Genomic DNA, 51075 nt, shown 5'->3' with positions numbered 1-51075 from the left:
GCACAGTTGCAGCGCTAGTGGCCTTAAGCGCAGGTAAAGCCGTGTACCAAATAGCGTACCCAACTCCAGAAGCTAAAGCGCCAGAGCCAGCTAAGCCTGCAGCCAGCACTTTTGGCTTAGCAAGAGCCCGAGCTTCTTCAGCAGAGCTTGCCACTACTATGGTAAAATCATGATATTCCGCTAACTTGCCGGGAAAATAACCACCGAAATTCACGAAATAGAGCTTTTTCTTCTCGAGCGAAGGCGCTTTCGCCAACTGAATTCTATAGCCATCTACATGATGCACATGCACATAACTATCCATGTGCACACTTCCGCGATTACCAAACCATTGCTGCTTCAATGCTGGATAGGTATCTTCGATTGAATTTCCCACCACAAAGCGAACATCGTGTAATTCAATGTTGGCGCCCGGTGCATCACCACCTACATACACTAAAAAGAGTTTCTGTTGCATGAATAAACTTCCAAAATGAAATGCCTAATGCGTTAGCCGAACGTTTTTATATATAACGCTTCCACTTTTTCACGTGCCCACGGCGTTTTTCGTAAAAATTTCAAAGACGATTTAATCGAAGGATCATTGTGAAAACAGTTCACACTCACCTCTTGATAAAGCCCGTTCCAACCGTATTTCTCATATAACTGCGTTACGATTTTCTCGAGAGTAAGGCCGTGCAAAGGGTTATTGGGTTGTTCTTGGGTCATGATTGTACCGTTAATTGAATTGCAAATTAGGTGATTTAATAGTGTTCAATATAGTGCGTATTAATCGCGTGCGTTAGATTTCAGCGTATCTGCAAAACCGTGGTTTACATCGCGGTGTTTCGCTTCATCGGCTCGCACCGCAATAATTACTTCTCGCAAGCGAGCATCTTTAGGTAAATTCCAGTAATCAATCGCAATTTGCGGCGCGGGAATATTTTCATACTTACCACTATCCACGCCTTCCAAATACTCGGTATAGCTATAAACCGCCTCTTCTTCTAAGTAACCAACAACCCGATGCGCAGTTTTGCTCGATACAAGATACAAAAGGAAAAATGCATTGTAGAACACCCCTTGCGCAATAATAATCAAGGTTCGCTCAAACCAGTTAGGCCTCGCCACTTCAATGAAGGTTAATAAGTGCATACGCTCATTTTCCGCTTCGTCGAGCAAGGTATGTATCCAGCCATCATCATCTTTCAAGCGCCGCAATGAATTTAAATGCTGAATGGTGCCGCCCACCATTCCAGGAACGGCAGCCACGGTTTCTAGCACTACTGCGCGATTGCCATAGCGCCCAGAGAAAAATAAATCCGCGAAAAAGCGAAGAAATCTCACCGTTGCATATGCAATACGATCAGAAATCCCCTCGGGCTTATGATGCTTAGGTCGTATCTCACTTACCTCGTTCATGGTACTCCTTACTGCGTTGCCTTCTGGCTAGGCTCTGTTACCGTTCATTGCACACTGGCACTACGTATCTCAACAGAGTATTTATGAAAGACGCTCGTAACCACCACGCACACCATTGCGTGAAAATACCCACTGCCATAGTTGAATATCGCGCGCTCGGAATGCGCCAGCACAGGATAGCAAATAATAACGCCACATGCGTTCGAACGGTTCACCTAGCGTATTTTTAAACTGCGGCCACGCTTGCGTGAAATTGGCATGCCAAGCCATTAAGGTTTTATCATAATCGGCGCCGAAATTGTGTAAATCTTCCACCACAAACTTGCCCGAAGTGGCTTCGCCTATTTGTTCAATAGTGGGTAAATCACCATTTGGGAAGATATACCGATCTACCCACGGATCAGGAGTGGATTTACGAATGTTTTTACCGATAGTGTGTAGTAGAAATAAGCCATGATCGTTTAAGCACCGCTCAACCACGTTAAAAAACGTGGCATAATTTTTTCGCCCCACATGCTCAAACATCCCCACACTCACCACACAATCGAAGCGCTCATTAAGATCGCGATAATCTTGCAACCGAAAGGTAAGCTTATCACTCTGATAATGCTCTTGCGCCCAGGCAACTTGCGCTTCTGAAACCGTAACACCTACGCACTCTACGCCATAATGCTCCGCCGCGTAGCCCATTAAACTGCCCCATCCACAGCCTATATCTAACAACCGCATGCCCGGTTGCAGTTGCAGTTTACGGCAAATCAGATCGAGCTTAGCCTGCTGAGCTTGTTCCAAGTTCTCAGCAGCGCGCCAATATCCACAGGTATAGGTCATGCGCGAATCAAGCATTGCCGCATAGAATTCATTATTTAAATCGTAATGCGCTTTACCCACCTGCCATGCGCGCTGAGGAGTTTGCCGGTTCATAAACTTGGCGCGCAAGTAATGGGTAAGTAAACGTGTTGGATTAAGGTGCTGATGTAATTTGGCACTCAGAATTCGATCAAAGAACTGATCAAGTTGCGCACAATCCCACCAGCCTTCCATATAGCTTTCACCCAAACCTAAATTACCCTGAGCTACAACTCGATCATATACGCGCGCATCATGCACTTGAATGTCCCAAGGATTCCCGCCATTTATTTCTATGCCCGCTTTGTGTAACTGTTCCCTTATCAACTTTTCCGATCGTTCAGATGGCATAAATATCTCCTCACGAATGAGTAATTGGCAAATGCTCGTTCCATTGAACTATAGATGATGATCAGGCTTGGGCAATAATGAATGCCAACAAATTGAATACATGCGCGCTTATTCGTTCGCATGTTGCGCTATTTCCGTTAAATTATAGATTAGTATTGGCTCATTGCTGTAGGCTTTAGTAACCCGAAAATACCTGTTTAAAGGAAACTGAACCACACCGGTTCCACCATACGTAATGTGCGGCTGTTGCGTAAACTCAAATTGCAAAAATACCTCCCCTTGTAATCCATCGGTTGGCAAAGGGGTAGAAGGGTCAATAATAAAGTTATCAATACCAAATAAATCACTAACTTCGTAGCTCAACTCGTTCGATAAGCTCATATCAATGGCGCCCGAAAGTTTAACCACTTCGCCAATATGCTGCTCTAAAAATGTGATTAATTCACCGTTATCGGGATATGTAATTGAGATATTCTGCTGATACTCAGGAATGCTACCATTGAGGCTATTTTGAATAAAGTAACCTATCGCGAGCAGCAAACTGGCTCCTAACATCCCACAAAGTAAGCGTTTCATGTTCGAACACCGCCTTATTGCTCAACCTCAATATTAAACTGCAACGTAAACGGCATAGTTACCGGAACCCGTTCATAGCACTCACCCATAATATCGCCGGTATAACACTCATCATCCGATAAATCTTCTGTGCGCTCGGTGAGCTCAATAATATTCCCCTGCCAAGTGCCGCTCAAATAGCCATTGGTAAACTCATGAAGATCAAGCCTGAAGCTAGTGGTGCCCATAATGCCAGCGTCATAGCCAAGCTCGCGCAGTACTTCCAACGATTGAAAATATACTTCACTGTTCGTAGAGTTTAACATTGGCACAGGCACCACCAGTGAACCGTAATTAAAATGCTCGAGCAGCGCACTATATGAGTAATTCCCTTTTTCGTTCCTATATCCCTTATCTGTTTTTATCGGTAAATACTTAACGTACTGCGTACGCTAAAAAGCTGCCCAGCATAATAGCAATAACACCAATCAATATCGCATTCTTCGGCAATATCTTCGTGGCCCAATCCATTAGCTGAATAAATCGTGTGCGCCCCATTGCCGCTACAAATACACCGGCAAAAACCGCTATCCAGCCGATCACTGCTAAGGTAAGAGGAAATTTCGAACTTGGCGCGGCTACAATGAGTGCTACACCTAAAAGTACCCGCACCACTACGGCAATAATCTGCAATGTGGGTGCGCGTTTATGCCGCTCAAGCAAATCGAAAACCGCTCTCGGCTTCACCAAAATGATTGCACCCATGGCAATAAGGAAAACTGAAAATAGAAAAATAAGCGTATGCATAATTGTTTCTCCAGTGAAGCCTAACTTCCGGCGTATTATTAGGAAATTTCTCGTACTGCCATTGTGGTAAAATTATTTTCCTACTCTGCTTAGAATAGGCACTCTACGCTGTTTGCACAACTATCCCTATAGCGGTTTGCGAACAGCACTACCACATCAAATCATCAGGAACCTTATAATCCGCATACGGGTCATCTTCAGCAGCTGCTTCATCAAGAATATCACGGGTATTACACAGCACAATTGCATCAGGAATGCGCTGCTGAATTTTATCAGCAATTTGCGCCGGAATTAACGCATAGCTATCGGCGTCGCGAACAATGGCTAGCTTACCTTGGGTAAGCTCATTATGAATTTTTTGGTTCACATATATGCGTTTAACCAAAGTGCCATCAGCAAAGTTAAATGCAACCTCACCTTTATGCGCAATACGATTCACATCAATAAGTTGGCGTACTTGGGCTGCAATAGCTCGTTTTTCTCGCTCAGCTTGTTGCTGCCGATTCAATTCCTGATCTCGAGCAACCTTTTCCAAGCGCTGCTGCTCAGCCAGTACCGTTGCTTCATTCACAATTTTCTGCTTTTTACCGAGCTGCTTTCGCTGTAGATGCCGCTCTTTCTTCATCGATTTAAGCTTCTTCTCATCGGCCAAACCAGCCTTCAGCAACTGTTCCTGTAACGCGTTTTTCATAACCTTTTTGCCCTGCTTATTTTTACTAAACTACTGTACGTAACCAATAGTAGTTACTCAATATGGTGATTGTTTTCTTCAGCTTTTCAAGCTCTTTGCATTTTAATCGTTTGCTATAATCCCCACCAAGCCGCACAATGATTATGTTAAACCAAATAATTAATCATATAAGGATAGGATTATGACACTGCACATTACCCTGATTCCAGTACTCTCTATTCTTGCTGGTATTCTGATATTAATTCGCCCTAAGTTGCTGAACTTTGTTGTAGCTGTGTATCTCATCGTGATCGGCGCAGTTCAGATTCTGGGGCTTTAAGTATACTGCTTAAACTAACAGCGGATCTCCATGTGGGCTAATCGCTACGCTTCCCGGCGATAACTCATGGGTTGCACTTTCATCAAAGTACTCCCCATGAGCAAAATGCAAGGTTCCGTATAGTACGGTTAACCTTTCGTAGGCAGGGTGAATATGGGGTAATCATCATGTGGCCATCGCCTCTTAGCGATGTTCATCTGCATGAGCGTTAACCTTCATTTACAGGCTTTCTCCGAGCGGCTTTCACACCGCCACGCTGTTTTTTGGCGGTGATGCGGCGAGCTTTCGCAGCTTTGCTAGGTTTGGTGGCAATGCGTTTCTTTTGCACTATGCCTACGCTGGCAACTAGCTGAACAAAATCAGCTAAGGCTTGTTCGCGGTTAGCGAGTTGGCTGCGGCTTTCTTGACACTTAATGATGATTTTACCGCTTTGAGTGATGCGATGATCGCTTTTAACAAGCAGCTTCTCTTTGTAAAATTCTGGTAGTGATGATGCGCGGATATCGAAAATAAGCTGCGCGGCAGTAGCTACTTTGTTTACGTTTTGGCCGCCAGCACCGCTAGAGCGTATGAATTGCCACTCTATCTCCTGCTCTGGAATGCTTACTCGTGCTGATATCCGTACTTCTGCCATAACTTTTTCTAATCCCTTGAGAACGAACTACGGGCTAAATCACCCCTACTTAAACTCTTAATATCCATTACCCGATTTCATGCGAATAATCCCCAAAAAGGTATTGCACAGTATATAATATGGGCGTCTGGAGATTGAAGCGCACAGACAGCACATTTTGCTTCGAGTTAATTATTTTATTGACTGAGGAGTCTATTATGATTGAAGAAATCCGCAAAAATTTATTATACAACGTTATGGTTCCAGGAGTAATCGCAGTGCTCGGAATCATTGCAATGGCGGTTTACTTATATACATACGTGCTGTAACTCGCTTCTGTATCTCTGAAACCAATTTAAGTTTACACCAAAACTTATACAAAACATAAAGGCCCTGCCGCGATTCCCAACCCGCAGCAGGGCCTTTTTCTATCTTCTCGTTACAGCTAGGCTTAGAGCATCTCTACTGCTAAGGCTACGGCTTCACCACCACCAATACACAATGAGGTTACGCCTTTTTGCTTGCCACGCTGTTTTAACGCATGCAGCAAGGTAACCAGCAAACGTGCACCCGATGCTCCAATTGGGTGGCCAAGGGCACATGCGCCGCCATTTACGTTCACTTTCTCGGCATCAAGTTGCATATCTTTAATGGCAATCATGGTTACCATGGCAAACGCTTCGTTAATTTCCCACAGATCTACATCGTCTTTGCTCCACCCAGCTTGCTCGAGGGTTTTATTCATTGCGCCTACTGGCGCCATGGTGAACTCAGAAGGTTTCTGTGAGTGGGTAGCGTGCGCCACTATGCGAGCTAATGGCGTTAAACCACGCGCTTTGGCATCGCTTTCGCGCATCAGCACTAGTGCGGCAGCACCATCGGAAATCGATGATGAGTTAGCAGCGGTAACTGTGCCATCTTTGCTAAACGCTGGGCGCAAACTGGGAATTTTATCAATACGCGCTTTGCCTGGCTGCTCATCAATGGTAACAGTTACATCGCCTTTGCGATCGCTATAGGTGAGCGGCTCAATTTCTTCCGCGAACCAACCTTCGTTAATGGCCGTTTGCGCGCGGGTTAGCGAGCGAATCGCGAAATCGTCCATATCTTCCCGGGTGAAGCCATAGTTATCGGCGGTATCTTGGGCGTAACAGCCCATAGCTTTGCCTTCATAGGCATCTTGTAAGCCATCGAACATCATATGGTCGATTACTTGGCCGTGGCCCATGCGATAACCGCTACGTGCTTTATCAAGCAAATACGGTGCATTCGACATACTTTCCATGCCGCCTGCTACTACTACATTGGCTGAGCCTGCTTTAATTAAATCGTGACCGAACATTACAGTTTTTAAACCAGAGCCACATACTTTATTAATGGTGGTAGCGCCGATGCCAAGTGGCAACCCTGCGCTTAACATGGCTTGCCGCGCTGGTGCTTGCTTTAAACCCGCAGGTAAAACACAACCCATAATCACTTCGCTAACATCTTCTCCGGCAATGCCAGCACGGGTTACCGCGGCTTTAATCGCAGCAGCACCAAGTTCGGTGGCACTCACAGGGCTTAATTCGCCCATGAAACCGCCCATTGGCGTGCGCGCGGCGGCAACAATTACTACTGAATCTGAGCTCATGAAACTTCTCTCCTGGAGGTTGTAAAACTTTACGTTAACGTAAACTTCATGTTAGCTTATCGCGTATAACTGCCATAAGGCAAGTGAGTAGGAATTATAACATGCACAATACAAGCGCAGAAGAATTCGAAACTAGCCCCGAGCGTGTTCGCCGTACCCAAGATTCGTTCAGCATTGGTGATTTAGCGAAAGAGTTTGATATCACCACGCGTAGCATTCGTTTTTACGAAGATCAGGGCTTAATGATGCCTGAGCGCCGCGGCCAAACCCGTATTTACACGCAAAAAGACCGGGTGCGTTTGAAGTTGATTTTGCGCGGTAAACGGCTTGGGTTTACGTTGGCGGAAACTAAAACCCTATTCGATATGTATGATCGCGATGGCAGCAGTGTGAACCAGCTGCAAACCATGTTGCGTTTAATTGAAGACAAGAAGTTGGCCCTGCGCCAGCAACTCGAAGATATTAAAGTTGTTTTACACGAGTTAACCGCCGTTGAGAGCGGATGCCGTGCGGAACTTTCCGAAAAAACCAAGGAGTACCCATGATTAGCGCCTATAAAACATTCAATTTCGATCTCGGTGAAACCGCCGATATGATCCGCGAGCAAGTAAACGCATTTGCTCGTGATGAAATTGCACCCCGTGCCGCAGAAATTGATGAAGTAAACGAGTTTCCTGCTGATTTATGGCGCAAATTTGGCGATATGGGTTTGCTCGGTATTACCGTACCGGAAGAATTTGGTGGTTCGGGCATGGGTTATCTTGAGCATGTAGTGGCAATGGAAGAAATTAGCCGCGCTTCTGCCTCTGTGGGCTTAAGCTATGGTGCTCACTCGAATTTGTGTGTAAACCAACTAAAAGTGAACGGTAGCCAAGCGCAAAAAGAGAAATACCTACCAAAATTAGTAAGCGGCGAGCACGTAGGTGCGTTGGCCATGAGCGAGCCAAACGCGGGTTCTGATGTGGTGAGTATGAGGCTGCATGCGAAAAAAGATGGCGATCACTATATTTTGAACGGCAATAAAATGTGGATCACCAATGGTCCTGATGCAGATGTGCTTATCGTATACGCAAAAACTGAGCCGGGTGCAGGCTCCAAAGGCATTACCGCATTCATTATCGAGAAAGCAAACACTCCGGGTTTCAGCACGGCGCAGAAGCTCGATAAATTGGGCATGCGCGGCTCTAACACCTGTGAATTAGTATTCGAAGATGCGCGGGTGCCAGCCGAAAATATTTTGGGCGAATTAAACCAAGGCGTAAAAGTACTCATGAGCGGCCTCGATTACGAGCGCGCTGTATTAGCTGCTGGCCCGCTGGGCATTATCCAAGCGTGCATGGATGTGGTTGTTCCTTATATTCACGAGCGCAGCCAATTTGGCCAAGCGATTGGTGAGTTCCAGTTGGTACAAGGCAAAGTAGCCGACATGTACACGCAAATGAATGCGGCCCGTGCTTATGTGTATGCAGTAGCGAAAGCTTGCGATCGCGGCGAAACCACTCGTAAAGATGCGGCAGGTGCTATTCTTTATGCAGCTGAGCTAGCAACCAAAATGGCACTTGATGCCATTCAGTTACTCGGCGGCAACGGCTATATCAATGAATACCCTACTGGCCGCTTATTGCGCGATGCCAAACTGTATGAAATTGGTGCCGGCACCTCAGAAATTCGCCGCATGCTAATTGGCCGTGAGCTGTTTACTGAATCGAAGTAATTAATCGCTAAATAATAAGGATACTCGTTGTGGCTATTCTCACTAGTAAAGTAAACACTCGGGACGAAACATTTTTAGCGAACCGAGAATCAATGCTTGCTGTGTTGGCTGATTTACAAGAAAAAGCCGAGCAAATTAAGCAAGGTGGCGGTAAAAGCTATCAAGAACGGCATGAATCGCGCGGCAAATTATTGGTGCGCGATCGTATTCAACGCTTGCTCGATGCGGGTTCTCCATTTTTAGAACTCGGCCAATTCGCTGCCTGGGAAGTGTATAACGATTATGTGCCAGCAGCGGGTGTAGTTGCTGGTATCGGCCGTGTGGAAGGCGTTGAGTGCATGATTGTAGCTAACGATGCTACAGTAAAAGGCGGTACGTACTACCCTCTTACCGTGAAAAAGCATTTGCGCGCACAAGAAATTGCCGAGCGTTGCCACCTGCCCTGTATTTATTTAGTAGATTCTGGTGGCGCCAACCTGCCGCGCCAAGATGAAGTATTTCCTGATCGCGATCATTTCGGCCGTATTTTCTTTAACCAAGCCAATATGTCGGCGAAAGGCATTCCGCAAATTGCTGTGGTAATGGGCTTATGTACCGCTGGCGGAGCCTATGTGCCAGCCATGGCCGATGAATCCATTATTGTAAAAGAGCAAGGCACGATTTTCTTAGCTGGCCCGCCACTTGTAAAAGCGGCTACCGGCGAAGAAGTGAGTGCGGAAGAACTTGGTGGTGCCGATGTGCACACGCGCATTTCTGGTGTTGCGGATCATTTTGCGGTAAACGATGAGCATGCGCTCGATTTAGCTCGCCGTACGGTTTCTCGCTTGAATCGCCCTGCGAAAGCACCAATTGATGTAGCGCCAGTAAAACCGCCCCGCTACGCTGCTGAAGAAATTTACGGCATTGTGGGTACCGATTTACGCAAGCCCTATGATGTGCGCGAAATCATTGCCCGTGTGGTGGATGATTCTGATTTTGATGAATTCAAACAAAACTACGGTAATACCTTGGTTACTGGTTTTGCCCGTATTCACGGTTATTTAGTAGGTATTGTAGCTAACAACGGTATTTTGTTCTCGGAATCGGCGCAAAAAGGCGCGCATTTCATTGAGCTCTGTGCCCAACGCAAAATTCCATTAGTGTTTTTACAAAATATTACCGGCTTCATGGTAGGTAAGAAGTACGAAGCCGAAGGTATTGCCAAGCATGGTGCAAAAATGGTTACCGCAGTAAGTTGCGCCAAAGTGCCGAAGTTTACGGTACTGATTGGTGGTAGCTACGGTGCTGGTAATTATGGCATGTGTGGCCGCGCTTATGATCCAACGCTCATGTTTATGTGGCCGAATGCACGTATTTCCGTAATGGGTGGCGAACAAGCGGCAGGTGTGATGGCGCAGGTTACTCGCGATGGCAAAGAACGCAAAGGCGAAAGCTGGAGCGCAGAAGATGAGGCCAAATTTAAACAGCCTATTATTGATACCTACGAGCACCAAGGCCATCCATACTATGCCTCAGGCCGTTTGTGGGATGATGGTATTATCGATCCGGCACAAACCCGCACAGTGTTGGGCTTAAGTATTTCCGCCGCACTCAATGCTCCAATCGAAGACACGCGCTTTGGCGTGTTCCGCATGTAAGGAGCGATGTATGGCAAATGAACAGGTAATTATTGAACTCGATAATCGTGGTGTAGCTCGCTTAACCATGAATCGCCCTGAAGTGCACAATGCCTTCGATGATGTGATTATTGCTAAGTTACGCGCAGCGCTTGCCGAAGTGCGCGAGAACTCTGCCGCGCGGGTATTAGTATTGCAATCTGCTGGTAAAAACTTCTCAGCTGGGGCAGATCTGAATTGGATGCGTTCCATGGCTGATAAAAATTATCAGGAGAACGTGGAAGATGCAGGTGAATTGGGCGCCCTAATGTGGGAGCTAGATCAACTACCAATCCCTACCATTGCCTTAGTAAATGGTGCTGCTTTTGGCGGCGCTGTGGGCCTTGTGGCCTGCTGTGATATGGCCATTGCTGAAGAGCGCGCTAGCTTCTGCCTTTCAGAAGTGAAGATTGGTTTAATTCCTGCGGTAATTAGCCCTTATGTAGTGCGGGCGTTAGGTGAACCTGCCGCACGCCGCTATATGCTAACTGCCGAACGCTTTTTTGCTACGGAAGCCTATCGTTTAGGTTTGATAGATATCGTAGCGGCTGCCGATAGCAGTTTAGAAGCCGAGCTAGAACCGTTATTAACGGCCTTGCTCGCGAATAGCCCAGCGGCTATTAAAGCCTGCAAAAACCTGATTCGGCACGTAAGCAACCACCCGCTGAACCCAGATGTAGTAGCCGAAACTGCGCGCCGCATTGCAGAAATTCGCGTGTCTGCAGAGGGCCAAGAAGGCTTGAGTTCGTTTTTAGAAAAACGCAGCCCTGCTTGGCTAGCAGCGAATACAACCAGCGCAACGGATGGAAACAAATAATGGCACAACAATTAGCTAAAATTCTTATCGCCAACCGTGGCGAAATTGCTTGCCGCGTTATTCGTACCGCGCGCGACATGGGTATTAAAACCGTAGCGGTGTATTCAGATGCCGATGCCAATGCACAACACGTGTTGCAAGCCGATGAAGCCGTGCATATCGGCGGCTCACCAAGCAGTGAATCCTATTTATGCGCCGATAAAGTAATTACTGCAGCCCAGCGCACTGGCGCACAAGCCATTCACCCAGGGTACGGTTTTTTATCGGAAAATGAATCGTTTGCCGAAGCATTGCAAGATGCGGGCTTAATCTTTATTGGCCCACCAGTAGCAGCTATTGCTGCGATGGGCTCAAAAAGTGCGGCCAAGAATATTATGGCAAAAGCTGGAGTACCGTTAGTACCTGGCTATCATGGTGATGATCAAAGCGATGATTTACTGGCCGCAGAAGCCGAGAAAATTGGCTACCCGGTATTGCTAAAAGCTGCCTATGGCGGCGGTGGTAAAGGCATGCGCGTAGTAAACAACGCCGCAGAGTTTGCCGAAGCCCTCGCATCGGCCCGGCGCGAAGCAAAAGCTGGCTTTAACAACGATAAAATGTTGGTAGAGAAGTTTATTACTCGCCCTCGCCACGTGGAAATTCAGGTATTTTGTGATCAGCACGGTAATGCCGTGTATTTAGCAGAGCGCGATTGCTCGGTGCAGCGCCGCCACCAAAAAGTAGTGGAAGAAGCGCCTGCGCCTGGGTTAACCGAAGAAACTCGCAAAGCCATGGGCGATGCAGCCGTACGCGCGGCGCAAGCCATTGATTACGTGGGCGCCGGCACAGTGGAGTTCTTATTCGATGAAGATGGTAGTTTCTACTTCATGGAAATGAACACCCGCTTGCAAGTTGAGCACCCCGTTACCGAAATGATTACCGGTGTAGATTTGGTGGAATGGCAGCTGCGCGTTGCCGCCGGCGAAGTATTACCTATGCAGCAGGATGAAATTACCCTCGATGGCCATGCCTTCGAAGCGCGTATTTATGCTGAAAACGCTGATGATAACTTTATGCCAAGCACTGGCACCCTCGCCTATTTGCGCCACCCAGAAGCCTCTCCTTATGTGCGTTGGGATTCAGGTATTGTGCAAGGTGATGAAGTTACTACCTTCTACGATCCGATGATTGCGAAGCTTATTGTGTGGGATATTGATCGTGAATCGGCGTTGCGCCGCTTAACCAATGCGTTGCGTGAAACTCGCATTGCCGGCGTTACCACCAATACCGATTATTTACATCGTATCGCCACCCATAAAGCCTTTGCCAATGCTGAACTTACTACGCGCTTTATTGAGCAGTATGGTGAGGCCTTACATGAGCGCGAAGGCGGTTTATCAGAACAGGTAAACTTGTTAATTATTGCCGCGCACATGATTCGTGCACGCCAACAACAAGCGAATCAAGATCCGTGGAGTAGCGCTTCGGGTTGGCGGGTAAATTCGCCTGCCAAGCATCGTATTGGTTTACGTAGCAAAGATGCCGAAACAGCTACTATTCTTGATTTGATTAGCACCGCCAATGGTATTGAATGGCCAGCAGAAAATTTAGTACTACAACAAGCTAGCGATGGCGCAGTAGTGGTAGATGGCCTGCGGTTCTATCCAGAAATTGCTGAGCATCAAGGCAACTTTACGGTATTTAGTGATCACGGCCGTTTCGATGCAAGTGCTTACGATGCATTGGCCGATATTATTCACGAAGATGAAGCCGGTACACTAACCGCCCCTATGAACGGTACCATTGTTGCCGTAAACGTAGCAGCCGGTGATAGCGTTGCTGAAGGCCAAGCCTTGGTAGTAATGGAAGCCATGAAAATGGAATACACTATTCGAGCACCGTTTGCGGCAGGTGTTGAGCAAGTATTTTTCGCCGTTGGTGATTTAGTGGCCGATGGTGCCGAACTGATTAGCTTGAGCGAAGCGGCTGAGTAGCTTAGCCGCACATGCAAAGGAGCGCTTATGTGGAACATGAATGATATGCCCAGCTCGGTGAAGATTGTTGAGGTAGGCCCACGCGATGGTTTGCAGAATGAACAAGCGGTAACTACCGAGGCCAAAGTGGCCTTGGTAAATGCCCTTAGTGATGCTGGTTTTCAAAGCATTGAAGCGGCAAGTTTTGTAAGCCCGAAATGGGTGCCGCAAATGGCCGATAGTGCCGATGTATTGGCGCAAATCGAGCGGAAAACTGGTGTTACCTACTCTGCACTTACTCCTAATTTAAAAGGCTTTGAACTGGCTATGGCCGCCGGTGCCGATGAAGTAGCGGTATTTGGTGCGGCTTCTGAAGCCTTTAGCCAGAAGAATATAAATTGTTCGATAGAAGAATCATTGGCGCGCTTCGCACCTGTAATGGAGGCTGCCAAAGCGCAAGGTGTTCGCGTGCGAGGTTATGTTTCCTGCGTGTTAGGCTGCCCTTACCAAGGCGAAGTACCGGTAAGTGAAGTGGTACGAGTAGCAAAACAACTACACGCTATGGGTTGCTATGAAATTTCCCTTGGCGATACCATTGGTGTTGGTACTCCGCTGCAGGCACAACGTATGCTAGCCGCTGTTGCTGAAGAAGTGCCGATGCAACAACTTGCCTTGCACTTTCACAATACCTACGGCCAAGCGCTGGCGAATATTGCCGCTTGCTTACCTCTTGGGGTGTCGGTAATTGATAGCGCGGTAGCGGGTTTGGGCGGTTGCCCTTATGCCAAAGGCGCGAGTGGCAACCTAGCCAGTGAAGATGTGCTGTATATGCTTGCGGGCATGGGCATCCACACCGGTGTTGATTTATCCAAAGCAATTGCGGCTGGCAACGCAATTTGTGCCGCCCTAGGCACCAAGCCACGTTCTAATGTAAGCATTGCCCGTAGCTCGAATTAACAGCTCTGGCGATAAGAAAATTACTCAACTCGTAACTAGCACAACACAAGCAAAGGCAGAACAATGACCGACAAGGCAAACAGTTCTCTGTTAACGCAAAGCACGTCGAAAAACACGCTGCAAAACAAATCGCAGCCTATGTGGAAACCTAGCGAAGAACAACGTGAACGCACACAAATGATGGCGTTTATGCGCACTGTTGAAAGCAAATACCAACAGCGTTTTGGTGGTGATTACGAGCAGTTTCATGCCTGGTCTGTGCAGCAAAAAGAACAATTTTGGAGCTTGTTGTGGGATGAGTTCGCAGTAATTGGCGAAAAAGGTGAGCGTGTTTTAATTGATGGCGAAAAAATGCCGGGCGCAAGTTGGTTTCCAGATGCGCAACTGAACTTCGCCGAAAATCTTCTTCGCTATCGCGATGCACAAGCAGCACTGGTGTTTACTAACGAGCACGGTGCACGCACAGAAATTAGCTATGCCGAACTGTATCAAGCTACCGCCGAGCTGGCTGCGAAACTACAGCAACAAGGCGTGCAAGCCGGTGATCGCGTAGCCGGCATGTTGCCCAATTGCATTGAAACCATCGTGGCTATGCTCGCTACCACCAGTTTAGGCGCTGTTTGGTCGAGCTGTTCACCTGATTTTGGCGTGCAGGGTGTATTGGATCGGTTTGGCCAAGTAGAACCGAAAGTAATGTTTACCGTAGATGGCTATTTTTATAATGGCAAAACCATTGATGTTAGCGACAAAGTAAACGCCATTAAAGCCCAGCTGCCATCGGTTGCCGCATTAGTAGTTATTCCATTTGCTGGCCTTCAGCACAGTATTAATGATGCCCAAGCTTGGGCTGATTATCGTGATAGTAGCGCTCGCGAAATTACTTTCGTGCCCCGCAAATTTAATGATCCGTTGTATATCATGTTTAGCTCGGGTACTACCGGCGTGCCGAAGTGTATTGTGCACGGTATTGGCGGTACACTCCTGCAACATATTAAAGAGCACGCATTGCATACCGATTTACGCCGCGAAGATACCCTATTTTACTTTACCACTTGTGGTTGGATGATGTGGAACTGGCTAGTGTCTGGCCTAGCTGTAGGCGCTCGTTTGGCCTTATTTGATGGTTCTCCGTTTTACCCTACCCCGGCAGCAATGGCCGATTTAATTGATAAAGAAGGGATTACCGTATTTGGCACTAGCGCCAAATATTTAGCCGCGCTTGAAAAAGCGGGTGAAAAGCCTAGGGAAAGCCACAACTTAAGCACCCTGCGAGCAATTTTAACTACCGGCTCTGTATTAGCCCCTGAAAGCTTCGATTATGTGTATCGCGATATTAAAACCGATCTCTGCCTCAGTTCAATTTCTGGCGGTACCGATATTGTATCTTGTTTTGCTCTTGGTAATCCGATTCTGCCCGTGTACCGCGGCCAATTACAATGCCGAGGCCTTGGCTTAGCGGTAAACGTTTACAACGATAGCGGTAAGCCCGTACTAGGCGAGAAAGGCGAATTAGTATGTGAACAAAGCTTTCCTTGTATGCCTATTGGCTTTTGGAATGATAGCGATGGCAGCCGTTATCATAGTGCTTACTTTGCGCGCTTTGAAAATATTTGGGCGCATGGTGATTATGCCGAGCTTACTCACGAAGGTGGGGTAGTTATTTATGGTCGTTCTGATGCGGTGCTTAACCCAGGTGGCGTGCGCATTGGTACTGCAGAGATTTATCGCCAAGTAGAAAAAGTTGATGCAGTTTTAGAAAGCATTGCCGTAGGCCAAAGCTGGCAAGATGATGAACGTATTGTGCTCTTTGTTAAATTGCGGGAAGGCATTGAGCTTACCGATGCGCTGCGCAATGAAATCAAACAAACCATCCGTGCCAATGCAACTCCACGACATGTTCCTTCAGTTATTCTGCAAACTGCCGATATACCGAGAACCATAAGCGGAAAAATAGTTGAGTTGGCGGTACGCCAAGTAATTCATGGCGAAATCGTAAAAAATACCGATGCATTAGCAAACCCAGAAGCGCTGGAATTGTTCAAGAACCGCGCTGAATTGAACCGCTAAGCACGCCATTACCCTGCGAACTCAACGAATATATGCATACACTAAGTTCGCCTTTTTACGCGAAAGTGCTGCGAAAACGAGCAATATCGGAAGTATTTGCTGATGTTTACGTATGTGCGCTTTACGAACAAAAAGTAAACGTGTAATTATAAGAGCTTAGTTTGTTAATTCGTAATTCACGGCAACGAATTACGAATCAATTTCCGTGCTCGCTAGCGGCAACGCTTTACAATAACAATATAATTAGCCCTGTGGTGCAATGCGCAATCTGAAACGACACAAGCAAGCTATTTTCGCCGGAGTTACGGGGGTTATTGTAACTCTCGTTCTCGCGATCTCGTTGCGCATTTCCGATAACTCCTCTATTCGTGATCAACTTGATGCAGAGCTCTATCAATTGCAACTTGAAGTGCGCCGTGAATTGCAATCACATATGTTTGGTTTTACCTGGATTAGTAGCCAAGGTGAAATGGGGCCAAGTTGGGTAAGTGAAGGCGATTTAATTAATGCTTATTATCGCCAATTTAAAAGCTTAATGTGGATTACTCCAAACGGGGAAATCATCACCAGCTACCCTGCCGATTGGGCAGCACCTAGGCGTGTTCCCGATGAAGTTGAAATGTGGCTAAGCCGCTTTAGCCCTGGCGCACGATATTTAATTTCGGCCAGTTCACTAGCGGAACACCCAGCCGATTTATTGCTCGTGGTGCCCTACGAATCAAATCGATATACCGGCTATTACGCCGGTATTCTAGATATGAACCGCTTACTCCACCTTACCGTTGCCAGCCACTTACGAGACGAAACGTCATTTCGCGTAACCCGCCAATCCGATAGTGCCATTCTATTTAGCCTTGCCGATAATGGCGCACTAAAAGAAGAATGGGGCAACAACCGAGTATTTCAATTATTTGGCGAAACCTGGGTATTAGAACTCTGGCCGCATACTTCACGTTTGCAAACGATGCGTAGTAATTTATCGCTATTGGTATTAGTTTCCGGTTCATTGGTAACTGGCCTGCTCACTTTCGTACTGTATTTATTGGGCGTTAGCCACGTTCGTGAAAACCTACTGCAAGAAGCCAACCGCGAGCTGTACGATGAAATTGAGGAGCGTGAGCGCGTTGAACAACGGGTAGCCTATTTGGCTGAGCATGATTCCCTTACTGGCCTCGCCAACCGGAATGCCATTATTGCCCAGCTCAGTGAAGAGCTAAACTTTTTACGCGAACAAGCGCTAAAAGTTGGCGTAATGATTGTTGATTTAGACCACTTTAAAGAAGTAAACGATACCTTGGGCCATAACGTAGGTGATGCCCTTTTGAAACAAGTGGCAACTCGATTATCAGAGCTGAACGGCGGTAAAACCATGCTAGCTCGGCTAGGCGGCGATGAATTCGCGATTATGCTTACCAGCGTGCGGGCACAGGAAGATTTAGAACACTTTGCTGATGAAATCATTGAAGCACTCGATAAGCACTTTAACGTAGAAGGCTACGAGATTTTTGTAACCGGTAGTATTGGTATTGCCCTCACCCAAACAGGCGAAGAAGATGCGGAAACGTTAATGCGCCATGCCGATACTGCCTTGTACCGAGCAAAAGATAAAGGCCGCAATATTTGGCATGTGTACACACAAGAATTACATGATGAACTTGCCGACCGTTTAGATGTTTCGAAGAAGCTAAGGTATGCCATTGAACATGAGAAGCTCTCGGTGTTTTATCAACCGCAAGTAGACATGACCACCCGCAAGATTATTGGTTTAGAGGCCCTAGTGCGGTGGATAGAGGATGATGGCACTATTATTGGCCCTGATCGCTTTATTCCTATTGCCGAAGATTCTGGCCTCATTTTACCGATTTCTGAATTTGTTCTGCAAACCGCATGTCGCCAACTTGCGCGCTGGCGTGAATTAGGTTTAACCGATATTCGAGTTTCTGTGAATTTATCGGGCAGACAATTCCAGGTGCCAGATTTAACAGATCAAATACTATATGCAGTGCGTAGTGCGGGTATCCCTACTACATTTTTAGAACTTGAGCTTACTGAACAAGTGTTGATTGAAAATAGCCAAACTCATACCCAATTTATGCAAGATATGCGTGATAATGGTATTACCTTGGCGATTGATGATTTCGGCGTGGGCTACTCCTCGCTTTCGTATTTGAAACATTTTCCAATTAACGCATTGAAAATCGATCGCTCGTTTGTGAAGGATTTACCAGACGACAAAGATGATGCCACCATTACCCAAACTATTGTTAGCTTGGCGCGCAACCTTGATATCGGCATTGTTGCGGAAGGGGTTGAGAATCAAGAGCAAGCCGATTTCTTGATTAATCTTGGTTGCACCATTGGCCAAGGCTATTTCTATAGCCGCCCTGTACCTGCCGATGAAGCAACCGCTTTGTTAACAGCGCCAAACAGCGTAATTCCTGTTAAAATAAGCTAACGCTTTACGAATTCTAGGAGTATTCACATGACAACGCATGATGTTGAACGCGAGAGTATGGAATTTGATGTACTCATTGTTGGTGCAGGCCCTGCTGGCCTCAGCACTGCGTGTAGATTAGCGCAATTGAACCAAGAGCACGGTAAAGAGCTACAAATTTGTGTTATCGAGAAAGGTTCAGAGGTGGGCGCCCACATTCTTTCTGGTGCGGTGCTTGAGCCACGTGCTTTAACCGAACTGTTTCCGGATTGGCAAGAGCGCGGCGCGCCATTGAATACTGCCGTAACGAAAGACGACATTTTCTTCTTTGGTGGAGCCGAAAAAGCTACGAAATTACCAAATTTTATGGTGCCGAAAACCTTCCATAATGATGGCAACTACATTGTGAGTATGGGCAACGTGTGCCGTTGGTTAGCCAGCCAAGCTGAAGAACTCGGTGTAGAGGTTTTTCCAGGCTTCGCTGCAGCAAGCGTAATTCATGGTGATAACGATGAAGTATGCGGCGTAATTACCGGTGATATGGGTGTAGGCGTAAACGGCGAGCCAAAAGATGGTTACATGCCAGGTATGGAACTCCGAGCAAAATACACCATCTTTGCGGAAGGTTGCCGAGGCCATTTAGGCAAAGACCTAATAAACCATTACCAACTTGATAAAGACAGCACCGCACAACATTACGCGATTGGCTTTAAAGAAGTGTGGGATATTCCAGCCGAACAGCACCAACCTGGTTTAGTAGTGCACTCTACCGGATATCCATTGAACGATGAAGCCAGCGGTGGCGGGTATTTATATCATGCTGAAGATGGCCAAGTATTCTTGGGCTTAATTGTGGATTTGAATTACACCAATCCATATTTGAACCCGTTTGCTGAATTCCAAAAATTTAAGCAACATCCACAAATTCGCAAAGTTCTTGAGAATGGTAAGCGCGTAAGTTATGGCGCGCGGGCAATTACTAAAGGTGGTTTTTATTCGCTACCGAAAATGACCATGCCAGGTGCGGTATTAGTAGGTTGTGAAGCGGGCACCTTGAACTTCGCTAAAATTAAAGGCAATCACACCGCAATGAAGAGCGGAATGATTGCTGCAGAAACAGTATTTAACGCCTTATGTGCGGATAAGCATGCTGCTGATTTAAGTGAGTATACGGAAGCTTTTAATGCTTCGTGGGTATACGATGAATTATATCGTTCACGCAACTTCGGCCCTGTAATCCACAAGTGGGGTACTTGGTTAGGCGGCGCTTATAATACGTTAGACCAGAATATTTTTGGCGGTAAGTTACCCTTTACCATTAAAGATACCCGTGCTGATCATGAAGGTATGCAATTAGCCAGTGAAGCAAAGCAAATTGAATATCCCAAGCCTGATAATAAAATCAGTTTTGATAGGAATTCATCGGTTTATTTATCTAATACCAACCATGAAGAAGATCAACCATGCCACTTGCAGTTAATGGATAGCGATATTCCAATTCAGGTGAACTTAGCAAAATATGCTGAGCCAGCCCAACGCTATTGCCCAGCAGGTGTGTATGAGGTAGTAAACAATGAAGATGACGAGCCGCGTTTCCAAATTAATGCACAAAACTGCATTCATTGTAAAACCTGTGATATTAAAGATCCGAGCCAGAATATTCGCTGGGTAACACCGGAAGGAACAGGCGGGCCTAATTACCCGAATATGTAAGTAATAATTTCGTAAAGCCCGCATTAACTGCGGGCTTTTTTGTAAGTTAACTCTTAAGTTGCTAATTCAATGCTGAATGAGCATAATAAATGCACTACAGTAATTAAGCGCTATTTAACCTCTTTATTTAAATGGCTCGTACTATTTTATTACTGCTAGATCGTTAACTAACGAAATATTTATTTTACAGGATAAACCATGAGCGAATTTATAGATATTCTAACGCATGCCCGCCGCTTAAATGCCGCCACTAAAGAACTTACTGTTGCTGAATTATCAGAAGCAGCAAGTAAACTGGCGGGAATAATTGAACAGCGCAAGGAAGATGAAGCTGAACAAGAGCGCACGTTAGCAGCAAAACAATTAGAAGTTGCACGGATTCGCAAAGAAATTGAAGCTGCAGGACTGAGCCCTGAAGACATTTTGGGGGGTGCAGTAAGTAGCACTAAAACAGCATCGAAGAAGCAAGCGCGTACACCACGCCCAGCGAAATACAAATATATCGATGCGAATGGCCAACATAAAACTTGGACCGGCCAAGGCCGCACCCCAAAAGCGATTCAAGAAGCACTTGATGCTGGCCGTTCGTTGAATGAATTTGCCTTATAAAATACGCTTTAATCACGGCAACAAAAAAGCCGCTAACTAGTTACCCAATGGGGTAATAAAATAGCGGCATGATCAGCTTAAACGAAAGCCGCGAGTATTATGCTCGCGGCTTTCTGTGTTTTACCGTAAACGAATACCGGCATCACCTACGCCTACCGATACAGAAATTGGATATTCGCCATTACCGCGGCCGCTGCTAGTTTCTGCAACAATTGCACGACTACTACGTACATCTTGCCCGCCATGAATGGTTGCTGCACCAACACCCACATCTGCGTTCAGCGCACCAGCATACTCTAGCTTACCGGTAACCTTGCCATCACCTACACCAACATCTAGCACTACAGCGGTAGCTGATACCGAGATATCTGCCATACCAACGCCCAAATCAACATTCAGCTTCGCCACACTTGGCGTAGTTACATACCAAGTAGCTTCTACATTCTTTTCACCAAACGAAACTGTGAGCACACCGCGGCGTTCTTGAATAGTTACATCAGCATCACTCACATCTTTTACTCGGCGCAGCATACCTGAACGCTTGCCTTCAAACTCAACGCGTAGCTGCATATAATCGCCTTCGCCTTCACTTACGTAGATCGAGCCTACCGAGTTATTCAGTACTACATGGTTAATGTCTGCCATAGAAATTTCATGGCTTACGCTAGCTTCATTGTTCGCGTACGAGGTACCCGCGGTAACAGCGGCGGTGGCTGCAAATACAATGGCGATAACAAGAGCTTTAATAGTTTTCATGCTTGTTCTCCCGAAAGTGTAACTTTAGTATAGTTTTGTTTTTAAAAGCCGAATCGTAAATCTATTCCGGCACTTACTTATTCATTTATTGAGCTATCTATTCAAGTAAAAGCAAAAAGCAGGCCAGCTTTATTAAGTTATTGATTTTAAATTACTATTTCATTTATATCGTATTCACTTTTGGTGAGAACAACGAAAGTGTGGTGAAATACACACACCTTAATTTGGTTATTCGCGCTAACATGAATAATCTAGAGTAACTTATAACCGTGAGCAGTGAATGTGAGTAATCCATCGTTTCCAACGCCAGGCGAAACACTAGGCCTTTCCCCCATTGCTTTTGTTGAATCGCCCTATCGACAAAAGTTCGCCATTCCACGCCAACCCGGTTTAGTAAAAAGTGCTCGTGGGGTAATTCATTTTACCGAAGCCTATGCGCACCCAGATTGTTTGCGGGGAATTGAAGATTTTAGCCATCTTTGGCTTACCTTTATGTTTCACGAAACGGCCACTCAGGGTTGGAAGCCCTTGGTACGCCCCCCGCGCTTGGGCGGCAACCAACGCAAAGGAGTGTTTGCTACCCGCTCCACCTTTCGGCCCAATCCAATTGGCCTTTCGGTTGTGGAGCTGCTTGAGGTACGGAATAACACGCTGGTAGTAGCTGGGCTAGATTTGCTGCATGGCACCCCTATCCTCGATATTAAGCCCTACTTGCCCTATTCTGATAGCATTGCCGATGCACGCGGGGGCTATGCCGATGCGCGGCCAAATACGGGCATGCAGGTGCAATTTAGTGCCGCTGCCGAGGCTGTATTGGCCCAACATACGGCGCAATACCCGCAATTGCGAGCGCTGATTACCGAAGTGCTACAACAAGATCCGCGTCCGGGGTACCAACGTGAACAAAATTGGCAGAAAGAATATGGCATGCACTTATACGATTTCAATATTAAATGGCGGGTGGAAGATAATTTGAATCAAGTAATTAGCATCAGTTAAACCTTTGTTGCTGCAGCTGAGGCTGCTAAAATAAAGGCAATGGATTTGGCCTATCACCACCCTAACACCACGAGAGCAGTGAACATGCGAACAAGCCAGTACCTTCTTGGAACATTAAAAGAAACCCCAGCAGATGCTGAGGTGATTAGCCATCAACTAATGCTGCGTGCCGGCATGGTGCGTAAAGTGGCCTCTGGCCTTTATACTTGGGCGCCAAGTGGCTTACGGGTATTACGTAAAGTTGAGCAGGTTGTGCGCGAAGAAATGGAGCGCGCTGGGGCCATTGAGATTTTAATGCCTATGGTACAGCCTGCGGATCTGTGGGAAGAATCTGGCCGTTGGGAAGCCTATGGCCCAGAACTTCTGCGCTTACATGATCGGCATAACCGTGAGTTTGTACTCGGCCCTACTCACGAAGAAGTAATTAGTGAGCTAGTACGCAAAGAAGTGAATAGCTACAAGCAGTTGCCGCTTAACTTATTTCAAATTCAAACCAAGTTCCGTGATGAAATACGCCCCCGCTTTGGCGTAATGCGTGCCCGTGAGTTCTTAATGAAAGATGCTTATTCGTTTCACACCACGCAAGAAAGCTTGGAACAAACCTATCAAGCGATGTTCACCGCATACTGCAACGTGTTCACTCGTTTAGGCCTCGATTTCCGGCCAGTAATTGCCGACACCGGTTCTATTGGCGGCAGCATGAGCCATGAGTTTCATGTGCTAGCAAGTTCTGGTGAAGACGATATCGCCTTTTCTGATAGCGGTGATTACGCAGCTAACGTTGAACTTGCCGAAGCCCTAACTCCAGCTGCTGAAATTCAGCCTGCGGCACAAGCGTTAGAAAAGGTTGCCACGCCAGAAGCGAAAACAATTCAAGCCTTAGTAGAGCAATTTGCTGCGCAATTTAACTTGCCTATCGAACGTACATTGAAAACACTCATTGTGCACGGTGCCGCTGATGAACAGGGTAATAGTTCGCTAATAGCGCTTATTTTACGCGGCGATCATGTGCTGAATGAAATTAAAGCAGCGAAACACCCAGCAGTAGCTTCGCCGTTAGTTTTTGCCAGTGAAGAAGAAATTCGCGCCGCTATTGGTGCGGGCCCAGGTTCATTAGGCCCAGTAAGCATGCCATTACCAATGCTGATTGATCGCTCGGTAGCAGTTATGAGTGATTTTGCAGCTGGTGCCAACGAAGATGGTTTCCATTTCTTTGGTATTAACTGGAACCGTGATGTTGAGTTACCCGAAATTGCTGATTTACGGAATGTGCAAGCAGGCGATGCTAGCCCCGATGGTAACGGCACCTTGGCCATTGCCCGTGGTATTGAAGTTGGCCATATTTTCCAGCTAGGCACCAAATACAGTGATGCGATGAAAGTTGCGGTACTAAACGAAGATGGCAAAAGCCAATCGCTTACCATGGGTTGCTACGGTATTGGCGTTTCCCGAATTGTGGCGGCGGCAATTGAGCAAAACCATGATAACAATGGCATTAAATTGCCGGATGCAATGGCGCCTTTCCACGTGTGTATTTTACCGATGAATATGCATAAATCAGCGCGTGTTCAGGAAGTAGCCAATAGCTTATACAACGAATTTAAAGCTGCGGGAATCGAAGTACTATTTGATGATCGCAAAGAGCGCCCTGGGGTAATGTTTGCAGATATGGAGCTAATTGGTATTCCCCACACCATCGTAATTGGTGAACGGAATCTTGATGAGCAAGCCGTAGAATACAAAAACCGCCGCACGGGTAATAAAGAAACCTTGGCAATCGCCGAAGTAGTGCGCTTTATTCAGGCGCAATTGGCAGGTTAATGCCTGCTACTAAACGGCGTCAGCCTTGGCGCCGTTTAGCGATCTTCACCAGCCAACGGATCTACGTAATGTAAGTGCATATCCCAAGGAAAGTGAATCCATACGTTTTGTTCGATATCGGCTTCGTATTCATCTACCAGCGGCAAGCCTTCTGGTTTTGCATATACGGTAATAAACTTCGCCTTAGGTAGCATTTTCCGCAAGAAACGTAAGGTATTGCCGGTATCAACCAAATCGTCTACCACCAAAAAGCCTTCGCCATCTTCGGTACAGGCAATAGGTTTCAGTAGTTCAGGTTCTGCAGCTTGCGATTGATGCGCATAGCTACGCACACAGGCACTTTCTACTACGCGTAAGTTCAATTCACGAGCAACTATCGCACCTGGCACTAAACCACCACGGCTAACGGCAATTACGCCTTTCCATTGCTCTGCCGGCAATTGCCTACGGGCTAGTTCGCGCGTAGCGCGATGTAATTCTTCCCAGGATACAAAATATTCTTGGTTGCTATGCAATCCCATGGTGACCTCTTTTATGCTAGGATTCGTACTTAGATTGCGGGTTAGTATATCACTAACGTGCGGCTCTGCACGCACAGGTGCACGCTCGCATGCCCGAAACCTTACATTAATTGATTTATCGCAAATAGGATTACAGCATGCCAACAGCTATTTTTATCGATGCCAATGGTGGCCAATACGAAGCCGAAGCAAAAATTGGCGATACCCTTATGGAAGTTGCTACTGAAAACGGTATCGATGGCATTATCGGTGAGTGCGGCGGTGTTATGTCGTGCGCTACCTGCCACGTTTACGTAGACAACGCATGGCTTGATAAGTTACCGCCGGCCGACGAAGTAGAAGAAAGCATGATCGATATGGCTATCAACCCTGAAGATAATAGCCGCTTAAGCTGCCAGATCACCATGACCGACGATTTAAACGGCATTATTGTACGTATGCCGGTATCGCAGTTTTAAGTTGCCACGGCTACCATGGTGCGATCGTGGTAGCCGCTGGTTACAGCAATAAAACCGCTAAGCTCGGCATCTAAATCAGCATCACCGGTATCTACCCGCAGTGGCCGTTGATTAAGCTCTTGCAGCTTCTTCTTGGTAGCCACCACAATAATATTCTCTTTACCAACCGCGCGAATTACCTGTGGCGTTAGCTGCTGGTTGCCGCGGCCAAAAATATGCCCTTGGCCACCAATTAAAGTAATAATCATTACTACCTTGCGCCCTTCTTCTTGCGCACTTTGCACCGCGTTCACTAACTGCAATCCGGTAACATCGCTCGCCACTAAGGTGTTATCGCGAACTAAATCAACCCCAAGCAGCGTATTTGCTAAGCCTAACTCCGCCATAATAAAGCCAACTGTGGAGCCCGAGCCAATAATGTACAAGGTATCGTTGTCCATACTCTCAATTACGTCTGCAGCAATATCGGCAAGCACCAGCTCATCGCTTTCTTTGCCCCCTACTTTCACCGCTTGCATGTATTCAAGTTCGCCCGGCACCTGTAGTTCGCCATAACGGCGCGCCCGCACCGTGCCTTCTCGAAACGCATGCTCATCGATATCCATTACATCGGCAGCACGCAGCGTGGTTAATTGTCCGCTAATCAGTTGCGCCAACACTTTACCCGCCGCGCTCGGCGTTATGGCATATACGCCAGAGTGGATTTTCACGCCCGCAGGAATGCCCACTACGGGTAGCGCTTTGTCGCCAAGTGCAGAAACCACATCTCGCGCGGTGCCATCGCCACCCGCAAACACTAATAAATCTGGCTGCTGCGCTGCAATCGCCGTTACCGCGCGCTGGGTATCTTCGGCCTCAGTTTGCGCATGCTCAGGGGTGTACACCACCTGATAGGCAAACCCTAGCTGCGCTAAAATATCGGCGCCCATAGCACCAGCGGCAGTAACAAATTCAATACTTTCGCGGTAATCCAATAGCTGTTTCAGCGCTTGCTCGCTGCGTAAACCAGCCTTTTGTTCGGCACCTCGAGCCAACGCTTCGGCACGAGTTTGCGCACCATCACTACCCTTTAGCGCTACTGCACCACCAATACCCGCATAAGGGTTCACTACAAAACCAAAGGTAAACTTTTTTTGTGGCTTGCTCATTAAACGGCCTCTAGCATGGCGTAATAACGCTGTTGTTCTTGGGCAATCATGTTGGCTCCCTGTTGCTGCAAAAGTGCGAAAGTTACCAACGGCTGAGAAAAGTATTGTTGCAGTACCGTGGCAAATAATACTGCTCGTGGCGGCCAACCTTCCTGAGCTCGTTCCAATGCGCGCTCTACCACCGCATGCGCAAACTGTGGCCGGTTCGGTTGTTCTGCGCCACTTAAATTATCTACGCTAATCTCGAAGCCAATACCCGCGCTCAAACTCAAGTACCATTCAATCGCTTGCGGCCCTACTTCCATTTTCTCGAACAATGCTTGTTGTTCCGGCGAACGGCCATCGGGCGCATACCAATAACCGAAATCGGTAAGATGCCGGCGTACCTTGCCCGCTAAACACCAATGGGCAATTTCATGCAATGCTGAACGCGCATAGCCATGGGCAAACACCACCTCGTTATGCTGGCGTTGGTTAGAAGCCGGCCGGTAGATCGGCTCCGCGCTGCCAGCCACCAGAACGGTGTTTTCAGTTGTTTGAAAGGTAGAATTAAACAGGCGGATCAATTGATCCGCCTGCGCTTCAATAATTACTGCCATAAACCCTTATTGGCCTATTCGTAGTGCTGATACTCCAGCCCTTCAACCCACCAGCTTGGCGCAGGTTCACCTTTCAGGTAATGGTCGAAGAATTCAAGCATCTTCACGGTGTAATCAATTTTATTCGCAAAGCGCTGCAAATGATGCGGCTCGCCTTCGTAATGCAGCATTACTACTGGCTTATCTAGGCGGCGCAGTGCTAAATAATACTCGATTCCTTGTTCCCACGGAACCGCTTCGTCTTTATCACCAAATTGAATCAACATGGGCGTGTTGATCTTATCTGCGAAAAACACCGGTGAATTCTTAATGTATGGGTCTAAATTCTCATACATTGATTCACCAATCCGGCTTTGCCCTGTTTCGTACTGGAACTGCCGCGCAAGGCCTGAGCCCCAACGAATTCCGCTGTAGGCACTGGTCATGTTCGATACCGGCGCACCCGAAACCACGGCCGCGAAGATATCGGTTTCCGCTACTAAGAACGCTGCTTGATAGCCAGACCAACTATGCCCATGAAGGCCAATTGCATCTGGATCGGCAACCCCCATTGCAATGATTTTTTCCATTGCTGGAACCAACGATTCCGTAGCGCTTGGCCCCGGAGCACCTAAACGGAAATGTACATCAGGTAGGAACACCACATAATCTTGCCCTAAGAAGTACGGGAAGTTAGGCCGATGGTTCACCTTCATTTGATTCCACTGATACAAGCGCTGAGAGAACTTCTCGTAGAAGTACACCATTACCGGATAAGTTCGCTTCGGATCGTAGTTATCTGGCTTTAACAGCACACCTTGTAAAGGCTCGCCACGAGTTGATTCCCACTCTACTAGCTCGGCGTTACCCCATACAAACTCACTTTTTTGTGGGTTTACATCGGTAAGCCTACGGCGCTCACTAAAGCCCCGGTCGGCTACCCACAAATCTGGGAACTGACGGAAATCTTGCTCAGTAAATAACACCTGCTGCTTATCTTCACTTAAGCCCATTAAGCTATAGGTTTTCTCTCCATAAATCAGCTCATTTAAACTCTTCGTTGCATAATCAAAAGCAAACATACCACTAGTTTTTAGCTGCTCATTATAGCCACGAATTAAAACCGATAACTCAGTGTTAATTACATTGTGATCATCTGTATCAGCAACACGATATTGCATGTTGTTAGCACGGCCAGTAACGGTTAAGTTTTCTGCGTGGCCTTGGTTAGCGCCTGTTACCGCAACTTGCCAAATATCAAAGCGATCATACACCCATACTTGGCTGCTATCGGTAGACCAACCAGCGATACCATACGTGCTTGGCTCCATTGGCCGATCATTTTCTTCATCTACCCATGAAACATTGGCGTTTGCACCTATTACGGTATGGCTACCGTTTTCGCTATCAAATAGTTTCAACTCACTATTTTCCACGAACACCACATAACGGCCATTTGGCGATAAGCTGCCGCGCTGCCATGAGCGTAGTTTCTCGGCAACTAATTTGCGCTCTCCGGTAGCTAAATCTATCCAGTACAGATCATGATGAAAGCCGTTCCAAGTAATCTCGCGCAAGTACGGCTGGCTATCCCATGCTAATACCGCATAAGGATGATCATTCAGGCTTTGTGTTTCGCGGGGTTCATTGCTTAATACAACAAAGTTACCTGCTTGCGGATAAAATACTGCGGCCGCTGTGGCGCGCTGCATTTGCCGATACGATTCACGCTGATGAGTTAAAATCATGCCATCATCGCCATGCCAAACCTGCAAACGACGATCGCCGAGTAAACGATCTAAGTTATATAAATCTTCCGCCGATTTTGGCTTTAAATCGATTTCTTGTTTCTCTTCCGGTGCTGGGCGATGGCCAATGAATAACCGCTGGCTATCATCACTAAAGCGCATTGGGCTATGTTCAGAAAGAATCATACCATCACGCTTTACATCAGCGGGCCGCGCGCTCGCTCGGCCTTGCTGCCACAGCATCAATGTTTGTGGTGTTTCGGTAAGGCTGCTCTCTTTCTCACCGGCTAAAAACGCAAAGGTTTCCGCATTCGGCGCAAAAGTAAGCTTACTGTATTTGTGGTTGCTGGAGCGATCTAGAATACTACGCTGGCTGTTCGCCGTATTAAACATCACTACGGCTGCCTCTACTGGCGCTGATTCACCGTTTTCACTACTATCATTGGCAGGCTCTTGCTTGGTGTGTTCTACCCATACCACTCGGCTGCCTTCATCGGCTACCGCATACGCACTTACATTGTGAATTTGTTGCTGCTCGTTCGAGCTTAAATTCACTAGGGTAAGAATTTGCCCTTCAGTACTATCATTTTCTTTACTAAATTCTTTTTCATGCAGCACCAGTAAGAAGTTACCATCACCGCTAAATGCCGCTGAATCTGCATGGCTGAAGGTGCGCTGCTCGCCAGTGCTCACATTCACCAACACCGCGTTGCTCACTAACTTTGCCCGCTCCTCCCGTGAGCTTGCTTGCTCACGCTCTAACAACGGCGGTTCTTGCATAAATACAACAAACGCACCATCTTGGCTTACTTTGGGAGCATGGCCACGAGGCACACTGAAGGTTTCGCCATCGGCAACACGCACCGTAATGCCCTCACGATCACCGTAATCTGGGTTTGCTGAAAAGGCGATGGTTGCGAAATTCTCGCTTTGTTGGCGTTGGGTAATTTCCCGAAATTGCATAATATCGGTTAGCTCAAGCGGCCGAATTTCCGGGCTCTGAGCATTTGCTGCAGGTATTTGCAGCATACTGAACATGAGCACAAACAGTGCTATATAAGTGGTAAGTTGTTTCATGGCAACCTCATTAGCGTTTTATATTATTCCCCATTATCGCCAACTCAAGCCTAGATAAACAGGCCACTAATCGCGCTAGCCCTGAAGCTCAACCGATCTAGCAGCCTGCTTGCTGCGATCGCGAATAAAGATGGCAGCAATAAATCCGAGTAACGCGGCGATCGCTGCTGCGGTAAAGGTGAACTCCGCCCCCTCACCTTGTTGCCACAGAAAACCAGCTAACCAGGCACCAAGAGCACCGCCCCCGGCGAAACCAACGCTTAAATAGAAGGCTTGCCCGCGGCTGTGTTGATCAGCTGGAAAATAACGGTGAATGTAGCGCATGGCGGCACTATGATGCAGAGCAAAACTAAAAGCATGAATAAGCTGAATCGGAATTAACCACCACAGCACATCGGCAAAGTTGGCCAGCGCCAGCCAGCGCAAACTGGTGAGCGCCAAACAAAACATGAGCAAGCGGCGCACAGTAAATTGCACTACTAGGCGGCCGGCAATGAAAAACATGGCAACTTCAGCTGCAACCCCCAACGATATCAACGCGCCCACGGCAATAGGCGCGTAACCCAGTTGGTTTAAATAAAGAGCGAAAAATGCATAGAACGGGGCAAAGCTCATTTGCAGCAGTAACGTAGAAAGAATAAACATTACAAACGGCCGGCGGCGAATACGGCGCCAAAACCCTTCTGGAGTGGGCTGATTGGGGTCTTGATAGGCACGTTGCGGTTCATCTAGCCTGCTTACGGCAAATAGCAACGGTAGCAGCAGAATGGCCCCGAGAATGGGAAAACTTTCCGTTCCAGCTAAATCTAGCAACTCCGCGGTAATCAGCGCCACCAAAATGAAGCCCACGCTACCTGCCATACGAATACGGCTATAACGATGGCTTTCGGTGCCTAAGCTGGCCAAAGTAACTACTTCAAGTTGCGGCAATATCGCCGACCAAAATAAGCTTACTAAGCCAAGTAATGCTGCCACCGCAAGGTAGCTATTTACTTGCGCAAGTAACAACAGCAACACTAGTGAACTGATTACACCAAAGCGAATTAATGGCACCAGTTTACCAAGGCGATCAGCAACAGCAGCCCATAATGGCGGGCCAATCACACGGCAAATCGTGGAAATAGCAATAAGCTCGCCAATTTCTCGCGAGCTAAAGCCTAGGGCATCAAGGTAAAAGCCGAGGTATGGAACCAGTAACGCGAGTACTGCGAAATAGCCAAAATAAGACCAGCTCAAGCGCCGGTATTGGCGCTGAAAAGCAATTTGGTTCATTTCAAATGCGGTACGTTAGTGGTTACATCACCGTTTTGCGCGCGTTGGCGTAACCAGTGATCAATAAGAGTTAACGCCATCATGGCTTCGGCTATAGGCACTGCACGAATACCTACACATGGATCATGGCGGCCGTGCGTGCTAATGGTGTGTGCATTACCGAATTGGTCTATCGTTTGGCCAGCAAGTTTGATACTAGATGTGGGCTTCAAGGCAATTTCAGCAACTACCGTTTGGCCACTACTAATACCACCGAGAACACCACCGGCGTGGTTAGAACAAAATCCTGCTGGGGTCATTTCATCACGGTGTTCAGATCCGCGCTGCTCTACCACCGCAAAACCATCGCCAACACTTACTGCTTTTACCGCATTAATCGACATCAGGGCTTTCGCTAAATCGGCATCCAGCCTATCGAACACCGGTTCACCTAAACCTGCCGGAACACCCGTTGCTTCTACACGAATGCGTGCGCCAATAGAATCGCCCGCCTTCTTTAATTCGCGAATAAGCGCATCAAGATCATCGATCTTGCTGGCATCAGGAAAGAAAAACGGGTTATTGTGCACTTCCTGCCAATCTAACTTACTGGCAGTTACCGCACCCATTTGCGTCATGGCGGCGCGTATCTGAATACCTTGCTGCTCTAAAAACTGCATCGCAATCGCGCCAGCTGCTACTCGCATCGCGGTTTCCCGCGCAGATGAGCGGCCACCACCACGATAATCGCGATGGCCATATTTATGCGCATAGGTGTAATCAGCGTGGCCAGGGCGAAACAAATCTTTGATATCTGAGTAATCACGGCTGCGCTGATCGGTATTCTCAATCACTAAGCCAATCGGCGTGCCCGTGGTTTTACCTGCAAACACACCAGAAAGAATTTTAATTTCATCAGCTTCGCGGCGCGGCGTGGTATAGCGGTTATTCCCTGGCTTACGGCGATCTAACTGCTCTTGAATCTTCGCTTCATCAATTTCAATGCCGGGCGGGCAGCCATCAATAATGGCGCCCAACGCTGGGCCGTGGCTCTCGCCAAAAGTAGTTACTCGAAATAGTTCACCAAAGGTATTTGCGCTCATGCGTGCCTCATTGTTGTTATTCGTTCGCTATTCGTTACGCCACTCGTTACGCTTTCTGCTAAAGAGAGCAGCAAACCAGCTTAATCTGCAAATGCGTTGGCATGTGCCAATAATTGCTGGCGATTAATAGCGAATACGCCATCGCCACCGTGCTCGAAATCTAGCCACACAAAGGGTACATCTGGCCATAGCTCATGCATATGCACCATAGAATTACCCACTTCGCAGATTAAAATGCCCTGCTCGCTTAAATGCGCTGGTGCATCACGTAAAATGCGCCGCACTAAATCAAGGCCATCTTCACCTGCTGCAAGGCCCAATTCTGGCTCATGGTGATATTCATCGGGTAAATCACCCATATCTTCCGCATCTACATACGGTGGATTGGTAACAATAAGATCGTAAACACGCCCTTGCAACGCATTCATACCATCCGATTCAATGGCTTCTACGCGATGGCTAAGGCCGTGTTCTTCAATATTCATACGCGCTACGGTAAGTGCATCAAGGCTAATGTCGGCTGCGTCTACCTGAGCATCTGCAAACGCATAAGCGCACGCAATAGCAATACAACCAGAGCCGGTGCATAAATCAAGAATATGCTCTGGCTCGTTAATTAACCAGGGGGCAAAGCGCTGCTGAATTAGTTCGGCAATCGGTGAGCGTGGCACTAACACCCGCTCATCTACATAAAATGGCAAATCAGCAAACCATGCTTTATGCACCAAATAGGCCGCCGGAATTTTATCGCGAATGCGCCTATTAAGCAGCGCTGCCAACTGCGATTTCTCATCGCTTGTTAACCTACATTCTCTACTTTCGTGCAGTTCAGGAAAACTTAACGCAGTAACCGCAGAAAGTAGTAATAACCCTTCTTCCCATCCATTGGCGGCACCATGGCCAAAATACACATCCGAACCATGTAAGGCCGAAGTGATATAGCGCTGCCAATCAGCAATGGTATGTAATTCATCGGTTAGTTGCGAATATTGGTGGGTCACCGAGTTCTCCTTTAAAATGCTTGCCGCTGGTATTGGCAAAATGCCTTGTGCAAACACTGAATCTTGTATTTTAGGGTAGATGGCGCCTATTATAGCCACGAATCCCCAACAATAGAGTAGTTTCCGTTCATGAAGGCCACAAAAAAGCGAAATAAAGCGTTACTTACCGCACTCACCGATGATGAGCGGGCGTTATTTCGTGATGCTGTTGAGGGTATCACACCTTTAACTCAGGATAGAGCCGAAATTCCGCCAACACCGCCTAGCGCCAACAAAATTTTTGCTAAACGGAAAGCAGCTGAAGTTCAACGCAGCGCAGCTATCGATCCATTTTCTGATATCTACCAGCCACTGCTGCCCGAAGGCACCATGAGTTGGGTGGCCGATGGCGCCGAGCCCTATTTAGCAAAACAGCTGCGCCGAGGCGATTATGCCCCTGAACTCACGCTTGATTTGCACGGCTATACCAAAATTGAAGCAAAACGAGATTTGGCAGCTGCAATTCAATTAGCGCTGCACGATAACCTAACCTGTGTATGTGTAATTCATGGGGTGGGTAATGGCGTTTTGCGCCAACAAGTGCCGATGTGGCTCGCGCAACACCCACGGGTGCGGGCATTTCACCAAGCCCCATTAGAATGGGGCGGGCACGGAGCACTGCTAGTAATCGTTCGTTAGAAGCTTACCTGAATAGGCAAATTATTGCGTTACTGGGGCTTGTACACCTTGTAAACACCCTTCCATCGCTAGCGGTTCTACTTCAATTACAGCAATCCCTGCGGTTGGAAATAACGGCGGTTGCACACGTTGATCTAAGTAGCTCGTGAGATAACAAACGAACGGCATGTGCGAAACCAATAACACGCTCTCGGCCGGTTCAATTTGCAAACGCGCCAGCAGTGCACTCGCAAACAACTCCGGATCACCTTCTGGGGTAATCTCTACAGAAACTTCAACCTCTTGAGCACCCACTAGCTTGGCAACTTCCGCATAGGTTTGCTGCGCCCGCACATAGGGGCTAACAATCACCAAATCAATTTTTGCAGTTTGCTCAGCAAGCCACTTGCCAGCAGCAATCGCCTCTTCGCGGCCACGTTCGGTAAGTTCACGATCGGCATCAGGCTCTACTGAGCCCAAATGCATTTCTGGTGCGCGCGCTTCACCATGGCGCATTACAAATAACTTCATGCATCGCGCTCCGCTTTGTTGGTGTTGTTTGAGTTTGCAGAAATTTGGCTTTCTGTGCTTTGGCTATCGGTACTTTGATTATCGCCGGCCTGCTCAGCGGCTTTAGCCGCTAAGCCTTTACCGCGCTGTTGGTCTGGCCGGCCACCCGTTACTTTATCTGCTCTACCGTCTTCTTTCGCTTGCTCAGCTCGGCGCCTACGAATTTCTTTCGGATCGGCAATCAACGGCCGATAAATTTCTATGCGATCACCTTGGCGGGGTGTATCGGTTGTTTTACAGGTTTTGTTCCAAATACCCACCGCATTTTTGCTCAGGTCGATTTCTGCAAAAAAGCGGGCAATACCCGATTGCTCTATAGCTTCAGCAACCGTGGTGCCTTCTACAACAGAAAGAGACACAATTTTCTGCTTTTCTGGAGTAGCGTAAACTACTTCAATGCTGATTAGCGTTTCAGCCATTGCCATACACCTGCCTAGCGCGCTGGGCGAATGCATCTACCATTCGCGCAGTTACTTCGTTAAACACTTTACCAAATGCGAAATGCAGCAACTTACTAGAGAATTCAAAATCAAGCTTTAGGGATACTTTGCAAGCTTCATTTGAAAGTGGTTTAAATTCCCAACCACCTTGCAGTTCTTTAAAAGGCCCCTGCACTAATTCCATGCGAATAAATTGTTCGCTCACTAAGGTATTACGTGTAGTAAAGGCATGGCGGATGCCTGCTTTACTAATAGAAAGCTCTGCAACCATCGAGTTACCATCATCTTCAATGATGCGCGCAGCCGCACAGCCCGGCACAAACTCCGGATATGCGGCAACATCGTTAACTAAATCATACATTTGACGGCAGCTATACGGCACTAAAGCGCTGCGTTCAATTTGTGGCATTACAAATACCTACTATTCCCACGTGCGGACACATTAAATAAAACGAGCGCATTCTAACCGTTCTGGATTTAATCTGCATCTTTTGTGATTTCCCTTTTCTGAATCTCCATGATGCGTATAATACGCGGCATGAAAAAGAAAAAAGCAGCACCTAATACCATAGCCCTGAACAAGAAGGCTCGCCACGAATATTTTCTTGAAGATAAATTCGAAGCAGGCCTCGAACTCATGGGCTGGGAAGTAAAAAGTATTCGAGCAGGAAAGGTTAACATTTCTGATAGTTACGTAATTATTAAGAATGGCGAAGCCTACTTACTTGGAGCGCAAATTCAGCCACTGCATCAGGCTTCAAGCCATGTGGTGAGCGATCCCGATCGTACCCGTAAGCTACTTATGAAGCGTAAAGAATTAAATACACTGATTGGTAAATCTGAGCGGGAAGGATATTCGATTGTAGCCACGGCAATGTATTGGAAAGCCGCATGGGTAAAATTAGAGATCTATCTTGCGAAAGGTAAGAAATCGCACGATAAGCGCGATGCCGTGCAAGACCGAGATTGGGCCCGCCAGAAAGAACGGATGATGAAACACAGCGTGCGCTAAAAGGTGCGCACGCATGTGCAGCTTGTGTTGATATCCTGCCACTCACCATCGCTTCTGCAGGTTGCACTGCCGTTACACACCAATTCACTTGGATAATTCTGATTGCAATCAGGCCTTTGTACAAACACATGAGCCTTTTCCTGCAGTGGCGTTGATGGGAAAATAAGTAATTCTTCATTTGCCGGCTCAGCACCTGTTATAAACTGGCTAACCGTTAACTCTGGGCAATACGCAGGTTGCCGCTGCCAATTTATAAACACGGTATTCTCGCTATACACATTCGGCGCTTTTTTATTATGCGCGCGAATACGTACCGGCTGTTGCCAAGATTCATTTTCCGCAAGGATACTACTAATCGTACAGCGTGTTGAAAGTGCGCTTAGCCGGTCAATAGCCTTCGGCTCACACGTCCACACTGCTGACGACGTGTTATCTAAATTCAGGTTAATATCACACCCATGCACACACTCATCACCCCGCAGTTCAATATGCGCATTAAACAGCGCATCAGCCTGTTGCTGATTACAACCTATGCAACTATGCAAGCTAAATGCTGTGGCATGTATGGCTTCGCACCAACGCGAGGTGAACATACAGTGTTGTAAGTTCGCAAATAAGAGCTGCAGTTCCTCCTGCAATTGAATGATCGGGGCACCGCTCTGCACTGATAGATGTACCGCTTGATTTACAACAAGGTGATCGGCGAGAGTTTCCTTAACGCTCGCATCTTGCAAATGTGTTTGCTGAACATGCATCCTCTCAACATAAGTTTGTTCATTATAAACAGTATCTGCTTGGATTAAGCCGCTTTGCAACTGCTGCGCTTGTAAATTTTGGCTATAAATTTCATTTGCATGTAGTGTTTGTGCGGTAAGGCTGGCCACCCCCATTTGCTTAGTTTTCAGCACTGAGCTCGCCAACAATTCACTGGTTAATGCATTAGGGTTCAACATTTCTGTTTCTATGCTACCAACTTGCGCATGCTCTAACACAGCAATATGCTTCACCCTGCTCCGCTCGATAATTGCTGATGTTATTTCTAATTGCTCTGCTTGCATTTCATTCAGCTCAGCTGCTGCGCTACTCACTGCGGTAATACTGGCGGTTTCGGTAAACAACTCATGAAAATTACCTTCCTCAATGTTCGCCATTGCCGCTGCAATGTTCTGTGCGCTGAACTCCGCAGCATCATACAATGAATGGCCGCTCATACTCAGGTGAGTATCCATTCCTAACAGAGAGTTTACCCGAGTTAAATAATCAGGATTCACATCAGTTTCCACTTGCCATCCGCCCAAAGGTTCAGTAACCAACGTCAATAGCAACCAATCGCTCTCAACACTGCTACCCGCCAACTTGCCTTCAATACGTTGCAGCATAGCGTTGCTCGCAAGCTGCACGCGAATATGCGGTGCTGGATGCAGGCGGATTTCAAAACCATGAACATACCGATGAATTACTTCAGGTAACACCAATAGCGGCCATGTTTGCTGTTTTTGGTAATGGTTCAGCGCACTCAAGCGTACTTGATGCAATGTTTCTATCATCAACTCATCTTGGTGCTGAAACGATCTCGCCTGTTGGTAGAGAACCATTCCGAGCCAAGCACTGAAGATTGCTACGATTACTAACAACAATGAAAGCAACGCGTAGCCAACTTCGTTACTGAACTTACTGTGATGGTTACAGTGCTGCACGATTCGCGCCCTGTAGTTTCAGCAACTCATGCAATAATGCAGGTTCTTGCTCACGGTATCGTTGCCCTGCAATCAAGGTAGCAGTGGCAAGACGAAGATAGGCTACCGCCAAGTTATTCTGCGCAGGTAGCAAATCAGGTTGATACAATAACGCTTGCGTGTATGCGTAACGCGCCGCTTCAATCCGTTGTTCTCGTAAATGAATATTGCCGAGAAGCAGCCAACTTTGCGCATCCTTACTGTTGGCGTTTAGTAGCTTACGCAGTGCGCTTTCAGCACTGAGCATATCGCCACGTTGATAGCTTGCAATCGCTTCATTTTCCCATTGGTTCTGCTGCTCATAAGGTAGTTGATTTGTGCTTGAACAGGCCGCCAGAAGTATTATTAAACTGGCAAAAATAATAATTTTCATGTAATTGCATCCTTGTAATATTCAGTAAAGCCATGGCCCGCCAATACGCCCACAGGTAACTCAATCACACTGTAAGCATCATGCCGGTACCGACAGCTCGCTGGGCGAACTGCGCTATCAATAGCAATCAGTTGACGATCTCGGTTGAGCCACAAGAGATCGATACTTTCGCGCATACCAAAGGTATGTACACTGTTGCACGGTATAAGCCACACACCTAAACATGGGCCTCGATTACGCCACCCCATCAAACGTTGCCAACCAGTACTAGCTACTTTTACTTGTCCTAAAAACTGATCGCCACACGGGCTTTTTGCTATAAGAACGGCTAAATCACGATATCGATTGAGCCGCACTCCCCAGTGATTCATGTTATTCCTCCTTGAATTGGTTACCTTGCTCCTAAGTCGTTAAACACTGCTATCCGCACGGGAATTGGTTCTTCCTATTGGCTAATCCGTATTCGCGCCCTTAAATTAGTTACCCCACATCACTTTACCGATGATCACGCCTATGAATGGCAACAGCGTGGCTGGAAATATGAATACGATCAACGGCAGAAGCAGCCGCACCGGAGCCTCTTGCGCTTTACTTTCAAATTCCTCAGCAATCTGTAAGCGCCCTAATTCTGCTTGAGAATTCAGTAGTTCCGCTAACCGCCCACCATAACGATTCGATTGCACCAGTAAACTCACGAACATAGCCATCTCTGGACTTGGCAAACGCTTTCGTAATTGCAGCATACTTGCAGCAAAGCTTTCACCGCGACGCGCACGTTGCAGCACCATGCGCATTTCCAAGTGCAGTGCATTAAATGATTTTGTTGGTACTTGTTGAAGTAACTTTTGCAGTGCTGAAGTAAGCGGAAATCCGGCTGTTAGCAGCATCGCCAAAGTGTCCATAAAAGCGGGCAACGCATAACGCGCCTGTTGCGCAGATTTTTTCGTGAGGTGGCGTTGAAATAGAAAGTGATAACTAGCCAGAAAAGGTTTGCGCAAGTAAGGATGAGCAAACAACCTTAGCAAGGCGCGAAATATAAGCATGAAGATCAGAAAACAGCTCACAAATGCTGGCAGAACCCAAATGTAATGGCTGAATGGCACCGGCACGATATTCATTATAGGGGCACCTGAATACGCAACATTCGGTTAATCAACCATTGCCCTATCGTCAGCATAATTACCATGCTAATCGCAATTAGCCATCCCAAAGGATGCTGCATTAACTGCTCCACAGTGCTTGTTTCTATCACCCATAGTACCAATGTTAGGAACACAGGAAGAATAGTCATCACTCGGCCTTGCATTCGGCCTTGAGCACTTAAACTTTGCATTCTCTGCTGTAGATGCTGTTTCTTCCGCATACTCCCTGCTAAACGCTCTAATAAAGGCGCCTGTTGACCGCCTGTACTGTGGCCAAGCGAGATTGCTGCCACCATACGGGTACAATCGATTGAGGGTAATCTGTGCTCTAATTCAGCTAACGCAGCTTCAATCGTGTGGCCTAGTCGAAGTTGGCGCAACAACAAGCTAAATTCTTGACCTATCGGAGCGGGCATCTCTTGGCTAATGAAATGCATTGCCGATTGCAAACTCGCTCCCGATCGCAAGCTATTAGCTACCAGTAACAACGCGTTGGGAATTTGCTGCTGAAAGGAAATATCTCGCTGTTTGCGCAAATACCGATACATCTGCCAAGGGGCAGCACCAAATATCAGCAATCCAACCAAGTAACTTAGCCAACCGCTATTGAATGCAAGCAACACGAGCATAGCCGCCATCATAGTAATGCCCCAAAAGGCGATAAGTTGACGCACAGGAACGAACAAAAATAGTTCCGTTAAACCCTGCTGCATTTTATTTTCGTAAGTTTGCTGATAATTTTTTAATAAGCTAGCAAATACTGATTGGCATGCGTTAACCAACAAGATTACTGACACACCAAACATCACGCCAATAAAGGTCACCATAATTCACACATCCATGTGCTTTCGCGGTTGTTGTTAAATATTCTCGGCGCTTTCCGAGTTGCTATACCACTGAATAAATTCGCTGCGTTGGCTATCGTTCAGCTGTTCACAAAATTTAGGCATATGCTGGGTGCACACATGCCTTTCTGCCAGCTTGTTGTAGAGAAATAAATCCGCTACCTGCAGCACATCACCGTCACTTCCCTGCAACTCGGATATAGCGGTAACAACCCGTTTACCATTTGCTAAGCGAGTAACCTGCACCAACAATTGCACGGCACTACTGATTTGCTGTCGAATCGCATTTAACGGCAGATCAACGCCTGCCATTAACACCATCGTTTCAAGGCGCCGCAAAGCATCACGCGGGGCATTTGCATGTAACGTAGTAAGGGAGCCATCGTGTCCTGTATTCATTGCCTGCAGCATATCTAAACTTTCTCCAGCGCGACACTCGCCTACCACAATACGATCAGGCCGCATCCGTAGTGCATTAATCACTAGTTGCCGAATGCTCACGCACCCTTCTCCCTCCTGATTCGCAGGCCGTGCTTCCAGACGCACCATGTTTTGATGGTGTAACTGCAGCTCAGCAGCGTCTTCAATTGTGATCACTCGCTCATGTTCAGGAATAGAATCCGCCAGTATATTTAGCAAAGTGGTTTTGCCGCTACCCGTGCCGCCGCAGATTACGATGTTCTGCCGCATGATTACCGCAAGTTTAAGTAGCCGCGCTGCTGGCACAGAAACACTATTCGTGGTAATTAAATCCTGCATTGTTAAGGCGTTGCTGGCGAACTTACGAATGGTAATGCACGTGCCCTGAACTGCGAGCGGAGGAATAACGCCATTCACTCGCGCACCGCTCGGCAAACGAGCATCTACCATGGGTGTGCTCGCATCAACCCTGCGCCCTAAAGGCGTAACAATACGTTCCAGAACACGGCGCACCGCCTGCTCATCGTGAAACTGCATCCTACTTAATAGCAGCCGGCCGGCTTTCTCCATATAAATTTGGTTGTGCCTATTCACCATAATTTCAGTAATTTCTTCATCGCGCAGCAATACTTCCAATGGCCCTAGCCCCACTAAATCATCGAGTACCCGCTCAACAATTAATTCCTGCTGCGGCAACAACGCGGTAAATTGCGAGCTAGTTTCGATTTGTTGCCGTACAGCATCACTCAATTGTGCGCGCAATTCGCAATCACTTAGCAGCTCAATATTGCTGTTATGAAGGTTGAGCGTGTTTTGTACTTGCTCCAACAGCTTTTGGTAGCATTCCTCAACAGCAAATTGTGCGCGAGTACTTTTCTCGGTATCAATAGCTAATATCGTGCTCATGCCAGTTTCCTTCTTGCATTCCAACACAGCCTAAAGCATTAAATTGCTGCCATAGAGTTTTCTCAATTTGTGTGCGTTCGGCAGCAGCTTGTTCACTCTCGTACAGATTGCGAGGCGTAATAAATACCACTAATTCTGTTTCCTGCTGCTGTTGCTCACGATAGCCCAACATACGCTCCAAATAACTTGGCGTACCGGGAAGTGTGCTGGCTAATTGGCTAGCTTCTTGGTTCACCAGCCCTGCAATAATTAATGTTTCACCAGCTGTAACGCTTACGATAGTTTCCGCACGCCTAGTTTTTAGACCTGGAACTCCTTGCACGGATACAGCAAAATCTGGTTGACTCAATTCACTGATCACTTTCGTACGAATGCGTCCATCGGCTAGCATTACCGGCTCCACCTGCAAATACACCCCGTAATTCTTGAACTGCACTTCGGTTGCTCCCTGTAAGGTTATTTGCGGGATTGGAATTTCACCTCCAGCCAGAAACTCGGCCACTTCACCACTTTCCACCCGTAATTTTGGTGTGGCCAAAACTCTACCTTCACCTCGCTCCTGAAGCAGCTGCAAAGTGCTAGATAGAGAAGCTGCTATCCCCAAATAGCCATAGTTGCCTGGGTTTAATGTACCTAACAATGCTTCTTGCCCTGGAATGCTAGCAAAACCCTGCTCACCCACAGCTCGAAATAGGCCGCCACCGCGCCAATCTGATATTACTCCTAACGCTGGGCCAGCAGTACTTTGTTGCCAGCGCATGCCAAGTTTTTGCAAACTCCGCCGATTAATTTCATACACTTTCACTTCGAGCTCTAACGTTGCTTTTACTTGTTCCTGTTGCCGTAACTGATGCAGGTGCACAGTGCTATGCTGCTCAGCAAGTATCTGCAGCTGGGTATAGGTATCGGCAGGAACTGAACCGCTCAACCATGCATGCCCGGTTCGCCACTCCACCGTCAACTCATGCGCTTCGCTCTGGTAGGCTTCCAGTTGCTGGCTAAGCACCATATTGACGCGGGGAACAACCATTACTTCAGTACGCAGTTGGCTGCCGTTCTCTAACCACCACACTACTTCCGAGCTACCCTCCGCCAGAGCGATAAGCAAAACCTGTGCATTTTCAATAACCCGTGCTTCCAAAATGCTAGGGTTAGTTACCGCTACGCGTGTTACAGGGTGCTCATGCTTAATCACTTCAGCACTCCCCTCGCTGAGCTCTAATTTAGTTAATTGATAATGTTCTTGTGCTACTGCTAACACTGCAGTACATGCAAGCAGTAAAGGTACACAGGCAAATAACCGTAGTTTAATATTCATGCTTTTCTGTCCCCCAATGCAGTGATTGCTGCTCAACAACCGGCCAAATCGGTGCGGCTAAAGTTGCTAACCCATCCATTCTTGGTTGCTGCCCTGCATTAATAACCTCCACTTTCGATAATCTAGGTAATGTAACAATGCGAACTTGGTCGTTTGCATCTCGGAGCACTGGCAGTAATTGCTGCTGATCTGCTAATTGTTTGAGTAATGCTAAGTTTGCTAATGGCACAGCCAATGTAATTTGTTGATACTGGGGAGCCGAGTACATAGAGCCATGCTGTGAAACTGTATCGACAGCTGGGGCTACGCGCTCTCGTATGCTTCCTGTCGCTAATACCTGTAAACGTTCATTAATCAGCGTAGCTCTTTCTTGCTGATGGTGATAAAGATCTACTACATCGCCTACTTGCAGCAACCCCGCGTGGCTTTGTAAAGAATTCACTGCGAACGAGAATGGCACCATGCCCGCAGCAAGGCGCAAACGATGTTCTGCCGGTGTTGGTTGTAAATGTAACTTTTGGATAGGAACACCAGCAGGTATTGCTGCACCAATATCTGCACGCAATCTAACGCCCAAAAACTGCGCAATATCTGCTGGATGAATACTATCAACGGGCACCATGGTTGCATCAAGTTCGCGCACACGAAGATGTTCTTCGTGCAACACATCCCCAGCGGTAAGCAAAATGCTCGCTACCACAACCGGCGTCTTTGCTACAGATATTGGTTGAGATAATTGCGTTGCCAAATAAGTTTGCTGTTCGATGCTTTGCACATGCCGCACCAACAAATAGATAGCTAAAATCGCACACAACAAACCTAAACACAGTGGTATCAGTAAATTACGTAATCCATCCCGACTAATCATGACTGCCTCGGAACTGCTCCACTTGCGTTAACAACACAGAATCTTCTGCTTCTCGCCAACCAGCCATAGAAATATGCACGTTAGCAGTTTCTGCCTCTATAGCAAATCCGCCTGCATACAGGTCTTGGGTTAGAATGTTTGCGCCGAGAGTATAAATGCGGTTTAGTTCTGTTCGGTACACATCTTCAATGCCGCGAGACACTCTCCACATAGTGCTTCGATTCATGCCATCAAGAGTGGAAAATATAAGTTGATACTCAGCGGGGCGAGGATTGTGCGGTTGCTCAACGGGTGAAGCTTCTGACCAAATAAAGCCATTTTCGTGCTCTAGAAAACTAATCAAGGAAACCTCATTAACACAGGCGTTTTGCTCTACGATTGATATGGGTTCACAGTTCGGTATTGCCGCTAGGTTCTGCTGCAATTGCTGCAAGCTAGCCTGAACAGGCCAGGCTAACATCCGATACCCCACTACCGAGGTTTCAGTTACTGTGCCGCTGATGGCTATCGAATTTGCGAGGTAGGTTGGTTGCGGGTTGCGATAGACGAACTCGCTCCCATCGATCTGCGCCAGTGCTTGTATATGTGCAACTGCAGTAGGAAGTACAATAGCGAGCAACAGATAAAATCGTGGCCGCATAAATCCAGCTTGAAGTCGTTTTGCGAAATAAATCATTCGCAGTTGCTCCCATTGGTAGAGCAAAGCGCACCTTTGGGAACAACATCTACGTTGACAAAACCAAGTTGTAATTGATCGCCACGAAACTCACGCGCAAACGGTAAAATACTTACCAACGCTTGTAAGTTATGAAACCCTAAATTGTGTAAGTGATGTGTGGTGGTAAGCGCTTTAGGACGATTTACTAGTTCATTCAGGCTACGCGGCGCCCAGCCATCCGCTAGGCGTAAATAACTCAACCAAGGCCGCTGTTCATTCTGTTGTGGGAAGCTCTCGTTAACTTCAGCATCATTATCCACCACCGAAAGGCTAACATGTTCAAGCGTACTTAACGGCAAGCTAAACCCATTTTGTGATGAGAGCATACCCCACAATGGCGCAACCGCTTTAGCGAACCGATACTCACTAGTGTGCTTATGGTTCAGCGAATATTCATCACTGAGAACCAAAGCAAACTTATTCTGATAATCGATAAGCTGCAGCGGTTCATGACCACTAAATTCTCGTAATGGCTGCTGCTGTAAATGAATGGCCAAGATTTGTTGAGCGGCATAGCGTTGTTGTAGGCTGCCATATAAGTTTGGCAGCGCCAAAATCATTGCTGTGGCGAACACACTCATCACTAACGTGAGTTCTACCAGAGCTTGTCCGTAAGCTCGTTTCATAATTGTGCTCCAATTAACCTGCGTTCTGCTTCCAATATATTCTTTCTACGCACCTGCCAAAGTGCATTATGTAAATTAGCGATCTCTTGTTTATTATCTTCACGCGCCCACAGTTCCTTCGGGCGATGGAAATACAACTCAACTCTGCCAACACCCCATTGAGGGGTTCTATCCCGTTCTACCTCTTCTAAGCGCTCCCGCACAACTACCGTGATTTGCGGCGCCCTGCGCGTAGATTGATAACGAAAGTAGTGTGGGCTGCGATGTTGGATCTGCAAGTTTTGTTGCTTACGCACGGTATACCGCGACGTAGTCCAATTAATCCGATAGCTATCACCATATCCGTGGCTGTTTCGTGCCGAAGGTAATCGTTGCTGTAGATAACTTGCTCCGCCGCCAATCGGTAAATACTGGTTATGCAGTAAATACCGCAAATGCAGTTGCGATGTATCTAAAGATCGCCATGCGATGCGCCCATCAGCCAGCGTGCTAATTTCCGAGCCTCCTGCTTTATGCGCAGCAACGTTAAACGCACTAAACCACCGATAAGTACGTTTACGGCTAAATGGATCCCGGGAATCAGCCACCATATCTACGTAATCTTCTCGGTTGCTTGGGCTTGTTGTAGCGCTTTGCATGCGCAGCCAAATATTATCTAAATCCAGTAAGGTTTGATGATTCATCAACACCACTTCTAAGCTCTCGTCAGTGCCCTCTACAATATCAATTGCTGTAGCAACACTCGCTAACCAGCTGGCCTGATGAAATACCTGCTGGGCACTCGCAAGCCCATGAATTACCCATTGTTGCAGCACTATAGCTCTTCTCACCCCGGTTCTCATTGGCTCACGCATCTGGTTCATCAGTTGGGATAACTTCGCCGACACGCTGTTTAAGTAGGGAATCCAAACCGTTACCGTGGCAATGTTAGTGCTAGTTTGCCGGCTCATTTCATACCAAGTATGCAAACCAATAATTTGGCCAATCGCCATTTCATTCGCCAACATGGCACGATTCAATATGGCTTTCAGGTTCAAATCTCGCGCCGCAATAACGCCCATGCTTTCAGCAGCATAATGCGCCACCTGCTCTATCTCAGTTTGCCGCTGTACCTTTTGCGATAATGCGATGATCTGCATTAATACAAAAAGGATGCCCACAGCGAGCAGTGCAGTGAGCAATAAATACATGCCGCGCTGCCGTTGTTTACTCGCTGAGTGATTAGCTACAGCATGCTTAGCCACCGGAATTAGTGGCTTCATCGTAGTTGCTCAAGTTGTATTCACGGTTCGCTTGTTGCGCTGCTTCCTGCGCTGCTGCGCCAGCTGCATTTACTTGGCTAGTTGAAGAGCGCCCCGATATTTCCTGAGCAACGCCTGCCATTTGGTTACGCACTGTTTTACCGAACAATGAATATACGCCGATAGCAGCAACTACTACTAAGGCAAGTACCACAATATATTCGGTCATGCCTTGCCCGCGCTTTTTACGAAGAGAACGATCACAATATGGATAACGGGTTGGATACGCTGAACGTGTTTTCATAGCTCCTCCATGAGCCTAATGCATTAATAAATGGTAGCTGCAAACTCGTGCAGTACGCACTAATTTGCAGCAACATTCTTAGCATAGCCTCATGCAGGAAGGAGGGGTAGTTCGTGGGGTGTTTTTACTCTATTGCCAAATATTTATGCAGTTGCACCGATAACCGCCAGTTCCGTTCAATACACACGCGAATGGCTAACTCTGTAGCCCGCGGCTTTTGCGATATCGGCTGCAAACAGATGGTTACGCCCGGGCGCGGTGGCTTTTCAACGAGTAGCGCATCTAATTCATCTACGTGTTTCTGCATGGCCACGGGAAATTTAACTTCATCGGCGCGCTGCATGGCACTAGCTAGCATGGGGTAGCCACCCGGCATATTCAGTTTCGGCGATACGGTTACCCAAGTTTTCGGGCTTGTGCGCACCTCGAAGGTACCACTAGTTTCAATTTGAATCTGATAACCGGCTGCTTCAAACGCTTCTGCCAGAGGGCGCAAATCATACATGCACGGCTCACCACCGGTGATTACCAAGTGTTTGGCGCTGAAGCCAAGTTCGTTCGCCTTGGCAAGAATTTCTGCTGCGGATAACTCGAAGTAACGCGCATCGGGGCCTGTTTTCGCAATTACATCGGCTGCTGCAACTTTGTTTTCCGCATCTTTGCTCCAGGTATGCTGGGTATCACACCACGGGCACCCCACCGGGCAACCTTGCAGCCGCAAAAATACCGCCGGCACCCCGGTGTATACGCCTTCACCCTGAATTGTTTCAAACAGTTCGTTCACCGGATACAGCATTCAATTTTCCTATACATTCAATTTTGCCGTATTATAGCAAACTGGATTGTGAAATAGGCCAAAATAGCACGCAGCTAGCCTATAGAAGTTTACCTGAGCCTCAAGGAGCGCAGTTCCCCCATGAAAGAAGCAGCCTCAACGCACCCGAACAACAGCAAAACCGCGGTAGTTATTTATTCTGGCGGTATGGATTCATTTACGGTTTTAAATCGGGCAATTGCGGATGGCTTTAAGGTATATGCGCTTTCTTTTCATTATGGCCAGCGCCACAGCAAAGAATTAGATTGCGCCGCTAGCGTGTGTGCAAAACTTGGTGTACCCCATAAAGTAGTGGATATTCGCTCCATTAACACCTTGTTAGCCGGCTCTGCACTTACCTCAGATATTGATGTTCCCGATGCGGATTATGCTGAAGGCAATATGCAAGCCACAGTAGTGCCGAACCGCAATATGATTTTACTCTCGTTGGCGATTGGCTACGCGGTTTCTATTGATGCCGATGAGGTGTATTACGGTGCTCACTCTGGCGATCATGATATTTATCCAGATTGTCGGCCAGAGTTTGTAGAGGCCATGAATACCGTGAGCAAATTGGCGAACTACAAAGAAATTCCGGTGCGCTCGCCCTATTTGTACAATAGTAAAGATGAAATTCTCGCCGATGGCCTTGCCATGCAATTAGATTACAGCAATACCTGGACCTGCTATAACGGCCGTGAAAAAGCCTGTGGTAAGTGTAGCGCCTGCCGCGAGAGGCTCGCGGCATTTGCGCAGCATGGCTTAACCGATCCTATTGCGTACGAGTAAAGCGTTGCAGCAACTGCTGGGCATTTTTCCAGCGTTGGCTGCCTTTCAGTTCAGCTAAACTATTAAACGCACTTTGCCCTTTTAATGCCTGCACCGCATCTACTCGTGGTGCAGGAAAAGTAACCTGCGCCAGCACTTCTTTTGCCGCAGCCTGATCATTACATACCAAGAGTAAATCGCAGCCTGCCTGCAGCGCCTGCTCGGCACGTTCACTTACTGTGCCTGCCACTGTGGCACCCGCCATTAATAAATCATCGCTAATCAAGATACCCGAGTAATTGAACTGCTCCCGCAATATGGTTTGCAGCCAATATGGCGAGAACCCTGCAGGCTCTGGCGCTACCTTGGGGTAAATCACGTGCGCTGGCATAATCGCTTGTACATGCCCTGCTAGCTCGGCAAATATTGCCGCATCGCTAGCGAGAATTTCTGCTAAAGAACGTTCATCTACCGGCACTGCAATATGTGAATCCGCAACTACCGTGCCGTGCCCTGGGAAATGCTTGCCGGTGGCGCGCATTCCGGCTTCATGCATACCGCGAATAAACGCCTGCGCTATCCATACAATTTTGCCTTTGTCGGCAGAAAAAGCGCGATCGCCGATTACTTCGCTTGGGCCGTGCAAATCAAGTACTGGGGCAAAGCTGTGATCCACACCACAGGCTAATAATTCACTTGCCATCAGCCAGCCTAACTCGCGCGCTAACGCAGCTTGTTGCGCTTCACTGGTACCTACTTGCTCAATTTCACCCATTGCCGGAATCGCCGAGAAGCCTTCTCGAAAGCGCTGCACTCTGCCGCCCTCATGGTCTACCGTGATCAAAAGATCACGTTTAACCGTATCTTTTATATCTGCGGTTAATTTAACCAATTGTTCAGGATTCTGATAATTGCGAGTGAATAGAATAACCCCGGCTACGGCCGGATTATTCAGCAGATTTCGATCTGAATCGGTGAGCTCCGGGCCCGGAAAATCGATAATAAGTGCGCTCATGTATTTGAGTTACCTTAATTAAAGTGTATGTAAACCATGTGAAGCAGCGTAACTAAGATTTTCCCCGCAGGATACCTCAATCAGATTTTAATCGCCTAGTATTTCTAGTAATCATGGCGTAAATTAATAGGGAGGTTTATTTTTACCACCACGCTATTAGCAAGAGAGAGATTATGCGCGTTAGTAAAGCATGCAATGCTCAACTCAGAAAAAGTTATCGCCTTCTCGCGATTGCAGGCGCAGCCACATTTTTAGCTGCGTGCGGCAGTGACGATGTATTTACTGGCGAGCCCCCCTTACTTACGAATGCTCAGTGTTCTGTTACTGGGCAAAACCAACAACTACTGAATTTTATGAACGATCGCTATTTGTGGAAAGACGACATGAATAGCAACATTAATCCGGCGAGCCAAAGCTCGATTTACGCGATGTTGAATGCGCTTCGCGCGCCGCAAGATAACTTCTCATTTATTATTACCGAGCAGGAATACCAAGACCGTTTCGTTGATGCGGTATTCTTTGGTTTCGGCTTTGGTAGAAATGATCGGCAAGATTTAGGCCTGATTGAAATCCGCTACGTGTACGATGGTTCACCGGCTGCTGAAGCAGGCCTGCGCCGAGGTGATGTGATTACCGAAGTAGATGGTGTGCCAATGTCTACTTGGTTTAGCCGTATTAATGCGGGTACCGCAACATGGGCCACGGTATTCGGGCCCAACGAAGAAGGTGTTGAACGCACGATTACTGCACGTAAACCCGATGGCTTTGTGTTCACCGAAACGATGCGGAAAACGGCGGTAGAAACTAATACAGTAATGGCCACTGAGCGTTTTACTATAAACGACAAAGAAGTAGGTTACTTTGTATTTGATTCCTTTATTAACCGTTCAGAAAGCGATTTAAATACCGCATATGATCAGCTTGAAGGTGTAGATGAACTCATTATTGATTTGCGTTACAACAGTGGTGGCTTAGTACGAGTAGCCAATCAGCTAGCCTCGCAAGCGGCATGGAATAACGTTGAAAACGAAATATTTCTTACCTACCAGTACAACGAAAACTTCCAAGATCAAAACTTCTATTTTGATCTTGGCCCAGGTGTCGCCCAATTAAACTTAGATCGGGTATACGTACTTACCACAAATTCAAGCTGCTCCTCTTCGGAACTGGTGATTAATTCATTAACGCCGTTTGTTGAAGTAGTAACCGTGGGTGACACCACCTGTGGTAAACCAGTTGGCCAACAACCAGGGCAAATTTGCGATAAGATCGTATTCGCAATCACCTTTCAAACTGTTAATGCAGAGGGGTTTGGGGATTACTTTGATGGCCTTCCAGCAACATGCCAAGTGGCCGATGCCATTGTTGGCGATTGGGGCGATATGAACGATCCACTGCTTGCTGAGGCTGCCTATCATCTTAGTAACGGCGCCTGTAGTGCTGAGTTAGCAGCTACGGATGGCGCAATGAGTAGCGCTGCAGAGGTAGAGAAAGCGGTTCGTGCGAAAATAACCGAGCATCCGCAAGTAACAAAATGGCGCACAGAACATTAATTTTGTTCAGTGCGCCATAGATTCTTATAGCAACAGCCCTAGAATAAATACCGCGCGGCTAAAATGGCCGCGCGGTAAATTTCCCTTTCAACATATCATCTGCAGCAAAGCTATCTACCGCAATTGCTCGCATCCGTAATGTTTCGGCTTC

Annotated in this window: 52 protein-coding genes and 1 pseudogene; 18 read left to right on the top strand and 35 right to left on the bottom strand. The window is 47.3% G+C overall.

The annotated features are described in order from the left end of the window. The 8 genes from ACNA7P_RS06875 to ACNA7P_RS06840 all read right to left on the bottom strand — a co-directional run. A partial coding sequence (locus ACNA7P_RS06875; RefSeq protein WP_416257885.1) for a DUF1543 domain-containing protein occupies positions 1 to 457 on the bottom strand: 457 nt, incomplete at its 3' end. A gap of 32 nt (positions 458 to 489) precedes the next feature. Further along, the gene (locus tag ACNA7P_RS06870; RefSeq protein WP_416257884.1) at positions 490 to 708 is read right to left on the bottom strand and encodes a VF530 family DNA-binding protein; all 219 of its coding nucleotides are present in this window, start codon (positions 706 to 708) and stop codon (positions 490 to 492) included. 60 nt (positions 709 to 768) lie between these two features. Continuing rightward, entirely contained in the window at positions 769 to 1401 is a 633-nt protein-coding gene (locus ACNA7P_RS06865; protein ID WP_416257883.1) for an alternative oxidase, read from the bottom strand. A gap of 81 nt (positions 1402 to 1482) precedes the next feature. Then, on the bottom strand, positions 1483 to 2601 hold the full coding sequence (gene cfa / locus ACNA7P_RS06860; RefSeq protein WP_416257882.1) for a cyclopropane fatty acyl phospholipid synthase: 1119 nt from the start codon (positions 2599 to 2601) through the stop codon (positions 1483 to 1485). Between the two features lie 108 nt (positions 2602 to 2709). Beyond that, positions 2710 to 3177 carry a hypothetical protein gene (locus tag ACNA7P_RS06855; protein ID WP_416257881.1) on the bottom strand — a complete coding sequence of 156 codons (468 nt, stop codon included), beginning with the start codon at positions 3175 to 3177 and terminating at the stop codon, positions 2710 to 2712. A 14-nt stretch (positions 3178 to 3191) separates the two neighbouring features. Next, positions 3192 to 3482: a hypothetical protein gene (locus ACNA7P_RS06850; RefSeq protein WP_416257880.1), complete on the bottom strand. Its 291-nt coding sequence runs from the start codon at positions 3480 to 3482 to the stop codon at positions 3192 to 3194. Between the two features lie 109 nt (positions 3483 to 3591). Then, on the bottom strand, positions 3592 to 3963 hold the full coding sequence (locus ACNA7P_RS06845) for a hypothetical protein (RefSeq protein WP_416257879.1): 372 nt from the start codon (positions 3961 to 3963) through the stop codon (positions 3592 to 3594). Between the two features lie 148 nt (positions 3964 to 4111). Next, positions 4112 to 4654, bottom strand: a complete 543-nt coding sequence (locus tag ACNA7P_RS06840) for a DUF2058 domain-containing protein (RefSeq protein ID WP_416257878.1) — start codon at positions 4652 to 4654, stop codon at positions 4112 to 4114. Between the two features lie 181 nt (positions 4655 to 4835). Between ACNA7P_RS06840 and ACNA7P_RS06835 the strand changes: the two genes are divergently transcribed. Next, the gene (locus ACNA7P_RS06835) at positions 4836 to 4973 is read left to right on the top strand and encodes a DUF3096 domain-containing protein (RefSeq protein ID WP_416257877.1); all 138 of its coding nucleotides are present in this window, start codon (positions 4836 to 4838) and stop codon (positions 4971 to 4973) included. 208 nt (positions 4974 to 5181) lie between these two features. Here ACNA7P_RS06835 and arfB read toward each other — a convergent pair whose 3' ends face one another. Both arfB and ACNA7P_RS06825 read right to left on the bottom strand, forming a co-directional pair. Further along, positions 5182 to 5607 (bottom strand): alternative ribosome rescue aminoacyl-tRNA hydrolase ArfB, encoded by a 426-nt coding sequence (gene arfB / locus ACNA7P_RS06830; RefSeq protein ID WP_416257876.1) that lies wholly within the window; start codon positions 5605 to 5607, stop codon positions 5182 to 5184. Positions 5608 to 6037: 430 nt separating this feature from the next. Next, positions 6038 to 7219, bottom strand: coding sequence for a thiolase family protein (locus ACNA7P_RS06825; RefSeq protein ID WP_416257875.1), 1182 nt, complete (start codon positions 7217 to 7219; stop codon positions 6038 to 6040). A gap of 101 nt (positions 7220 to 7320) precedes the next feature. Between ACNA7P_RS06825 and ACNA7P_RS06820 the strand changes: the two genes are divergently transcribed. From ACNA7P_RS06820 to ACNA7P_RS06775, 10 genes are all read left to right on the top strand, one after another. Continuing rightward, the gene (locus ACNA7P_RS06820; protein ID WP_416257874.1) at positions 7321 to 7764 is read left to right on the top strand and encodes a MerR family transcriptional regulator; all 444 of its coding nucleotides are present in this window, start codon (positions 7321 to 7323) and stop codon (positions 7762 to 7764) included. Further along, a complete protein-coding gene (locus tag ACNA7P_RS06815; protein ID WP_416257873.1) occupies positions 7761 to 8933 on the top strand; it encodes an isovaleryl-CoA dehydrogenase in 1173 nt (390 codons plus the stop codon). The genes ACNA7P_RS06820 and ACNA7P_RS06815 overlap by 4 nt, the downstream gene beginning before the upstream one ends. Before the next feature lie 29 nt (positions 8934 to 8962). After that, a complete protein-coding gene (locus ACNA7P_RS06810; protein WP_416257872.1) occupies positions 8963 to 10570 on the top strand; it encodes a carboxyl transferase domain-containing protein in 1608 nt (535 codons plus the stop codon). 10 nt (positions 10571 to 10580) lie between these two features. Then, positions 10581 to 11405 carry an enoyl-CoA hydratase-related protein gene (locus tag ACNA7P_RS06805; protein ID WP_416257871.1) on the top strand — a complete coding sequence of 275 codons (825 nt, stop codon included), beginning with the start codon at positions 10581 to 10583 and terminating at the stop codon, positions 11403 to 11405. Continuing rightward, positions 11405 to 13378 (top strand): acetyl/propionyl/methylcrotonyl-CoA carboxylase subunit alpha, encoded by a 1974-nt coding sequence (locus ACNA7P_RS06800; RefSeq protein ID WP_416257870.1) that lies wholly within the window; start codon positions 11405 to 11407, stop codon positions 13376 to 13378. Before ACNA7P_RS06805 ends, ACNA7P_RS06800 begins: the two co-directional genes overlap by 1 nt. Positions 13379 to 13405: 27 nt before the next feature. Beyond that, positions 13406 to 14314 (top strand): hydroxymethylglutaryl-CoA lyase, encoded by a 909-nt coding sequence (locus ACNA7P_RS06795; protein WP_416257869.1) that lies wholly within the window; start codon positions 13406 to 13408, stop codon positions 14312 to 14314. A gap of 63 nt (positions 14315 to 14377) precedes the next feature. Next, positions 14378 to 16381: an acetoacetate--CoA ligase gene (locus ACNA7P_RS06790; RefSeq protein WP_416257868.1), complete on the top strand. Its 2004-nt coding sequence runs from the start codon at positions 14378 to 14380 to the stop codon at positions 16379 to 16381. Between the two features lie 259 nt (positions 16382 to 16640). Beyond that, positions 16641 to 18836 (top strand): putative bifunctional diguanylate cyclase/phosphodiesterase, encoded by a 2196-nt coding sequence (locus tag ACNA7P_RS06785; protein ID WP_416257867.1) that lies wholly within the window; start codon positions 16641 to 16643, stop codon positions 18834 to 18836. Between the two features lie 27 nt (positions 18837 to 18863). Next, positions 18864 to 20528, top strand: coding sequence for an electron transfer flavoprotein-ubiquinone oxidoreductase (locus ACNA7P_RS06780; RefSeq protein ID WP_416257866.1), 1665 nt, complete (start codon positions 18864 to 18866; stop codon positions 20526 to 20528). 198 nt (positions 20529 to 20726) lie between these two features. After that, on the top strand, positions 20727 to 21137 hold the full coding sequence (locus ACNA7P_RS06775) for an H-NS family nucleoid-associated regulatory protein (protein WP_416257865.1): 411 nt from the start codon (positions 20727 to 20729) through the stop codon (positions 21135 to 21137). Positions 21138 to 21257: 120 nt separating this feature from the next. Here ACNA7P_RS06775 and ACNA7P_RS06770 read toward each other — a convergent pair whose 3' ends face one another. Beyond that, the gene (locus ACNA7P_RS06770) at positions 21258 to 21893 is read right to left on the bottom strand and encodes a hypothetical protein (protein WP_416257864.1); all 636 of its coding nucleotides are present in this window, start codon (positions 21891 to 21893) and stop codon (positions 21258 to 21260) included. Positions 21894 to 22175: 282 nt separating this feature from the next. On the opposite strand from ACNA7P_RS06770, the gene tsaA reads away from it, so the two are divergent. Together tsaA and ACNA7P_RS06760 are read left to right on the top strand one after the other, a co-directional pair. After that, positions 22176 to 22892 carry a tRNA (N6-threonylcarbamoyladenosine(37)-N6)-methyltransferase TrmO gene (tsaA, locus tag ACNA7P_RS06765; RefSeq protein ID WP_416257863.1) on the top strand — a complete coding sequence of 239 codons (717 nt, stop codon included), beginning with the start codon at positions 22176 to 22178 and terminating at the stop codon, positions 22890 to 22892. Positions 22893 to 22976: 84 nt separating this feature from the next. Beyond that, on the top strand, positions 22977 to 24713 hold the full coding sequence (locus tag ACNA7P_RS06760) for a proline--tRNA ligase (protein WP_416257862.1): 1737 nt from the start codon (positions 22977 to 22979) through the stop codon (positions 24711 to 24713). 35 nt (positions 24714 to 24748) lie between these two features. Here the strand turns inward: ACNA7P_RS06760 and gpt are convergent, their stop codons facing one another. Further along, positions 24749 to 25234, bottom strand: a complete 486-nt coding sequence (gpt, locus tag ACNA7P_RS06755) for a xanthine phosphoribosyltransferase (protein WP_416257861.1) — start codon at positions 25232 to 25234, stop codon at positions 24749 to 24751. 137 nt (positions 25235 to 25371) lie between these two features. Between gpt and ACNA7P_RS06750 the strand changes: the two genes are divergently transcribed. Then, positions 25372 to 25692, top strand: a complete 321-nt coding sequence (locus ACNA7P_RS06750; RefSeq protein ID WP_416257860.1) for a 2Fe-2S iron-sulfur cluster-binding protein — start codon at positions 25372 to 25374, stop codon at positions 25690 to 25692. Here ACNA7P_RS06750 and ACNA7P_RS06745 read toward each other — a convergent pair. The 6 genes from ACNA7P_RS06745 to prmB form a co-directional block, all read right to left on the bottom strand. Continuing rightward, a complete protein-coding gene (locus ACNA7P_RS06745; protein ID WP_416257859.1) occupies positions 25689 to 26840 on the bottom strand; it encodes an ATP-NAD kinase family protein in 1152 nt (383 codons plus the stop codon). The genes ACNA7P_RS06750 and ACNA7P_RS06745 overlap by 4 nt on opposite strands. Continuing rightward, complete coding sequence (locus tag ACNA7P_RS06740) at positions 26840 to 27439, bottom strand: elongation factor P hydroxylase (protein WP_416257858.1); 600 nt, start codon at positions 27437 to 27439, stop codon at positions 26840 to 26842. Before ACNA7P_RS06740 ends, ACNA7P_RS06745 begins: the two co-directional genes overlap by 1 nt. A gap of 14 nt (positions 27440 to 27453) precedes the next feature. Next, positions 27454 to 30243 (bottom strand): prolyl oligopeptidase family serine peptidase, encoded by a 2790-nt coding sequence (locus tag ACNA7P_RS06735; RefSeq protein WP_416257857.1) that lies wholly within the window; start codon positions 30241 to 30243, stop codon positions 27454 to 27456. A gap of 75 nt (positions 30244 to 30318) precedes the next feature. Next, entirely contained in the window at positions 30319 to 31515 is a 1197-nt protein-coding gene (locus ACNA7P_RS06730; RefSeq protein ID WP_416257856.1) for an MFS transporter, read from the bottom strand. Continuing rightward, positions 31512 to 32597 carry a chorismate synthase gene (gene aroC / locus ACNA7P_RS06725; RefSeq protein WP_416257855.1) on the bottom strand — a complete coding sequence of 362 codons (1086 nt, stop codon included), beginning with the start codon at positions 32595 to 32597 and terminating at the stop codon, positions 31512 to 31514. The genes ACNA7P_RS06730 and aroC overlap by 4 nt, the downstream gene beginning before the upstream one ends. An 80-nt stretch (positions 32598 to 32677) precedes the next feature. Then, on the bottom strand, positions 32678 to 33598 hold the full coding sequence (gene prmB, locus ACNA7P_RS06720; RefSeq protein ID WP_416257854.1) for a 50S ribosomal protein L3 N(5)-glutamine methyltransferase: 921 nt from the start codon (positions 33596 to 33598) through the stop codon (positions 32678 to 32680). A 129-nt stretch (positions 33599 to 33727) separates the two neighbouring features. Here prmB and smrB point away from each other — a divergent pair, with 129 nt between their 5' ends. After that, a complete protein-coding gene (gene smrB, locus ACNA7P_RS06715) occupies positions 33728 to 34276 on the top strand; it encodes an endonuclease SmrB (RefSeq protein WP_416257853.1) in 549 nt (182 codons plus the stop codon). 21 nt (positions 34277 to 34297) lie between these two features. On the opposite strand, the gene sixA is transcribed toward smrB, so the two are convergent. From sixA to ACNA7P_RS06700, 3 genes and pseudogenes are all read right to left on the bottom strand, one after another. Beyond that, a complete protein-coding gene (gene sixA / locus ACNA7P_RS06710) occupies positions 34298 to 34786 on the bottom strand; it encodes a phosphohistidine phosphatase SixA (RefSeq protein WP_416257852.1) in 489 nt (162 codons plus the stop codon). A 137-nt stretch (positions 34787 to 34923) separates the two neighbouring features. Beyond that, positions 34924 to 35244, bottom strand: a pseudogene (locus ACNA7P_RS06705) (RnfH family protein); the annotation flags it as partial. Continuing rightward, complete coding sequence (locus tag ACNA7P_RS06700; RefSeq protein ID WP_416257851.1) at positions 35237 to 35674, bottom strand: type II toxin-antitoxin system RatA family toxin; 438 nt, start codon at positions 35672 to 35674, stop codon at positions 35237 to 35239. The gene ACNA7P_RS06700 and the pseudogene ACNA7P_RS06705, both read right to left, overlap by 8 nt. Positions 35675 to 35803: 129 nt before the next feature. On the opposite strand from ACNA7P_RS06700, the gene smpB reads away from it, so the two are divergent. After that, positions 35804 to 36277: an SsrA-binding protein SmpB gene (smpB, locus tag ACNA7P_RS06695; protein ID WP_416257886.1), complete on the top strand. Its 474-nt coding sequence runs from the start codon at positions 35804 to 35806 to the stop codon at positions 36275 to 36277. Here the strand turns inward: smpB and ACNA7P_RS06690 are convergent. The 13 genes from ACNA7P_RS06690 to queE all read right to left on the bottom strand — a co-directional run bounded on the left by ACNA7P_RS06690 (position 36274) and on the right by queE (position 47570). Next, positions 36274 to 37974: a hypothetical protein gene (locus ACNA7P_RS06690; RefSeq protein ID WP_416257850.1), complete on the bottom strand. Its 1701-nt coding sequence runs from the start codon at positions 37972 to 37974 to the stop codon at positions 36274 to 36276. The genes smpB and ACNA7P_RS06690 overlap by 4 nt on opposite strands. Continuing rightward, positions 37961 to 38386 carry a hypothetical protein gene (locus ACNA7P_RS06685; RefSeq protein WP_416257849.1) on the bottom strand — a complete coding sequence of 142 codons (426 nt, stop codon included), beginning with the start codon at positions 38384 to 38386 and terminating at the stop codon, positions 37961 to 37963. Before ACNA7P_RS06685 ends, ACNA7P_RS06690 begins: the two co-directional genes overlap by 14 nt. Continuing rightward, on the bottom strand, positions 38383 to 38757 hold the full coding sequence (locus ACNA7P_RS06680) for a DUF192 domain-containing protein (protein ID WP_416257848.1): 375 nt from the start codon (positions 38755 to 38757) through the stop codon (positions 38383 to 38385). The genes ACNA7P_RS06685 and ACNA7P_RS06680 overlap by 4 nt, the downstream gene beginning before the upstream one ends. A 105-nt stretch (positions 38758 to 38862) precedes the next feature. Further along, complete coding sequence (locus tag ACNA7P_RS06675) at positions 38863 to 39504, bottom strand: type II secretion system F family protein (protein WP_416257847.1); 642 nt, start codon at positions 39502 to 39504, stop codon at positions 38863 to 38865. After that, entirely contained in the window at positions 39504 to 40355 is an 852-nt protein-coding gene (locus tag ACNA7P_RS06670; RefSeq protein ID WP_416257846.1) for a type II secretion system F family protein, read from the bottom strand. Before ACNA7P_RS06670 ends, ACNA7P_RS06675 begins: the two co-directional genes overlap by 1 nt. A gap of 33 nt (positions 40356 to 40388) precedes the next feature. Next, positions 40389 to 41699, bottom strand: coding sequence for a CpaF family protein (locus tag ACNA7P_RS06665; RefSeq protein WP_416257845.1), 1311 nt, complete (start codon positions 41697 to 41699; stop codon positions 40389 to 40391). Next, the gene (locus ACNA7P_RS06660) at positions 41677 to 43017 is read right to left on the bottom strand and encodes a type II and III secretion system protein family protein (protein WP_416257844.1); all 1341 of its coding nucleotides are present in this window, start codon (positions 43015 to 43017) and stop codon (positions 41677 to 41679) included. Before ACNA7P_RS06660 ends, ACNA7P_RS06665 begins: the two co-directional genes overlap by 23 nt. Further along, the gene (cpaB, locus tag ACNA7P_RS06655) at positions 43007 to 43885 is read right to left on the bottom strand and encodes a Flp pilus assembly protein CpaB (protein WP_416257843.1); all 879 of its coding nucleotides are present in this window, start codon (positions 43883 to 43885) and stop codon (positions 43007 to 43009) included. The genes ACNA7P_RS06660 and cpaB overlap by 11 nt, the downstream gene beginning before the upstream one ends. After that, positions 43878 to 44525 carry a hypothetical protein gene (locus tag ACNA7P_RS06650; RefSeq protein ID WP_416257842.1) on the bottom strand — a complete coding sequence of 216 codons (648 nt, stop codon included), beginning with the start codon at positions 44523 to 44525 and terminating at the stop codon, positions 43878 to 43880. The genes cpaB and ACNA7P_RS06650 overlap by 8 nt, the downstream gene beginning before the upstream one ends. A gap of 32 nt (positions 44526 to 44557) precedes the next feature. After that, positions 44558 to 45229 (bottom strand): hypothetical protein, encoded by a 672-nt coding sequence (locus ACNA7P_RS06645; RefSeq protein WP_416257841.1) that lies wholly within the window; start codon positions 45227 to 45229, stop codon positions 44558 to 44560. Next, complete coding sequence (locus ACNA7P_RS06640; protein ID WP_416257840.1) at positions 45226 to 46491, bottom strand: hypothetical protein; 1266 nt, start codon at positions 46489 to 46491, stop codon at positions 45226 to 45228. The genes ACNA7P_RS06645 and ACNA7P_RS06640 overlap by 4 nt, the downstream gene beginning before the upstream one ends. Continuing rightward, positions 46466 to 46774: a pilus assembly protein gene (locus ACNA7P_RS06635; protein ID WP_416257839.1), complete on the bottom strand. Its 309-nt coding sequence runs from the start codon at positions 46772 to 46774 to the stop codon at positions 46466 to 46468. The genes ACNA7P_RS06640 and ACNA7P_RS06635 overlap by 26 nt, the downstream gene beginning before the upstream one ends. 124 nt (positions 46775 to 46898) lie before the next feature. Further along, a complete protein-coding gene (queE, locus tag ACNA7P_RS06630) occupies positions 46899 to 47570 on the bottom strand; it encodes a 7-carboxy-7-deazaguanine synthase QueE (RefSeq protein WP_416257838.1) in 672 nt (223 codons plus the stop codon). Positions 47571 to 47690: 120 nt separating this feature from the next. Here queE and queC point away from each other — a divergent pair, with 120 nt between their 5' ends. Continuing rightward, positions 47691 to 48377, top strand: coding sequence for a 7-cyano-7-deazaguanine synthase QueC (queC, locus tag ACNA7P_RS06625; RefSeq protein ID WP_416257837.1), 687 nt, complete (start codon positions 47691 to 47693; stop codon positions 48375 to 48377). Here queC and nagZ read toward each other — a convergent pair. Then, positions 48361 to 49371 carry a beta-N-acetylhexosaminidase gene (gene nagZ, locus ACNA7P_RS06620; RefSeq protein WP_416257836.1) on the bottom strand — a complete coding sequence of 337 codons (1011 nt, stop codon included), beginning with the start codon at positions 49369 to 49371 and terminating at the stop codon, positions 48361 to 48363. The genes queC and nagZ overlap by 17 nt on opposite strands. 173 nt (positions 49372 to 49544) lie before the next feature. Between nagZ and ACNA7P_RS06615 the strand changes: the two genes are divergently transcribed. Then, complete coding sequence (locus tag ACNA7P_RS06615; protein WP_416257835.1) at positions 49545 to 50924, top strand: S41 family peptidase; 1380 nt, start codon at positions 49545 to 49547, stop codon at positions 50922 to 50924. Positions 50925 to 51075 lie beyond the last annotated feature (151 nt).

Origin of the sequence: Aliidiomarina sp., assembly GCF_047920995.1 — a bacterium.
GTDB lineage: Bacteria > Pseudomonadota > Gammaproteobacteria > Enterobacterales > Alteromonadaceae > Aliidiomarina.
This window is presented reverse-complemented; position numbering and strand designations above follow the sequence as displayed.

Excerpts from the sequence above, each read along its gene's own strand:
- ACNA7P_RS06870 (WP_416257884.1), bottom strand. The coding sequence starts at position 708 with ATGACCCAAGAACAACCCAATAACCCTTTGCACGGCCTTACTCTCGAG.
- ACNA7P_RS06865 (WP_416257883.1), bottom strand. The coding sequence starts at position 1,401 with ATGAACGAGGTAAGTGAGATACGACCTAAGCATCATAAGCCCGAGGGG.
- cfa (WP_416257882.1), bottom strand. The coding sequence starts at position 2,601 with ATGCCATCTGAACGATCGGAAAAGTTGATAAGGGAACAGTTACACAAA.
- ACNA7P_RS06855 (WP_416257881.1), bottom strand. The coding sequence starts at position 3,177 with ATGAAACGCTTACTTTGTGGGATGTTAGGAGCCAGTTTGCTGCTCGCG.
- ACNA7P_RS06850 (WP_416257880.1), bottom strand. The coding sequence starts at position 3,482 with ATGTTAAACTCTACGAACAGTGAAGTATATTTTCAATCGTTGGAAGTA.
- ACNA7P_RS06845 (WP_416257879.1), bottom strand. The coding sequence starts at position 3,963 with ATGCATACGCTTATTTTTCTATTTTCAGTTTTCCTTATTGCCATGGGT.
- ACNA7P_RS06840 (WP_416257878.1), bottom strand. The coding sequence starts at position 4,654 with ATGAAAAACGCGTTACAGGAACAGTTGCTGAAGGCTGGTTTGGCCGAT.
- ACNA7P_RS06835 (WP_416257877.1), top strand. The coding sequence starts at position 4,836 with ATGACACTGCACATTACCCTGATTCCAGTACTCTCTATTCTTGCTGGT.
- arfB (WP_416257876.1), bottom strand. The coding sequence starts at position 5,607 with ATGGCAGAAGTACGGATATCAGCACGAGTAAGCATTCCAGAGCAGGAG.
- ACNA7P_RS06825 (WP_416257875.1), bottom strand. The coding sequence starts at position 7,219 with ATGAGCTCAGATTCAGTAGTAATTGTTGCCGCCGCGCGCACGCCAATG.
- ACNA7P_RS06820 (WP_416257874.1), top strand. The coding sequence starts at position 7,321 with ATGCACAATACAAGCGCAGAAGAATTCGAAACTAGCCCCGAGCGTGTT.
- ACNA7P_RS06815 (WP_416257873.1), top strand. The coding sequence starts at position 7,761 with ATGATTAGCGCCTATAAAACATTCAATTTCGATCTCGGTGAAACCGCC.
- ACNA7P_RS06805 (WP_416257871.1), top strand. The coding sequence starts at position 10,581 with ATGGCAAATGAACAGGTAATTATTGAACTCGATAATCGTGGTGTAGCT.
- ACNA7P_RS06800 (WP_416257870.1), top strand. The coding sequence starts at position 11,405 with ATGGCACAACAATTAGCTAAAATTCTTATCGCCAACCGTGGCGAAATT.
- ACNA7P_RS06795 (WP_416257869.1), top strand. The coding sequence starts at position 13,406 with ATGTGGAACATGAATGATATGCCCAGCTCGGTGAAGATTGTTGAGGTA.
- ACNA7P_RS06790 (WP_416257868.1), top strand. The coding sequence starts at position 14,378 with ATGACCGACAAGGCAAACAGTTCTCTGTTAACGCAAAGCACGTCGAAA.
- ACNA7P_RS06785 (WP_416257867.1), top strand. The coding sequence starts at position 16,641 with ATGCGCAATCTGAAACGACACAAGCAAGCTATTTTCGCCGGAGTTACG.
- ACNA7P_RS06780 (WP_416257866.1), top strand. The coding sequence starts at position 18,864 with ATGACAACGCATGATGTTGAACGCGAGAGTATGGAATTTGATGTACTC.
- ACNA7P_RS06775 (WP_416257865.1), top strand. The coding sequence starts at position 20,727 with ATGAGCGAATTTATAGATATTCTAACGCATGCCCGCCGCTTAAATGCC.
- ACNA7P_RS06770 (WP_416257864.1), bottom strand. The coding sequence starts at position 21,893 with ATGAAAACTATTAAAGCTCTTGTTATCGCCATTGTATTTGCAGCCACC.
- ACNA7P_RS06760 (WP_416257862.1), top strand. The coding sequence starts at position 22,977 with ATGCGAACAAGCCAGTACCTTCTTGGAACATTAAAAGAAACCCCAGCA.
- gpt (WP_416257861.1), bottom strand. The coding sequence starts at position 25,234 with ATGGGATTGCATAGCAACCAAGAATATTTTGTATCCTGGGAAGAATTA.
- ACNA7P_RS06750 (WP_416257860.1), top strand. The coding sequence starts at position 25,372 with ATGCCAACAGCTATTTTTATCGATGCCAATGGTGGCCAATACGAAGCC.
- ACNA7P_RS06745 (WP_416257859.1), bottom strand. The coding sequence starts at position 26,840 with ATGAGCAAGCCACAAAAAAAGTTTACCTTTGGTTTTGTAGTGAACCCT.
- ACNA7P_RS06740 (WP_416257858.1), bottom strand. The coding sequence starts at position 27,439 with ATGGCAGTAATTATTGAAGCGCAGGCGGATCAATTGATCCGCCTGTTT.
- ACNA7P_RS06735 (WP_416257857.1), bottom strand. The coding sequence starts at position 30,243 with ATGAAACAACTTACCACTTATATAGCACTGTTTGTGCTCATGTTCAGT.
- ACNA7P_RS06730 (WP_416257856.1), bottom strand. The coding sequence starts at position 31,515 with ATGAACCAAATTGCTTTTCAGCGCCAATACCGGCGCTTGAGCTGGTCT.
- aroC (WP_416257855.1), bottom strand. The coding sequence starts at position 32,597 with ATGAGCGCAAATACCTTTGGTGAACTATTTCGAGTAACTACTTTTGGC.
- smrB (WP_416257853.1), top strand. The coding sequence starts at position 33,728 with ATGAAGGCCACAAAAAAGCGAAATAAAGCGTTACTTACCGCACTCACC.
- sixA (WP_416257852.1), bottom strand. The coding sequence starts at position 34,786 with ATGAAGTTATTTGTAATGCGCCATGGTGAAGCGCGCGCACCAGAAATG.
- ACNA7P_RS06700 (WP_416257851.1), bottom strand. The coding sequence starts at position 35,674 with ATGCCACAAATTGAACGCAGCGCTTTAGTGCCGTATAGCTGCCGTCAA.
- smpB (WP_416257886.1), top strand. The coding sequence starts at position 35,804 with ATGAAAAAGAAAAAAGCAGCACCTAATACCATAGCCCTGAACAAGAAG.
- ACNA7P_RS06685 (WP_416257849.1), bottom strand. The coding sequence starts at position 38,386 with ATGAAAATTATTATTTTTGCCAGTTTAATAATACTTCTGGCGGCCTGT.
- ACNA7P_RS06680 (WP_416257848.1), bottom strand. The coding sequence starts at position 38,757 with ATGAATCACTGGGGAGTGCGGCTCAATCGATATCGTGATTTAGCCGTT.
- ACNA7P_RS06675 (WP_416257847.1), bottom strand. The coding sequence starts at position 39,504 with ATGAATATCGTGCCGGTGCCATTCAGCCATTACATTTGGGTTCTGCCA.
- ACNA7P_RS06670 (WP_416257846.1), bottom strand. The coding sequence starts at position 40,355 with ATGGTGACCTTTATTGGCGTGATGTTTGGTGTGTCAGTAATCTTGTTG.
- ACNA7P_RS06665 (WP_416257845.1), bottom strand. The coding sequence starts at position 41,699 with ATGAGCACGATATTAGCTATTGATACCGAGAAAAGTACTCGCGCACAA.
- ACNA7P_RS06660 (WP_416257844.1), bottom strand. The coding sequence starts at position 43,017 with ATGAATATTAAACTACGGTTATTTGCCTGTGTACCTTTACTGCTTGCA.
- cpaB (WP_416257843.1), bottom strand. The coding sequence starts at position 43,885 with ATGATTAGTCGGGATGGATTACGTAATTTACTGATACCACTGTGTTTA.
- ACNA7P_RS06650 (WP_416257842.1), bottom strand. The coding sequence starts at position 44,525 with ATGCGGCCACGATTTTATCTGTTGCTCGCTATTGTACTTCCTACTGCA.
- ACNA7P_RS06645 (WP_416257841.1), bottom strand. The coding sequence starts at position 45,229 with ATGAAACGAGCTTACGGACAAGCTCTGGTAGAACTCACGTTAGTGATG.
- ACNA7P_RS06640 (WP_416257840.1), bottom strand. The coding sequence starts at position 46,491 with ATGAAGCCACTAATTCCGGTGGCTAAGCATGCTGTAGCTAATCACTCA.
- ACNA7P_RS06635 (WP_416257839.1), bottom strand. The coding sequence starts at position 46,774 with ATGAAAACACGTTCAGCGTATCCAACCCGTTATCCATATTGTGATCGT.
- queE (WP_416257838.1), bottom strand. The coding sequence starts at position 47,570 with ATGCTGTATCCGGTGAACGAACTGTTTGAAACAATTCAGGGTGAAGGC.
- queC (WP_416257837.1), top strand. The coding sequence starts at position 47,691 with ATGAAAGAAGCAGCCTCAACGCACCCGAACAACAGCAAAACCGCGGTA.
- nagZ (WP_416257836.1), bottom strand. The coding sequence starts at position 49,371 with ATGAGCGCACTTATTATCGATTTTCCGGGCCCGGAGCTCACCGATTCA.
- ACNA7P_RS06615 (WP_416257835.1), top strand. The coding sequence starts at position 49,545 with ATGCGCGTTAGTAAAGCATGCAATGCTCAACTCAGAAAAAGTTATCGC.